Raw genomic sequence first — 57,201 nt, 5'->3', positions numbered from 1 at the left:
CAACACGCGCGGCACTTTCCTCGTTTCGAAAATGTGCATTCCGCACCTGAAGTTAGCGCAAAACCCTCACATTCTGAATCTGGCGCCGCCGCTCGACATGGAAGCGAAATGGTTCAAGAACCACGTTGCCTACACGATGGCGAAGTTCGGCATGTCGATGTGCACGCTGGGCATGGGCGCGGAGTTTGCCAGGGATGGCATCGCCGTCAATTCGCTGTGGCCGCTGACGGCAATCGATACGGCCGCCATCCGCAACCTGCTCGGCGGCGAGGCCGTCGCCTCGATGAGCCGTTCGCCCGAGATCATGGCCGATGCCGCGCACGCCATCCTGACGCGGCCGTCGCGCGAGACGACGGGCAATTTCTTCATCGACGAGCTTCTGCTGCGCGAAGCGGGTGTGACCGACTTTTCCAAGTATGCGCCCGGGGCGAAAGGCCCATTGGCCGGAGATTTCTTCGTGCCGGACGCGGTGTTTGCGCAGACCGACACGAAGGTGGTGGGGCTGGGCGGGTAAAGCGGCCGATCAGTTCACCGGGCCGCCGCCGCCGATATCTTCCATCGTCGGCTCGGCCGGGCTCACGCCGGTGGCGCGGTTGACGGCGACGGTCACAAACCACAGCAACACACCGATGCCGATCAGAACGCCGGCGATCGTGTACTGGATGGGGTCGCGGCCGGTCCACGGGCCGGCGAAGAAGGCGCAGGCGAGCGCGCCGACCACGGGCAGGAAGGTCGGCGTGCGGAAATGCTCGTGCTTGACCGGGTCCTTGCGCAGCACCAGCACGGCGATGTTCACGACCGTGAAGACGCAGAGCAGCAGCAGCGCGGTGGTGCCGCCCAGCGCCGGAACCTCACCGACGAAGGTGATCAGCGCGAAGGCGAGCAGCGTGGTGAAGCCGATGGCGATATAGGGCGTGCGGCGTGTGTGATGAACCTTGCCGAGGGCCGTCGGCAGCACGTGCTCGCGGCTCATGCCGTAGACCAGCCGGCTTGCCATCAGCATGTTGATCAGCGCGCTGTTTGCGACGGCGAACATGGTGATGAAGCCGAAGATTTCGAGCGGGAAGTTCGGTGCGCCGGCTTCGACCACCTTGAGCAGCGGCGTCTCGCCTTCGCCGAGCTGCTCAGGCGGCACAAGGGTGATCGCCGAGATCGACACCAGCACATAGATGACGCCGGTGATGAGCAGGCCGAGCAGCAGGATTTTGGGAAAAATGCGAGTCGGATCCTGGGTTTCCTCCGCCATGTTCACGGAGTCCTCGAAGCCGACCATGGCGAAGAAAGCAAGGGTCGTTGCACCGATCACCGCCCAGAAGGCGGTGCGGTCGGGGGCCGTGCTGAACTGCGTGACACGAGAAACGTCGCCTTCGCCGGCGCCGATCGCCCACAGGCCGATGAAGATGATGATGAGCAGGCCGGTCAGCTCGACACAGGTCAGCACGACATTGGCTTTCACGCTTTCGCCGACGCCGCGGAAGTTGACCGCGGCTACGATCGCCATGAAGGCGAGGCCGATCAGCGTGATGCCCATGCCGCTTTCCAGGCCGAGATTGAAGGCATGGGACATGTTGGCGGCAAAGGCCCGCGAGGCGGTCGAGGCCGAGGTGATGCCCGAGCACATGACCGCGAAGGCAACGATGAAGGTGATGAAGTGGATGCCGAACGCCTTGTGCGCGTAGAGCGCGGCACCGGCTGCTTTCGGATATTTCGTCACCAGTTCCAGATAGCTGAAAGCGGTGACGACGGCGATGACGAAGGCCACGAGGAAGGGCAGCCAGACGACGCCTCCGACCTGCTTGGCGACCTGGCCGGTCAGCGCATAGATGCCGGTGCCGAGAATGTCGCCGACGATGAAGAGAAGAAGGAGCCAGGGCCCCATCACGCGGTGGAGACTGGGCTCGACCGCTGGTGAACCATGAGCTGTACTGGTGGGAACGTCGGTCATCGCGATGGCCTCCAGGCAAGTCACCCCCATATGTAGGAGTATAAACGGCTGGCCGGGCTGTCAAATTAGCGATGTTGCGGATAGGCGGCTCGGAGGCCTACAGGCTCGGCCCTTCCGCCTCGTCGCCCTTCTTGCCGATCTTGGTCAGGCCGGTGAGGCGGTCGATATAGGCGAGGATCAGCGCCGAGACGACGAAAGCGAGGTGCATGATGGTCAGCCACATCAGCTGTTCTGCCGTGTAGCTGGAATGGTTGAGGAAGATCTGCAGCAGGTGGATCGATGAGATCGCGACGATGGTCGAGGCTACCTTGATCTTCAGCGAGCCGACATCGATCGTGCCGAGCCAGTGGACTTCGCCGTCGTGATTGTCGAAGCGGCTGACAAAGTTCTCGTAGCCCGAGATGATGACCATGACGACGAGGCTCGCCACCAGGGCGGCGTCGATCAGGCTCAGGATTTTCAGGATCGTGTCGGTGTCGTTGAGGATCATGACGGTGGTGACGAACTCGAACAGCTTCTTGCCGAAGGAGACGGCATATATGGCCAGTGCTACCGCCAGACCGAGATAGAAGGCGACGAGCAGCCAGCGCGAGGCGAGAATGATGGATTCGATGGCGTGTTCGAGGCGTTTCATCAGATGGTTCCGGTCGATGGGAGCCTGTTTTTCAACGAGGCAGGATTGGTTTGCAAGGGAAATTTTGCGCCGCAGCATCAAGCCTTTGGACGCAATGAAAAGCCCGGCCGGGGAGGGGGACCGGCCGGGCTTTCGCCACAGTCCCCCGGCTAAGGGGGATGGGGCAGGGAACCATTCACCACAAGAACTGGTGAGGCTGGCTCCGCGAGTCAATGGATGCGCGCTAAACTCGCGAAACCGTGATTGTCATCCATTATCGTCCAAGATTTTGTCCAAAACGGGTCATCCTTTCCGAAGCTAGTTGGCGCTTGCCACCGGCGCTACCAGCGGCGTGATGCGGCGGATGGCGACGCGGCGGTTCTGACGCTCGGGCGCTTCCGTGTTCACCTTCAGATACTGCTCTCCATAGCCCTGCGTGGTCAGGTTTTCCGGCGGAATGCCGAAGACGTTGGTAAGCGCTTCGGCAACCGCCTCGGCGCGCTTGTCCGACAGCGCCAGATTGGCGAGGTCGGAGCCGACCGCGTCGGTGTGGCCCTCGATCAGGAAGGTTTCAGCCGGGTTGGCCTTGAGGATGCGCTCCATTGCCTTGGCCACGCCGTCGAGACGCGGGACTTCGCTTTCGGCGATGGAGTCCGCACCGAACTCGAAGGTGATCGTATCGAGATCGATGCGGCGCGTCTTGTCGCGGATACGGGCAGAACGCTTCACCTCGTCGACCGAGTAGAGGCGCTCGACGCGTTCCACCGGCGGCTGGTCGAGGAAGGTGTAGTAGGCATCAGGATCTTCGACCTGGTCGGAGGTCATGATGTACTCGTCCTCGGGGATATCCAGCTGCATCGGCGGCAGATCGTCGCCCGGATCGCGCCAGTCGCGGACGCGGTCGTAATTCTGCTCGTCGACATAGGTCAGCACATATTCCTGACCGTCCGGCATGACGCGCGAGCGGCGGATGACGTCGCCATACGAGTTTCGGATGGTCACGACCTGCGTGCCGTCGTCCCGCTCGATGGTTTCGCGCGTGCGGCCACGGGGAAGATCCTCGTAATAGACATCACGGGCACCATGGCGCATGCGCGGCCGTTCGTTGCTTTCCACCATGGTCTGGTTGTTGAACTGCAGGATGATGCGGTCGCCGAACTGCTTGACGATCTGCGACCCTTCCGGGCGCTCACGCTTGGCAATGTCGAACTTGCGTTCCTTGACGCGCACGCCCTTTTCTTCCCGCACCGGCTGGATGTCTTCACGCTGGAAGTCCTGCTGGGCTGCCTGGTCGTCTGCGGGCGGAGGGCCAGCGTCAACCGGCGCCGGCCGTGGCCGGGCCTGACCCTGTGTCTGCTCGCCCTGCTGCGGCTCGTCCTGCTGCGGCTGGTCCGACGAGCCCTGCGGGCGCTTGCGCGGACGCTGGCCGTCAGTTCCGGTCGCGGCCTGCGGGTTCTGCTTCTGGCTGTCGAGCACAGGGGCTGCGCTGCCGTCGTTCACGACCGGACGCTTGCCGGGTGCCGGCCTCACGCCTTCCGCCTGGGTTTCCCCCGAAGGAGCGGGCTCGCCGGGTGCGACGGGCTGCTGCGCCTCGACGGGTTCGCCGGAACCCTTCTTGTCGGGCCGCTTTGCCTGAACCGGCTTGCCGTCGGGCTGGGCCGGCTGCGGTTCAGCCGAGGGAGCGGCTGCCTCGCCCGAAGGCTGTGCTGCCTCACCGGAGGCGGGTGCTTCCGTCTTCGCCTTCTTCTTTGGCGCTTCGGCTTCCGGCTCGGCAGCCTTTTTGACCGGCGCGTTGTCGGACTGTGCCGGCTGAGGCTGTGGCTTTGCCGTCGGCTCCGCGGCCTGGGCAGGAGCTTCCTCGCTGGCCTTTTTCAGCTTCTTCGGCTTGGCCGGCTGCTCTGCCTGTGGTTCGGAGGCTGCCGGCTGCTCGGCCTGAACCGGCGCTTCCTCGGCAGCTTTCTTCTGTTTTTTCGGCCTGACCCGCTGTTCAGCCTGAGGCTCAGACGCGGGCTGTTCAGCCTGCATCGGCGCTTCTTCAGATGCGCGTTTCAGTTTCTTCGGCCGTTGTGGCTGCTCTTCCTGCATGGGTGCGGATTCGGGCTCGGCCGCCTGTTCCTGCACTTCGCGCTGCTTGCGCTGCACCTTGCGTACCGGCTCATCTCCGGAGCCCTGGTCGCCGCCCGCGGCCTCTGGCTCGGCCTGGCGCTTCTGGGCGCGCTCAGGGCGCTGCTTCTGTTCAGGCGCAGCCTGCTCGTCCGGGGCTTGTTGTTCCTGCGCCTGTTTGCGTTTCTTCGGAACGACCTGCGGTTCTTCGCCCGACTGCTGGCCTTCTCCCTGCGCGAGAATGACCGGAGCTTGCACGATTTGCGTCGATTGAGGGCGAGGGTCGATTTGGGTACCGGCATCCATCTGGAGCGCAAAAGCGCTGAATGGTGCGGACGCCATCAATATGCCAAGGGCAGTCCCCGCCAAAATCCGTGACTGGCGTTTCATCTTCGAATTCTCCTGTACAGTGTCCCGTCCCGACCCCAACATCAATCACGCGAATTTGTTCCGGTCTGGCCTGCAACTGGGCTGGGCAGCGGCAATTGCCTGTCAGCATTCGGGCGAGAACGCGGCTTTCTCGTGATTTGCGCCGGATTTGCCGGCCTGCTTGACCTTCCGGGCGAGGCGGGCCACATGCACTTTATGGAAAAGGCTTTCTGGAAAACCACGGCGCTGGAGGACATGACCTCCACCCAGTGGGAATCGCTTTGCGACGGCTGCGGCAAATGCTGCCTGTCGAAGCTCGAGGACGAGGACACCGGCGATATCTATTGGACAAATGTCGGCTGCCGTCTGTTCGACGCAAAGACCTGCCGCTGTTCGGATTATGCAAACCGGCTGGCCCGGGTCTCCGACTGTGTCGGCCTGACGCCGCAGAATGTGCGCACCATTTCCTGGCTGCCGAAAACCTGCGCCTACCGGCTCGTTGCCGAGGGGAGCGATCTCTACTGGTGGCATCCGCTGCTTTCCGGAAGCGCCGAGACCGTCCACGAAGCCGGAATTTCCATGCGCGGGCGCGTGCCGGTGCTGGAAAGCGACCTTGCGGAGCCGGAAGACTACTTCGACTACATGCTCGAGGAAGAGCCGTGAAAGGCTATGTCCTGCGCTGCATAAGCACGGATTATTTCAAGCCATATCAATGATTTATCGTATGAACCGGAAATGAATGGCCGGTTCGACATCGGTTCAGGCTCGGAGGCGCATTGTCGCCATATCGCTTCGGCAAGAGGCGAACGGTTCAGCCTACGAGGAGAAAACGATGTTGAACATTTTCAAGACCGCCGCCCTTTCGGCCTTCATCGGGCTGGGCGCGATTTCTGCAATGCCGGCTGCGGCGCATGCCGATGGCCTCTATCTCAATTTCGGCGGCGGCGATGACGGCCGGGTCGGCGTCTATGTCCGCGACGGTGAATACCGCCGTCATCATCGCGACCGCTGGGATCGTCGCGAGGAGCGCCGCGATCGCTGGGAACGCCGCGACGACCGTTGGGATCGTCCGTCCTGCTCGCCGGATCGCGCCGTAAACAAGGCCGAGCGGATGGGCCTGCACCGCGCCCGCGTCGTCGATGTCAGCCGCCGCACGATCACCGTTGGTGGCCGCAAGTGGGGCGAGCGCATGGCGATCACCTTCGGCCGCTCGCCGAATTGCCCGGTTCTGCGCTGATCGCAGTGCATGAATGAAAAAAGCACCGGAGGGTTCGACCTTCCGGTGCTTTTCTTTTGTCGAAGCGCGGCCATTCAGCGGCCGCGTTCTGAAGAGAAGGCGCCCGGTTTTTTGCAGGCGCCTTCTTTTGTGCGAGAGCCGTTACTTGATCTCGAAAGTCACGCTCACCTGCACGCGGTATGAGTTCTCACCGGCCTGGACCGGCACCGAGTCAGCCCGTTCGAACGACATCGCCTTGCCCATCGGCATCGGCGGGGGCGCAAAGTTCTGATCGGCGATCTCGATCACGCGGCCAAGCTGCACGCCGGCTGCCTCGCTCAGCACTTTGGCCTTGGCGATGGCATCCTTGACCGCCAGCTTGCGCGCCTCGGTGAGGGCGGCAGACGAATCATTGTTGGAGAAGGTGATGCCGCCGCCCTGGTTGACCCCGAGCGAGACCGACTTGTCGAGAATGTCGCCGGCCTTGTCGAGGTCACGGATGCGCACGGACAGCGTGTTGGTGACCTGATAGGCGACGAGTTCGGCGTCCTGGCTGCCATCCGGCTTGTTGGTGTAGTTGTAGCGCGGCGAAATCTGGATGCCGGAAGTCTGGAGGTCGCGTTCCTCGATACCGGCGGCCTTCATCGCTGAAATCACGGCGGCCATGGCGTCGTTGTTGGCGCTAAGCGCCTCGCGTGCCGTCTTTGCTTCGCGCATGACGCTGAGCGAAAGCAGCGCCAAATCCGGAGCGACGGCCTTTTCGCCTTCGCCGGTCACGATGATGCGCGGGGGTGCCGGCGGCATTGACTGCGCGGATGCGGCAACGGCAGGAACGGCAAGGGCAGCGGCAAGTGCCAGGGGTAGATAGGCTTTCGTCATTCAAAAATCTCCAATGTCGGTCGTCCCTAGACGAGTCGGATTATGCCGCAATTATGAGTTGATTGCGGCATCCTTGTTGAGTTTGCCGAGAAAGCCTTGTGCCAACCCGAAAAAGACACTATCCAGCCCGCGTGGGGCCTGTAGCTCAATGGTTAGAGCCGGCGGCTCATAACCGCTTGGTTGGGGGTTCGAGTCCCTCCGGGCCCACCATTATATAGAAAAATCAATACCTTAAAGGCGGGTATCCAAATAGGGTATCATTTGGTCATCCATACTGGCCCACGAGCAGTTCCAAGCTTGCTACGGTGAGTCGCTCTTAATCGGCCTCCCGGCGGTAAAGCTTGAGGTGATCCAATCATCATGAGCCAGGATGCCGGCGGAGTAGCGGTTGGGCTTTAGCGTTAGATACGTGCAACGCTGTAAATGCCGCCGCCGCCAAGGTAGCTGCCGATTTCAGGAGAACCATTTTTTCATCGCTGATTTTGCTGGCAGTTCGAACCTGTAGTGTACGAAGAGTGCGACTACCATTACAACGGAGAGAAAGACGAACGCAGTCCATGGTGACGCAAAATTGACCGGAACTTTCCACACGTAAAATATCTGATAGCGAGTAAAATTTAAGATCGGCCAATGACAGAGATAAACAGCGTAAGACAGAGCGCCAAGGCCAACTAAAACGGACCTAGTTAAGCCCTCGGCCATCGGCTTCAGCCGCTCGTACAAAGCGATAGCGAGCACCATGCAGAACATGAGCGGTACTGTCAAAAAGTCGATATTCTTCACTGTTGTGAATACCAAGATCAAACCAAACAACAGCCCGCTGGTGACGAGCGCCAAAAGACCAACGAAACGAGTAAATCCCGCGTTCTTCTGATGTTCCAAGCCATTGTAGACTTCGAAAACAACGATGCCGAGAGCAATGCCGGCGACGCCGCGGATTAGGCCAGAGTTAATGAAGCCGAGAGCCGGCTCACTAAAAGCCCCCAGGTTTCCAAAGGTGTTGAACAGAACTGCATAACAGATGATCGACGTGGCGAGAAGGAATGGCCATAGCCGCTTTCTTTGGGCTAAATGGATGATGAGTATACCCAAAAAGACGTTGACGACCATCTCGACCGAAATTGACCAAGCGGGGGCGTTCCAGGAACTGTTGGTTGTCAGTCCTACGTTTTGAAGCAGGAAAAGATTGAGCACGAAGGTATAGGCATGACCATCGCCATAAGACCATCCGTTGGATAGGAATTGCCCTCCGGATGTGACGTAAAACAGGATGTTGACGGGAACCAGTAATAACAAAGTCGCTAAATGCAGCGGATATAACCGCGCGATGCGGTCAACTAGATAGCGACGATAAAAGCCCGGCTGATCTGCCCTTCGCTCATAAGCGATGCAGAGAACAAATCCTGAAAGAATAAAGAAAAAATCAACAGCCAGATACGCTTTCTTCGGCGAGGCGAACCCGTTCAAATGCATCCAAGCGACAAGAAAAGCAAATAGAAACCGAAGAAAATCGAGAATTACAAATCTTTGAGCGGCCATCTCTCACCTTAATATATATTCTGGAATTGCTTACGGCTTGAAGGATCGAGACAGCGCGGGAAGCGCAACATCCATTGGGCTGGAATATCTCAGTTTTGTCGTGGCCTGATTACCAATCGAAGTACCGGGCAAGAACCTGGAACCAGATTCCAGCCTGGAGTTCTACACCGCGGTCGTCCATATGGGTTCCGTCAATCCGAAAAGGAATAAGATCAATGTTTGGTCCGAGGTAACTCCCTTGTAGATAAGCTAGCTCTCTTTGAGCCTGGAGCATTTCTGGTGACGATCTCCAGTTAAGAAAACTATCCTGAGCGATGAAGATCGGGGCCGTTACACCTTGGTCTCTGATTCCAGCCAATACCGTCGTCACCTTGGATTTGTAATCGGCCATATCGTCATCTAGGTTACCTTGCCCGTGCTCCCAGATAACAAAAGTCGGGAGAAGGCCTTTCTTTGTGGCGTTCTGGATTTGCTCTTTGAGAATGCGGTTGGCATCTCCCCCATCCATGAACCGTTCGACCCTGGTTCCTCCCACGGCCGCCATGTTTATTACGACGGGTTTTTGAGTTGCCCTCGTGATAAGGTTAGCTAGATCAAAAACGAACGAGCGGCGCGCATCAGAAGCGCCATAAAGAGGTTCGTTCGCTTTGTAGCAACGGGTCCCCCAATGCTCATATACGTTCCGATTAATCCGCTGCTCCCACGGCGACGATCCGTTGGCGTTTGCGACCAATGACTGACCGACTGCGAGAATGACTATAGGTTCCAATTTGGAGATATAGTCACAATCAATCTGCTGCTTATTGCTTATGTTCAGACTGTCGATGTTTCGATGTGGGTTGGAGACGATAGCATAGGGATCGATGGCAGGGGGTGAGGTGGGGGTTTGCGCTTCGGCGTTGGATATGAGTGACCCTGCAACCATTAGAGCCAGGGCGAAGCGCATCAAATCAAACAATACAAATCTAGGCATTACAGCGCGAATCCCCTCGGACCATCGCGACGGAAACCGCCGATGCTTGGTCCTGTTGCAGCTTCCGCTGATGGGATTCCCCGCCCAACCGCCAAGCCGATAACTCAATGTGGTCAAATGTAACTTTCCGTGATGGCAACGGCAAGCCCCAGTCGCCGCAGGGCAATTCCAACATAACCTTCAATCACACCTCACGGTGGGAAAGGACACGTCTTGTGCTGGCGGCTAGCACGCTGCCTTGAGACCTTGCGCACGTAGATCAACGCGCTTTCGCCCAACCGTTAAAAGATCGGCGACGGGACAATTGGCGATGCCGCGATCCCTTGCGCTCCTCGGACCACAATCCCTTGTGATGAACGCAAGGCGGGCATCGTCAGGTGATGCGGCTCAAGCAGGGACGTGCTAATACTTTACGGAAGTTGCTAAGCACGATCAGTCCCCAGCAACTCCTTCTCGCCAGCCGCGTGCGCGTTCGACCGCCCTGGTGAAGCGGCGGCGGTCTGCGTCGGAAACGGTGCTATCGGGCAGGAAAGTTCTGGTGGTGGCGCGGGCGGGGGCGCAATCGATGCCGGCCAGTTCGGCAAGGCCCAGCGCCGTGAGTTCGAACATTGCAGGCACGACGATGGTGCGCCGGCTGGCCGAGGCCAGAAACTGGGCGAAATAGGCGCTTTGCGAAATACCGCCGTCAATGGAGATGGTTTTGCCGACGCCGGCCGACCTGGCGGCTTCATCGATAAGGCCGACCGTCAGCATTGCGATGCCTTCGAGCACCGCTCGCGCCAGATCGCGTCTGCTCGTAGCGTGGTCCATCCCGATGAGAAGTGGCGCTGCCTCGCGGTCCCAATAGGGAGCAGCGAGCCCGGAGAGCGCGGGCACGAAGACGATGCCCCGGCTGAGCGCGGAAGGCCCGTCGAAGGCGTCGAGCTCGCCGACATCTGCGAAAAAGCCGGCTGACCGCGCCCATTCAAGGGCGGCTCCAGCATCGTAGACCCCACCCTCAATGGCAAAGACTGCCGGCTTGCCTTGCTCTTTCCAGGCGATCGTAGGCAGGAGGCCTTCGACCTCTGGTCGTTCATTGCCGCTGACGGCCAGCAGGAAGGCGCCTGTGCCGAAGGTGATCTTGCAGTCGCCGGGCATACGGCACCCATGGCCGTAAAGAGCGGCCTGCTGATCGACAATGGAAACCTTGACGGGTGTGCCGCCGAGCAGGCCGAAGCCACCGTCGACCGGAGCGATTTCCGGCAGGCATTCCAGCGGCACGCCGTGAAGCTCGCACATCTCGGCGCTCCAGCTTCCCTTTGCGAGATCGAGCAGGCCAGTGCGCGATGCGGTCGCGAGATCGGTTCGGAACGAGCCGCACAGGCGGTCAAGGAAGAAGGCGTCGGTCGTTCCGAGACGCAGGCGGCCCTGGGTGTGTGCCTCCGATACGGCGGGCACATTCTTCAGCAGCCATGCCATCTTGCTCGCGGAGAAATACGGATCGAGCGGCAGCCCGCAGACGGCTTTCGAGCGAGCCTCGGCTGCCGCTCCGAGGGCCTCGAGTTCCCTGGCCGTGCGCGCATCCTGCCAGACGATGACCGGATGCAGCGCCTTGCCGGTTTTGGCGTCCCAGGCCAGGCAGCTCTCGCCCTGGTTTGCAATCGCGATGGCATCGACGGGGCCGGCAGCATCGAGCACGGAGCGGATGTTTTGCAGAAGCTCTTCGGGATCGTGCTCCACCCGGCCCGGCGCGGGGTGATGTTGTGCATGGCGAATGCTTGCAGCGACCCGTGCTTTTCCACCGTCTTCGACCACCAGGCAGCGGGTTGAGGTCGTGCCTTGATCGACGGCCGCGACACGCATCAGCTTTCCTCCGTGAAACGGAAATTGACGCTTTCCGCGGTGAATGCCGTGGGCGGGATCGGCACGAGAATGCGCCGTTCGGGTAGCCAGAGACCTGTACGGCTCCACACCTTCCGTTCGTTGAGTTCGAGCGAAAGGCAGCCGCGGACACGGCGTTCGAAACGCAGCTGGAAATCGTGGAAAGCCGGGGTGGCAAGTCTATTTCGGCGCAGAAGGCCCGGAACCACCAGTTTTACGGGTCCGTCGAAGCCTACGGCCACGGGTGCTTCCCCAGCGGTGCCGCGCGCGAGATCTTCTGCGACGGCTGCTCCGACCCTGCGCCCTTCGCGGAAAGACCAGCCGGCCGTCTCCACGGCGCGCAGCACATTGCCGCCCGCAAAGTAGGCCGGGTTCTGCATCCGTCCGTCCTGATCGATGGCTGGTCCGGCGCTGCCAGGAGCGACACCCGAGAGAGAGCGCAGCAGAAGTGCCGATTCCGGCGTAAAGCATCCGGTCAGCAGGACGCCGTCACAGGCAAGCGTTTGCACCGAGCCGTTTTCGAGCCTGATCGTGGCCGCCTCGACACGGTTCTGGCCCACGATATCGATCAGCTCGGCGCCGCAATGAAACGGGATACCCGCAAGACGCGGAAACCAGGTGAAGGGTGCCCGCGCCAGCGCGTAAGGATTCGGCTCGACCATCGCTACCGGCCTTGCCCCATGCGCAAGGCAGGTGAGCAGCGCCGAGTGGGAGACGAGCTCCGACCCGACGATCAACGGGCGACGGAAAGGCATCAGGCCGTGGAAAGCCGCATAGGATTGCAGCGTTCCTGTCGTGACGACCCCGACCGGGCGATCGCCGGAGATGAAACGGGCCGAACGTGGCGTTTCCCGCGCGCCGGTGGCGATTACCACGCGCTTCGCGCTGATCGTTTCGATGCCGCGCGGGGAGGTGACAGTCAACGACCCTTGCGCTCCAAGGGAGACGACCGAATGTCCCGTCAACACTTCGACACCCGCCGCAGCGGCCGATCGTTCGAGTCGGCGGCCGTAGGCCGCGCCGAAATAGACGCGTCCGAATTCCCGCATGCCGAAGGGCGAATGGCTGCAATGCCGCGTCGCCCCGCCGAGATGCGGTTCCCGGTCGACAATGGTGACATGCTTCACACCACGCCGGCGCAATTCGACGGCTGCGGCAACGCCTGCCGGCCCGCCGCCGACAATGATCACGTCCGCGACGGTGTTCATTGTTTGCCCTGCTCCCCAGCGGCGAGGGAGGTTGCAAGCTGTCCTTTCGTCATGGCAGCAAGGCGCGCGTTGCAGTAAAAACCCTGGCAATGGCCCATCCCGGCACGTGTACGCCGCCGCAAGCCGCCGAAATCGCCGGGTGGAACCGGGCTCGACATCGCTGCTTCGATCTCGCGCCTGGTGACGAGTTCGCAGTGACAGATGATTTCGCCATGGTCTGGACGCTGCCAGTCGCGCTCCATGGTTTCCGTAAGGTTGGGTACGGATACATCCGGGACCAAAGCGGGCGCATCGAATTTTTCAGCGAAGGCTGCGTGGAGTTTCATCGCGTGCTGGGCAAGGCCGAGTGCTGCGCTCAGGCCGGTGGAGCGGATGCCGCCCAGTGTGATGGCGCGTTTTTCGGGCCGGGCAAAAATGCGATAAGCCTTCTCCTCCGTTGCCGGCCGCAGACCGGCATAGACGGCCGTCACGGGAATACCGGCAAGTGCTGGTACGATTTCGGCGCCTCGCTGCAGCAGGGTCTGCAAGGTTCCGCTTTCTACGGTCGCACGAACACGGTCCTGCTGTTCCTCCGCCGTAGGGCCGATCAGCACGTTGCCGAATGCCGTCGGGCAGACAACGATGCCTTTCGTGGTTGCGGTGGGAACGGGCAGCACGATGCGTGGGACATGACGGCAGGCAGCCTTGTCGAGTACAACGAACTGCCCTTTGCGGGGTTTGATCCGGAATTCGGCCGCAAAGCCAAGTCGCTGATCCACCACGTCCCCGTAAAGTCCGGCGGCGTTCACGACCGCCGAGGCATGGACATCACCATTCGTTGTTTCGAGCGTCCAGCCGCCATCGAATGTACCGTTGAGAAGTTCCGTTCCCCGAAGAAAACGCGCACCCATGGCCACAGCCTGGGTAAGATAGGCGAGGGGGGCGGACCATGGGTCGATGATGTGCTCCCCCTCAACCTCCAGCGCGGCGACGAGCCGGCCGGCTAGTCCCGGCATTGTCTCGCGCGCCGAGGATGCGGAAAGCAATCTCAGTTCAGACACGCCGTTCGCCCGGCCTTGCTTCTCGATGTCTTCAAGCTTTTCCGCGTCCTCACCGCTCCAGGCGCAGACGAGGGCACCGGTTTTCATCAGTGCAAGGTTCAGGCTTTCGCGTATCTCAAGATATTCCTCGCGGCCCGCCCGGATGAGCTCGAGTTCAAGACTGTCCGGCGGCGCATCGAAACCGGTGTGAAGAATGGCGCTGTTGGCCTTGGATGCGCCGGACAGTATGTCTGCGCCTTTTTCGATCAGCACCACTTTTGCCCCGGCGAGCGCGAAGCGCCGCGCGACAGCACAACCGACAACGCCCGCGCCGATGATGGCGACGTCGTACGATTCCGGGTGAGGGGTTTGGAGCATCGACGGCTCCCTTTCATGCGTCATGTCTGGAGGCCGGAGCGGCGTGGCAGGGCAGATCGCCCAAATGGGAGGGCGATGCGCTGGCACCCGCGACCACCGGCTCCGCCCCTGCGAGGGCGGAGCGTTCTAGGTTCTACGATGCGACGATCAGCGGTACGGGTACCCGGCCTTCTGCATTGTCTCGCTGTACTTCTTGAAAGCCGCGACGACCTTGCCGGCGCGCGGGCTGGATGAGGCGGTCTCGTCCCAGAAGCTTTCCGCGTCCTTGACCACCTGGTTCCATTCGTCGGCAGGCAGCGAGGTCAGTTCCAGCTTTTCGCCCTCGACGCGCAGTTTCGCCTCGCCGCCCCAGTACCAGACATCGCGGTAATAGTGCGACTGGTCGATGGTGATGCGGAAGAGTTCCTGCAGATGCGGCGGCACCTTTTCCCAGCTCGCCGTGTTGGCGAAGTAGCTGCCGAACCACGCGCCGGTGAGGGAGTTGGTGAGCGCGTACTTGCAGACATCGGCCCAACCCACCTCGTAGGCTTCGGTAAAGCCGCACCACGCGACACCGTCGAGCTCGCCTGTCTGCAGCGACACTTCGACATTGTCCCACGGAATGGTGACCGGCACGAGGCCGTAACGCGAGAGGAACTTGCCGGCGGTCGGCACCCCGAACACGCGCAGGCCCTGCATGTCGGCCAGGCTGCGGATAGGCTTGTCCACGGTAAAGATCTGCAGCGGATCCCAGGCGCCGGCGGAAAGCCAGGTGACGTTGGGAACTTCCGCGTAGGCTTCTTCCCAGATCTCTTTCAGGCCGTAGTAGCGGAACAGTGCCGGCACATCGAGACTGTAGCGCGTGGCGAAGGGGAAGTAGCCGCCGAACACGGCGATATCGACCGGCGAGGCCATCGTGGCCTCGTCCGATTGCACGGCGTCGATCGTCCCGCTCTGAAGGGCGCGGAAGAGGTCGGACGTGGGAACAAGCTGATCGGCGTAGTAGAGTTCGATTTCCATCTCGCCATTCGCCGCCTTGTTGAAGGCATCGATTTGCGGCTTGATGACATGCGCCCCGAGTGGCGCTCCCGAATAGGTTTGGAGCCGCCACTTGATCGGGCCGCTCTGGGCGTTGACATAAGGCGCAGCGAGCGTCGAGCCCGCCACTGCAGCGCCCACGCCCAGGCCTGCGTTGGTCAGGAAATGACGGCGCGTGGAAAGTATCTTCTGGGAAGCACTTTGTTTTTTCGTTTCTTCGGTCACTTTGTTCTCCTCTGGTTTTTTAAGGACACTCCTGGCCGACTTGGCGATCAGCCTTTCACTCTCATTTGTTCCGGAAGCCATAGCGCGAGCCCGGGGAAGATCATCACCAGTGCGATGGTGAGCATCATGATCAGGGCGAAGGGCCAGATGGACTTGTAGATGTCGATCAGCGTGATTTCCTTCGGCGCCAGCGAGCGCATGAGGAACAAATTGTAGCCGAAGGGCGGGGTGATGTAGGCGATCTGGCAGGTGATCGTGTAGAGCACGCCGAACCAGATCAGCTGGTTATCGAAGCCGAGGTCGAGCAGCTTTACCAGCGGGATATAGAGGGGTGCCACGATGACCAGCATCGCTGTGTCGTCGAGGAACATTCCCATGATGATGAAGCTGACCTGCATCATGATGATGATGGTCCAGGGATTGAGGTCCCACTGGTGAATGAAGACGCTCTCGATCGCCTTCACCGCGCCCAGGCCGTCGAACACCGCGCCGAAGGCGAGGGCGGCGAGGATGAGCCACAGGAACATGCAGGAGACGGCGAGGGTCTTCATAGACGTCTCGCGCACCAGCCTCCAGGTGAACCGACCCTTGAGAATGGCTGCCAGCGTGGCCGCCGACGCGCCGACCGCGGAGCTTTCGACCAGGCTGGTGTAGCCGAACACGAACAGCCCGGTCATGAAGAAGAAGATGGCAAAGGGCACGATGCCCGCCCGCGCCAGCTTGAGCTTCTCGCCAAGCGGCATGTTCAGCTCTTCGTCGGCGACAGTCGGGGCAAGCTTCGGGTTGAGCCTGGCGCGGATGACGACATAGAGGACGAAAAGTCCGGCCATGAGCAGGCCCGGGATAAGCCCGGCGAACCACAGCTTCGACACCGGCTGACGGGCGATCATGCCGTAAAGCACCATCACGACTGATGGCGGAATCAGGATGCCGAGGGACGACCCACCCTGTATGACGCCGGAAATCAGCACCTTGTCGTAGCCGCGCCGCAACATCTCCGGCAGCGCGATCGTGGCGCCGATTGCCATGCCGGCGACCGAGAGCCCGTTCATCGCCGAGATGATCACCATCAGGAAGATCGTGCCGATCGCCAGCCCGCCGCGCAAGCGCCCGAACCAGACGTGCAGCATCTTGTAGAGGTCTTCGGCGATGCCGGACTCCGACAGGATGTAGCCCATGTAGATGAACATGGGCAGCGTCAGCATCGCGTACCAGTTGAACAGCTTGAACACCTGGTTGAACGGCAGGTCGGCAGCACCTGGACCATAAAGCAGCAACGCCGCGCCGGCTGCCACGAAACCGATGGCGGCAAAAACACGTTGCCCGGATACGAGCAGGATCACCATCGAAGCGAACATGAGAAGTGCGATCATCTCGTAGCTCATCGCAGGTCCTCTCCGCGCAGAGTGGCGATGTGCTTGAAGACAAGCGATACCGCCTGCATCAGCATCAGCACGAGACAGACCACCATCAGCGACTTGATGGGAATCACCGAAGGATTCCAGATCGAGAAGCGCCGTTCATTGGTGGTTAGCGCGTATTGCAGGCTGGACATGGAGCCCGCGAGCAACACGCCGAGATAGAAGATCATGCAGCCGATGGTGGCGAGATCGACCTTGGCCTTGCCGCGTTCGGAGAGCCCCGAATACCAGAGGTCCATGCGGACGTGATCGTTGTTCTTGAGCGTGATCGGGCCGCCCATGAAATAATAGGCAGCAAGGGTGAACTGCGTGAGTTCTACCGCCCAGTGAACGGGCATCTTGAGGAGATTGCGGGTGATTGCATCGAAGATCAGCGTACCGCCCATGAAAAAGATGAGCGACGCGGCGAGGTAGCCGACATAATCGGATATCCGATCCGTCCAGCGGACATAACCGGCAATCAGCGGATGCAATGGCGTTCTCCCATCGGCTGTTTCATGTTCTTTGGTTTCATGTCCACTCCGTTCCCCACTTTGCGAACGCTGCCCCGTCGGCTTTTGCCAATGTCCCCATCGGCGAAAGCCGGCTTTCATCTGGGCGCAAAAAATCGTCCGGAGTCGGCAAGGCCCGAGTCCGCTCAATTCGCCCGTTGGATTGCCGACAAACGTGCAGCCGCACTTCGGTGCGATGCAGTATCCCGCCGGCTAAGCGCCGCTACGGCAATACGAAGCGTTTCTGAAAAGCAGTCATTGTTGTTCCCCTTGTATCGCCCTCAACGACAGATGCGCGCGAGTTTGCCCCTTTCTCGCATCTGCGAGCACTCTAACCGGTTTTTGAGGGAAGTGAAGACCAAACTTTCAAAAATATGACCGAATGATCGCAATTAACCGCCAGTATTGACCGAACAGTCACATTGTGACGGAGATATTGACCGAACGGTCTCTTCGCTATATCGGTGTTTGTGTGGCAGATTGCGGCTTCGCCTCGATTCGCGCTGACAGAAGGCACCAAAATGCAGCCATCCGAACGCCAGGATCAAATCGTCGCGATGCTTGGCCGCGCAGCTGAAATGACAGTGGACGAACTGGCGGAAGCCCTGGCGGTTTCGCGGGAGACGATCCGCCGGGACCTCACCCGTCTCGACGCGCGGGGTAAGGTCCGAAAATTTCACGGCGGCGCGCGTGTGATGACCATATCCACGTCGGCCATGGAAATGGAGGGGCCATACGCGCTGCGGCTGGCACAGAACGCCGAAGCCAAGAGAAAGATCGCTCAGGCAGCAGCCCGTCTCTTCCAGGCGGAAGACTCGCTCTTCATCGATACGGGCAGCACCACGGTTGCGATGGCCGAGGCGCTGGTGGGCCTTGAGGCACTCGTCATCATCACAAATTCACCGCGGATCGCGGCGACGGTGGCAAGCAATCCCAGTCACAAGGTCTTTCTGATCGGCGGCGCCTACGGCTCGGATGCCGGCGAGAGCCTCGGCCCTCTCGCCCTTGAGCAGATCGGCAAGTTCCGTGTCCGCCATGCCGTCATCACGATCGGCGCGATCGACGCAAACTGCGTCATGGATTTCGACCTTCAGGAGGCCGAAGTGGCAAAAGCCATGATCGAGCGGGCTGACCGCGTGACGGTGCTTGCCGACCACAGCAAGTTCGACCGCCGCGCAGTCTTCGAGGTCGTGCCGCTTGCCCGCATAGACACCCTCGTGACCGATGTGCCGCCTGGCGAGACGATACAGGCCGCGCTTTCCGCTGCCGGCATTGATGTGATCGTTTCTGGGTGAGGGCAATTCAGGCGATTTGGCACCATGCCGAACTGCCGTCGTTCGATAGGCCTCAACGCGACGCCGCCGTTGGCTCGCTGCCGATAGAAATGGCATGAATTGAGTATCCCTGCCACCGGGATCCAGGCCGTGATCTAGTTCGTCTTCAACTGGCCAATGCGGTTTTCAGCGATCCAGCGCGCGGCGAGCACCAGCGCACCCATGCTGAAATCCTTGCCGTGCTTGGCGACCATCTCTTCCGATAGTTCGGCGAGCCTTTCGAAGAAGGCGTCCTTGCTCTTCTCCTCGGCGGTAAGTTCGGTCGTCTGCATTTCATCCTCCTGTTTCATGGGGCCTGCTTGCGCTATTTGAACATCTGGGCTGGAAAGGTGACGACGGCGGCGGTGCCGTCGACTGTGCCCATCGCCAAATGATGCCCGTCGCCAGACCAGGCAAGTGCGGTCACCGCGCTGCCTAATGGCCTGACGAGAAGTTCGTCGCGCGCGCCGATCTGGGCGATGGTGATCTTGCCGTTGGCATAACCTGCGGCGACGAGCTTCTTCTCAGGATGCGCCGCTATCGTTTCGACCAGTACGAGCCCGGCGCGACCTGACTCCAGCGCGCCCGAAGTTTCTCCATCAAAGGGCGGCGCGACCATCGACCACCCGGCAATGCGGAACGCGCCCGACGCAAACAGGGCAGTTGCCGGTGAACTCCAGCACACCCTGCTCACAGGCGACGGAAATCCTGCGACGATGCCATGGCGGCTGTCAGCCATGCTGACCAAAGCAAAGCCCGCTTTTTCGAGCCCGCAGGCCAGCCACGAGCCGTCGCTGTTCCAGCGGATCGAAACCGGGGGCGCTGAAAGGGAGATGTGGCGCATCGGAGCAGCGTCGCCTTCGACGGACCAGATCGACAGCCCGTTACCCAGGCCGAAGGCCAGATGCTGCCCCTCGGAGGAAAAGGAGAGCGCACCGGCGGGCGATGCCTCGCCGTGTTCCAGTTTCACCGCATCGTTGTGACCGCGCGACAGGTAGATATCGCGCCCATTGCTGACGGCTGTCATATCTGCGCGGGCGCTGTGGTCGATGGCCACGATCGAACCGTCGATCTTGAACAGGGTCTCCGCGATTTCGCCGCCAACCGTCAGATGCTGCACTTCGCCCGCAGCCGTGCCGATCAGAAATCCTGAGTGCAGGTAGGTGGTGAGCGGCACATCGCCGTCGGCCAGGGCCGCAGTGGCAATCAACGGCACTGTCGGCTTTTCGCGCGGGCGAATGGTCGTCTGACCGAGATCGCTGCTCACCCTGATCCGCGATTCCGGCGGTTCCTGGTCCGCCACTGATGCGATGGCGACGGTTCCGTCCACGGATGCGAAGGCAACAGCCGAGCCATCAGCGCTGAAGCACAGATCAGAGACAGCCGATGGACGCCGCCAGCTTCGGGCCAGCAGATCGAACAAGGTCAGATTTTGCATCGCCTGCTGGTTCATGGTCATTCCCTTTGTCAGTCTGTAACCGTCGCCGCGAGCCTGCGATCCACGTCCTCGACGTCGCTCTCGGCAGCGACGATGCGTTCCTCGCACGCCGCACATTCGTGAATGATCGCCTCGGCGCTCTCCTGTGCCTCAGGCAAATCCCGCACCAGTTGCTCGCTGGTACCGTTCCTGCCGATTTCGAGTTTCAGGCGCAGCACGTCCATATCGATACCGGCGCGCTTCTGGTTGAGCCGCAGGGCCTCGGCGGTGAGTGCGGAGACATTGGCGACGAGAGCCAGCCGACGGACCAGCAGCGCTTCACGCGCGGCGGCTTGATCCTTCATCGAGACCTCCTCTTACTTCTTCTCAGGCACCGGCCCGGCCGGCTTTTCGAAAGGCGTCAGCAGGCCGGGCAAGCCGTCAGCCTGCGACTGGAACTGCTTTTCTGCCGTTTCGATGTGGCTCTTGAGCTGGTCCCAAATGTCGACGCGGATCATCGATGTGGTGTCGCCGGTGAGCCGCTCGATTTCGTCGACGCGGAACTGGCGCGACAGAGAAACGCCGGAAAAGACGAAGTCGCGCAGCAGGATCGCATGGCTCTCGATGAACAGATGGATCATCGGATGCGTTTCCGTGGTGACGCCGCCGGCTGCAAGCTCGGCCCGGATGAAGTCCTGAAAGTGGCTTTGAAGACGATACTGGCTCTCGCCCATGAAACGCATGACAAAAACCAGGTCGCGCGGCATCAGTCTGACAAGATCGCCGGTGACGCCGTCGGCCTGATCCGACATGGGCGAGGGCGGCCCTCGGCTGTCCTTATCGTTCGGCATGATTTCTCTTTCTTGCGCAGCGATGGCCTCAGGGCTTCGCCTTCAAATAGTAGAGAAATATGATGAATTGAATAGATGATGTAAAATTTCAATTATATTGCACATGCTAAGCAATATATCGCATATGCGAGAAGGCTGTAATCAGTTACAAGCGTAATATACAAATGTAAAATAACGTTACATTTGACCGAATTATTGTTCGCAAAAAGAGTTACGAATTCATCGCGGGTGTCGGGCTGCGGCGCGATTTGAAACTGGCACGGCATTTGCTTTACCATTTTGCATAAGAAGCCCACCGCGTTTTACGCGGTGCCAAAAGAACGAAGGAACGGAGGGAGCAGGGGTAAATACTATCCGCTTCGATACGCCCGCAGCAATGTGCGGCGCCCGGCGGACCTCCTGCAAAACGCCTCGAATACCTTTGCCGCGATCCACTTGAATGGCCGGACGCAAGTCGTGCCTGAAGGCGCGATCCATTGTCATGCCGCTCGCACTTTCACTGGCGGTGCAGTGCACCGCTTCATGCCGGGGTCGATAGGCCTGCGGCTTAAACCTGGTGGAGGCTTATGACTATGACGTCTCTGACGCTCAACAAGATTACCTCGCAGCGCGGAATCTCCGTCGGCGAGGCAACCAAGAAGATTTCCGATCTCGGTTGGAACCCTTCCTATGTCCAGGAAGCGATGACGTTTCCGACGGACTACAAGATCAACAAGACACCGCGCGACCCGATGAAACAGGTTCTGCGGTCCTATTTCCCGATGCAGGAAGAAAAGGACAACCGTGTCTACGGCGCGCTCGATGCGGCGTTGCGTGGCGACATGTTCCGCAATGTTGAACCGCGCTGGGTCGAGTGGATGAAACTCTTCCTGGCCATCATTCCCTTCCCGGAAATTTCCGCCGCCCGCTCGATGGCGATGGTCGCGCGTATCGCACCCGGTGAGGAACTCAGAACCGGCTTCACGATGCAGATGATCGACGAGTTCCGGCACTCGACGATCCAGATGAATCTGAAGAAATGGTACATGGAGAACTACATCGATCCGGCCGGCTTCGACATCACAGAGGAAGCCTTCGGAAAGTGTTATGCCACGACCATCGGCCGTCAGTTCGCCGAGGGGTTCATCACCGGCGACACGATGACTGCCGCCTGCATGTACCTGACCGTGGTTGCCGAGACGGCCTTCACCAACACGTTGTTCGTTGCCATGCCTTCGGAAGCTGCCCGCAACGGCGACTACGCGCTGCCGACGGTTTTCCTGTCGGTACAGTCTGACGAAAGCCGGCATATCGGTAACGGCCATTCGCTGCTGATGGCTGCACTCAAGGAGCCGGAGAACCACCTGCTGCTCGAGCGCGACCTGCGTTACGCCTTCTGGCAGAACCATGCGATCGTCGACGCCGCCATCGGCACCTTCATCGAATACGGCACCACCAACCGCGACAAGAATAAGGAGTCTTACGCGGAAATGTGGCACCGCTGGATCTATGAGGACTACTACCGCACCTACATGCTGCCGCTCGAAAAATACGGCATCAAGGTCCATCACGACGACGTCCAGGCCGCCTGGGAGCGCATCACCAAGAAGAACTACGTCCACAAGGTCGGGCAGTTCTTCGCGGTCGGCTGGCCGGTCAATTTCTGGCGCATTGAGGCCCAGACCGACAAGGACTTCGAGTGGTTCGAGCATAAGTATCCGGGCTGGTATGCCGAATTCGGCGATTTCTGGAAATGGTACGCCAAGCTCAGCCACAAGGGCGAGAAGGTGCTGCTGTTCAACAGCGACGTCGGCTACGTCTACCCCCACCGCTGCTGGTCCTGCCTCGTCCCCTGCCTGATCCGCGAGGACATGGTGGTCGGCGAGATCGACGGCCAGCTTCACACCTTCGCCCACGAACTCGACAAGTGGACCGCCACAGTGGCCTTCGCTGACGAGTACGAGGGCCGTCCGACGCCCGCGATGGGCCGCTTCAGCGGCAAGCGCGAGTGGGAGACGCTCTATGACGGCTGGGATCTGGCGGATGCGATCAAGGACCTGAACTTCGTCCGTTCCGACGGCAAGACGCTGGTTCCGCAGCCGCATCTGCGCTTCGACGACAAGGAGATGTGGACGCTCGACGACGTGCGCGGCAACACGCTGGGTTCGCCGCTCAACGCGCTTCGTGCCATGTCGCCGGAGGACCGCGAGAAGCATCTGGCTGAATACCGGGCCGGCTTCACGATCAACCCCTGCAACTGATCAGACAGAGGGGGCGGGCCTCACCGCCCCCATTCTTTCACTGGAGGTCCGTATGTCGGAAACCCACACGGTCAGGCTTAGCCCGGTCAACGTCGAATTCGACGTCGAACATGGCGAAACGGTGCTTAACGCCGCGTTCCGCCAGGGCATCGCCCTGCCGCATGGCTGCAAGGAAGGGCAATGCTCGGCCTGCAAAAGCGTGTTGCTCGATGGCGAAGTCGACATGCTGAAATACTCTACCTTCGCGCTGAACGACATGGAGAAGGAGAGCGGGCACATACTCTTGTGCCGCTGCATCGCCTACTCCGACCTGGAAGTCGAGCTTCTCAACTATGACGAGGAGATCTTGGCGAAAGCGATCGCCGTGAAGACCTACAAGGGCCGGATTGCTCACATCGAGCATCTCACCCACGACATTCGCGGTATCGAAATCGAACTCGGGTCCCCAATGAAGTTCTGGGCGGGGCAATATGTCGACATCACGGTTACAACGCAAAAAGGGGAGACGATTACGCGCTCGTTCTCCATGGCAAATACGCCGGACCAAACCCAAAAACTTTCCTTCATCATCAAAAAATACCCTGAGGGAAAATTCTCCGGCGAACTCGATTCCGGAGGAATCGAGGCCGGTGCCGAAGTCACCGTCGTCGGACCCTACGGAACCTGCTTCCGCCGGGATGAACGGCAAGGACCTTTGATCCTGGTCGGTGCCGGATCCGGTATGTCGCCGATCTGGTCGATCCTCAACGACCATCTGAAAAGCGGTGAAAAGCGACCCGTCTATTTCTTCTACGGCGCCCGGACCCGCAACGACCTGTTCTATCTCGAGAGGATCGCCGAACTCGTCGGCCAGAATTCGGATGTCACCTTCATCCCCGTGCTGTCGCACGCGGCTGACGACGCCGAATGGCAAGGCGAGCGCGGTTTCGTCCACCAGAGCGTCGATGCCACGCTCAAGCAACTGGCGGTTGATGGGCAGGGCGATGTCCATGCCTGTGGCCCGCCGCCCATGATCGACGCGCTCCAACCGGTCCTGTTCATGAACGGCTTCGAAACGGAGCGGATCTTCTTCGACAAGTTCACCACATCGGCAGGTGCAACGCCGGCTCATTGAAAGCCGGCCGCGCAACCGCAACCAAACTGCAACAAGGGAGTGAAGACTATGCCTGCAACCTCGAGTTCAGTCGGATCCGGAGCCGCCGGCGCGGCGATTTTCGCCGACTCCGACAGCCGGAAATATCGGTACTTCGATCCGAAAGGCCAGCGTGCCACGCATTACGAGGACATGACTGTCGACGTTCAGCCCGATCCGGAGCGTTACCTGATCCAGAACTGGATCATCTCCTTTGCTGACGGCAACGGTGCTTATGTCAAGCAGAACACCGCCGCTCAAAGCTCAAACTGGCACGCTTTCCGCGCGCCCGATCAGGAATGGGAACGCACGCACTATCAGCGCCAGTCGAAGATCGAGACGATGGTGCAGAGCGTCATCAACAACGCCCGCAAGTCGGGTACGCCGAAGACCTTCGACCAGGCCTGGGTCAAGATCCTGCAGACGCAGCTCGGCGCCTGGAAACATGCGGAATTCGGGCTCGGCACCTCGTTGATGCAGGCGCAGCGTTACGGCTACACCCAGATGATCAACAACGCGACGCTGACCAATTCGTCCTACAAGCTGCGGCTTGCCCAGGACATCACGCTCTATCTTGCCGAGATCGGCATGGACTTGCCCGGCTGGGACGACGAGCTCGGCAAGAAGGCCTGGCTTGAGGACAAGAACTGGCAGGGCACGCGCGAAGCCGTCGAAACCATCATGGGCGCGGCCGACTATCTCGAGCAGTATTTCGCCATCAACATCGTCTTCGAACCGCTGGTCGGCGAAGTGTTCCGCTCAGGCTTCCTGATGCAGATCGCAGCCGCCAACCACGACTTCATTACGCCGGCGGTGATTTCGGCAGCCGAAGCCGACTACGAGCGCAACCTCGCCAACACGATCGACCTCATGCACATCCTCGCCAATGACGAGAAGCATGGCGCGGCCAACCGCAAGCTTTTCCAGGGCTGGGTCAAGAAGCATGGCGCGCTCGCCGACAAGGCAGCCACCGGCCTGCAGCCGATCTGGTCGATGCCGCATTCAAAGCCGGTTGCGTTCGCGGATGTCCGCGCCAAATCCGAGGAACGGATTGGCCAGATCCTCGGCGAACTCGGCCTCAAGCGCTGACACAGGAGAAATTGTCATGTCACTAGCAGCACGCGACGCAACCCATTCCAACATCTTCAAGGCGATGAAGGACATCACCTTCGAGCAGACGATTTCGCACCAGTGCGGCGTCACCATGAACGACTCCGTGGAGGCCAGGGCAATCGCCGAATTCATGGGTCAGAAGCCGGGGGTGACGATCACCTATCAGCCGGCGCTGATCCGGATCGACGGCACCGGCAAGCTGATCTTCGAGATGGACGCGATCAGCGAATATCTCGGGCGCGAGATGACGGCGGAAACCTTCGAGGTCAACACCTCCACCCACTACGGACGGATGGTGCGCGTCGACGACAACACCGTGATCCTGTTCGGCGATATGGGCGAGATGTTCGAGTACATCGAATAGCCGCCAGAAAATCGGGCGCGCTGCTGATCTGCGGCGCGCCGCGTCGATCAATCCGATTGTTGCGGAGGAAACAATGTACAGAACACCGGAAGGCAAGGACATTTTCGTGGTCGACGGCCACACCCATTTCTGGGATGGCAGCCCGGAAAACCAGAAGAATATCCACGGCAAGCAGTTCGTGGAGTGCTTCTACGCTTACCACACCGCGCTCAGCCCCAAGGAGCAGTTGTGGGAGAAGAGCAAGTTCGAGAAATACAGCGCCGACGATCTTTATCGCGACCTGTTCATCGACGGCCCGGACGATGTTGCCATCATTCAGTCGACCTATCTGAAGGATTTCTACAACAACGGCTTCAACACGATCGAGCGCAACGCCGAGGTCGCCAAGCGGTATCCGGAACGCTTTATCGTCAATGGTTCCTTCGATCCGCGCGACGGCGAAAAGGCGCTGGAATACATCCACTACATGAAGGAAACCTACGACATCAAGGGCGTGAAAATGTACACGGCCGAATGGAACGGGGATTCCAAGGGCTGGAAGCTAAACGACCCCAGAGCCTACAAATGCTTCGAGCTCTGCGAGAAGCTCGGCATCAAGAACGTTCACGTCCACAAGGGTCCAACGATCATCCCGCTAAACAAGGATGCGTTCGATGTCCATGACGTCGACTATGCGGCTACGGATTTCCAGAACCTCAACTGGATCGTCGAGCATTGCGGCCTTCCGCGCCTCGATGATTTCTGCTGGATCGCCGTCCAGGAAACGAACGTCTATGCCGGGCTGGCGGTGGCGCTGCCCTTCATCCATTCGCGTCCGCGCTATTTCGCCGAAGTGATGGCGGAACTGCTGTTCTGGTGCGGCCCGGACAAGATCCTGTTCGGTTCCGACTATGCCATCTGGACGCCGCGCTGGCTGGTCGAGCGGCTGTGGGCCATGGAACTGCCGGAAGATATCGCACGCGAGCGGGGCGTCGAACTGACGTCGGAGATCAAGGAGAAGATTCTCGGCCTCAACGCCGCGCGCCTCTACGATATCGACATCGAAGCCAAGAAGAAGGCGCTCGCCAGTTCGCCCTTCAGCATCGCGGCGGAGTAGGGCGATGACTACCGCCAGTGTTTCCGGCAGCCGCGAGAGGGAACTCTGGCGGCTCCTCGGCGAGGTCAACGACCCCGAACTCGACGAACCCGTCACCGAGATGGGTTTCGTTGAGCGGGCGGAAGTGGCGAGCGACGGCAGCGTGGAGGTCGATTTCCGCCTGCCGACCTACTGGTGCTCGCCCAACTTCGCCTTCCTCATGCTGGATGGCGTGCGCAAGGCGCTCGACCGGCTATCCTGGTCGCCCGTCTACCGGGTCACGCTTCACGACCACATGTTCGCCGAAGAGGTCAACAGCGGCATGGAAGCCGGCAGATCCTTCGGCGACATATTTGGAGAGCTGGCCGGAGACCTCGATCTCGGCACCTTGCGCGAAACGTTTGCGATGAAGGCGTTCAAGCGACGTCAGGAAGCGGTGCTGCTCAGCCTGAGACAGTGTGGTCTGCCGGATCAGGAAATTCTAGGCATGGATCTGGTTGCCTATGACGCCACCCAGTTCGGAGCGGACGAAGCAGCCAAGCAGAAGGCGAGATATCGGGCAGCTCTGATGGAGCGGTTCTCCGCGCGGCGGACCGACGATCCTGTTTTCCTGACGTGGGAGGGGCAAAAAATTCCGGTTTCGGCCTTGGGCGCGCATCTCGCTGAACTGCGCGGCGTGCGCATCAATATGGAGTTCAACGGCGCTCTTTGCCGTGGGCTCAAGCACACGAGATACAAGGAATTGGATGTGGTCGATGGTGAGCCGACGCTGGTCGATTTCATCATGGACCGGGTGCCGGTCGAGCCCGCTCCAAACATCTGAACTGCGCTGAAACAACGGCCTCCCTGGCACGAGGCCCCTAACCAACAACCCGCCCGTAAGGCGGAAGGAGGAATCATGCCCAAAATTATGCTTCACAATTCCGAGGCCCGCCGTGCGCTTGCCCGCGGTGTCTTCCGGCTGGCAGCCGCCGTCGAGCCGACGCTCGGCCCCAAAGGCATGAACGCCATGATCGACCGGCCGATCGGTACACCCATTGTCACCCGCGACGGCGTCAGCATCGCCTCCGAGATCGAACTGCACGACCGTTTCGAGAACATGGGTGCGCAGGTGGTTCGCGAAGTGTCGATGCAGACCAACGAGGTTGCAGGTGATGGTACGACGACGGCCATCGTGCTGGCCAACGCACTCATCCAGGGCGGCATCGAGGCAAATGAACACGGCGCCAAATCGGTCGATCTCTGCAAGGGGATAGATATTGCAGTGGCGACAGTGGTGGCTGCGCTCAAGGATTCGGCCAAGCCTGCCAAGGGCAACGGCATCCTCGCCTCGGTCGCCAATATTGCCGCGACCAATTCGAAGCTCGGCGCGCTGGTGGCGGAAGCGCATGAGCGAGTGGGTGCCGAAGGCGTCATCACCACCGACTTCAGCGTGACCACCGAGACCACGCTGGACGTGGTCGAAGGCATGTCCTTCGAGCGCGGCTACCTCTCGCATCACATGGTGACTGACCAGGAGAAGATGGAGGCTGTTCTCGAGCGACCTTACATCCTGATGACCGACCTCAAGATCAAGGAACCCGAACAGCTTGAAGCGGTGCGCCTCATTGCCGATCAGGATGGACGGCCGCTGCTGATCGTCTCCGAGGAAATGTCGCCGGAAGTGGTTGTGACTCTGCTCGGCAAGCAGGGCCCGGGAAAATACCTTGTCGTGCATCCGCCGGAATACGGCCATTGGCGCAAGGCGATGATGGAAGACCTGGCGATCATCACCGGTGGCAAGGTGATCGCGCGCGATCTCGGCGGCCGGCTCGAGGACATTACAGTCGAGGATCTCGGAACGGCCGATCGGGTCAAGACCAGTTCGTCCTACACCTCGATCATTCGCGGCGGCGGTGACCATGACGCGATCGCATCGCGCCGCGCCCAGGTGCAGCGGCAGTATGAAGCCTCACCGCCGAACATCGACCAGGACAAGCTGCGCGAACGCCTGGCCAAACTCTCCGGCGGTACCGCAATCCTTTATGCCGGCGGCGTGACGCCGGTGGAGCAGAAGCGGACCATTCAGCTTATCGAGGATTCGCTGAACGCGGTGCGCGCGGCATCCGAAGAGGGCGTGGTTGCTGGCGGCGGATCGGCGCTTGCCCAGATCGCACCACTGCTCGACAAGGTGGCGGCCGGTGTGGAAGGCGATGTCGCCGAAGGCGTGCGCCTGGTGAAATCGGTGCTCTCGCGGCCGCTTTGGCGCATCGCAGTCAACGCCGGTGCCGATCCCGACGCCGTCGTGGCCGAGGTCACGCGCATCAACGGCGGCTACGGCTACAACGCTTCCAACGGCAGCTACCAGAACATGTTCGAGGCGGGGATCGTCGACCCCGCTCGCGTCACTTACACCGCGCTCGCCAATGCGGCTTCGGTGGCAACGCTGATCCTGACCACCGAAACGCTGATCGGCGATCTCGCCGAGGACGAGGATCCGACCGCCGGCCCGGCACGCGGCGGCGGCTCGGAAAAGCTCGGCCGCGCCTGAAGCCGCAAATCAACCGGAACGATTTCGACGTTGAAAGGATACGACGATGAAAGCTGCCAGACTTTACGAATACGATCCGCACATGAACGTCCAGCTCAAGATCGAGGAGGTTACACCACCCACGATCACGGCTCCGGACGAAGTCATCGTGCGGGTGGGTGCAGCCGGTCTCTGCCGCACTGACCTGCACATCATAGAAGGTGTGTGGAAGCCGACAATGGACCCGGAAGGCACGCTGCTGCCTTACATCATGGGGCATGAGAATGCCGGCTGGGTCGAGGAAGTCGGCAGCGGCGTCCGGTCGGTGAAGCGCGGCGACGCCGTGATCTGCCACCCGTTCCGCTCATGCGGCATCTGTCTCAACTGCCGTCACGGCGAAGACATGTATTGCGACAACGGGCAATTTCCGGGCCTTGGCATGAATGGCGGTTTCGCCGAATATTTCATCACCAGCGAACGTTCGCTGATCAAGCTCAACCCCAATATCACGCCGATCGAGGTCGCGCCGCTGGCCGATGCTGGCATAACCGCCTACCGCGCCGCCAAGCGCGCGGCGAAACTGCTGCGGCCCGGCAGTTACTGCGTCCTGCTCGGCATTGGCGGGCTTGGGCACATCGCGCTGCAATCGCTGCATGCGATCTCGGGTTGCCGGATCATCGCTGTCGACCGCGAGCCGGCCGCGCAGCTGCTGGCCAAGGATCTTGGCGCCGACTTTGTGCTCGATGGCGGGCCGAACATCGTTGAAGAGGTCAGCCAGATCACCGGCGGCGGCGCCCATGTGGTGATCGACTTCGTCGGCGAACTGGGCGTGGAAAACATCTGCTGGAAGATGGTGCGCAAAGGCGGGCAATTGTTCGTCGTCGGCTATGGCGGCAACATCAATGTGCCGACTGCACACCTCGTCATCGAGGAAATCAACATCGGCGGCAGCCTTGTCGGCAACTTCACCGAGCTGGTCGAGTTGATGGAACTGAACGCCGACGGCAAGGTGAAGATGCACTACACCGAATACAATCTCGCCAGCATCAACACCGCACTCGACGATTTCAAGAACCGGCGGTTCACGGGCCGTGGTGTCATCGTGCCTTAAGGCCAGCCCGATCCATCGGTTACAATTCCCCAACCCCATGGCGCAATGCCGTGGGGTTCTTTTTGTGCTGACTGTCAGACGAAGCCGCGGCGGATGCCGTACTGATCGAGCTTGCGATAAAGCGTCGGCCGCGAAATTCCGAGCCTGCGCGCAACACGGCTGAGATTGCCGCCTTCCGCCGCCAGCGCATTCTTCATCGCCTGGCGTTCTGCGTCAACGAGCGTGCTGCCGAGCTGCTCGGTCCCTGCTGCTACATGAACGGCGAGCATGCTGGTCTGCTCGGAAACGGGCGTGGTGATTTCCTTGGGCAGGTCCCGGAGCCCGACGTTTCGGCCGCGCGCCAGCACATGCAGCCTTTCGATGAGGTTCTTCAGTTCGCGCACATTGCCGGGCCAACGATAGGCAAGCAGGGCATCAAGGGCATCGTGCGAGAATTCCAACGGGTCTTCGCTTGCAGCAGCCGCGATCTGCCGGTTGAAATGCTCGGTCAGCAGAAGCACGTCCTCGCCCCTGTCTCGCAGCGGCGGGACCTGGATCGAGACAGCACCGATGCGGTAGTAGAGGTCGCTGCGGAAGCGCCCGGCCGCGACTTCCTGTTTCAAGTCGCGGTTTGTCGAGGCGATGAGGCGGACGTCCACCGGGCGGCCCCTTGAGTCACCGATGCGATGGACCACGCGCTCTTCCAGAATGCGCAGCAGGAATGGCTGAATCTCGAGCGGCAATTCACCGATCTCGTCGAGGCTGAGAACGCCGCCATTGGCAAGTTCGAAGACGCCCGGCTTGCCTTCGCGTGAAGCACCGGTGAAGGCACCGGCGACGTGGCCGAACAATTCGCTGCCGAACAGTTCCTTGGTGATCGCTCCGCAATTTATAGCAATGAAAGGGTCGCTCGCGCTGCGCCGGCTGCCAGCATGAACGAGCCGCGCAAACAGCTCCTTGCCTACGCCTGTTTCGCCCTCGATCAACAATGATGTAACGCTACCCGATCGAGCCACGCGAGAGGCGATATCGACGGCCGCCAGCAGGACCTCGCTTTCGCCGACGATCATCTTCGTGGCCGTTTGCAGGTGCCTGTTCACCTCCCGGTCTATGACCGCCACGCTGGAGATGGCCGGTCCCGAAGGGAAGACGAGGGCTGCGCCGCGCAAGTTGCCGTCCAGCTTCAGCGGCGTGATGTGGCAGGATCGCAGATGCGGCGGCAACGCCTTGGCGAGCTCGTCTTCGGAGCCGCTCGGCGGAAGGTTCATGAGCCAGCGGCCGCGGCCCGGTTCCATCGGGCCGTCCCGCATTTCGGTGGTCTCGCCATCGGGGACGTTGTTGCAGAAGATCGCTCGTCCCCGGTGATCCATGATCACCAAGCCGTCCTTGCTGCGATAGCTGGGAGCGGAAGAAATGAAGGCTTCGAGCAGCCGCGTGCGCTGTTCCTGCTGTTGTTCAGCGAGCGCCTTTTCGATCTGCCTGGCCGTCGCGGCGACGAGCGCGGTGTTGTGCGGCCGGAAGATCGGCGAATAGCCCGAGAGGTCGACAACGCCGATGATCTTTCCATCCAGCGGGTCACGGATCGGCGCGCCGGCGCAGGTCCAGGATTTGATGCCCGCGCAGAAATGTTCGGCGGCGTGGACGAAAATCGGCTTGCCTGTCCACAGCGCGGTGCCGATGCCGTTGGTTCCGACGGCGTCTTCGTTCCATTTGCCGCCGATGGCTAGATGAATATCCATGCCGTCATGCAGGGTTTTCTTGTCGCCGATGGCGTCGATCAGCACGCCGTCGCTGTCGGCGAGCACCAGCATCGCGCCTGTCCCGTCCAGCAATTGTCCGAGGGACGCGAATGATCGCTGCGCTGCCGAAAGCAGTTCGGCGTTTGTACGGGTCAGATATTCGATCTCGTCGCGGTCACTGCTTAGCGGCGCTTCGATGCTCTGGGCGTTGATGCCGCCGGTTGCGCTGCGATACCAGGAGTCATGAATCAAGGTGCGGACTTGAACCGGATCGCGGGCACATTTTGGCTCGTCGGCCAGAAAACTCTCCCAGGCGCGCATGGTGGCGCGCTCGTCGTAGTCGGTGTCGTCCAGGGCTAACTGGCCGGTGCCAATCGATGTCCGGGCCGGAAGGGTATCGGTCTTGATCTGGTTGGGGCCGCTCGCGTGTTTCATTCAGTCATCACAGAACCTTTGAGGTATGCCATTTCTGTATGCTGTCGGGTTGGGCGTTCCGAAGGACGACCAGATGTGCGATCGTCAATCGATGCCGAGTTTCGCGCCGATGTCGGCGGCAAGCTGTTCTTCGGTGTAAGTCGCGGTCAGGCGGGATCCGTCCAGGTCGACAAGCGCTTCGGCAATGGTCTCGTCGACCGGCGAGAAGAATCCGTTCTGCTTGGTTGCCATGACGAAGACATGGTCCCCACCCCGGTTGCGAATATCGCCGATATGATGAAGTTGGCGTCCCGTGTTCTGATCTTTCGAGATCACACGGCCGTTCATGGTGACGTGGATGGACGGTTTGGCTTCGGCAGCAGGTGCCGATCCGCCGCCGACATGGATGATCAGGCCTTCGGCCTTCGGTTCCTGGCGTGGTTTCCTGGAGGCGGAATAGCCGCCGCCGCTGATCTGGTCGGCAAGCTTGACGATGGTCGAACGGTTCTGCTCGATCAGTCGCTTGACCTGAACATCCTCGCGCCGCGGTCCATCCCGCTTGGAGATGATCTCGACCATGAATCCTCCCAGACACAATTGGCCAAAGCCGTAGCCGAAAGTCCTTCATGCGAAACTTATCGCAGTCGGACAGGCTGCACCACAACTATAGTATGATGCGAAATGAGGCTGGTGTGGTGGTAGTGGGCTGGCACATACCCTCCGCATAGTTGGGCGTTGGGTTGGGGAATTGTTCCGACGCAACCGTCCGTTATCGTGTTGTTGCAAGACGACCGACAGCAGTTTTTCCAGGGAACAATGCCGCCTGCAGCCGGGTTGTCCTTCGATACTAACGGAGGAAAAGCCATGGCAGGACCGAAACGGCCAAACGACGACGAAGAATTGCCGAACCCGATGCCGGCGCAGTCTCCTATCGAGGAGCCGGAGCCAGACAGGTTGCCCGATGAGGAGCCGCTACCCAATCCCGACGAGGTGAGGGTGCCACCGAGACGAGCGGCAACACCGCCGCGGCCAGTGCCTGACCCGATGCCGCCGACACCACCAGGACCGATGCCCGATCCCGGGCCGGATCCACAGCCAATACCGACAAGGTGAGAGCGCCGATCACAGAGTTGTTTCCTAGACTTGCCATTACTCGGTGATAGACTTCGCGAAGAACATACGTGGAGTATCGCAAATGCAATGGCTTTCGATCTGCACAACGCTCGCAATAGGATTCTTTGTTTCTGGTTGCCAGTCGAGTTCTTCCGAGCAAACCGTCAGGCAATTTTGTGCGATTAAGGCGGTGGAATCTGGTGGATGCCGATCCGCGCGCTCGATTGCTCCGCTCGAGCCTCTGGTGAGATAGCCGACTAGAGGTGCTCGGGGAGGTCATTTCCCCGCTGATTGTCGGAGGAATTTCGGGCGATCTCGTTCGCCCGGGCGGAGCTGTTTTGGCAAGCGAAGCCGCAGTCTCCACCCAGGCGATAGTAAGTTTCGAACGCTTACATCAAGTTCACTGATTGACGAGCAAATCCTCGATCCGGATCGGGAAACGCCGGACGCGCACGCCGGTTGCGTGCCAGACTGCATTGGCGATAGCGCCCACGGTGCCTGTGATGCCGATCTCGCCCACGCCCTTCACGCCGAGCGGATTGACGTAAGGATCGTCCTCCGGGATCAGGATCGCATCGAGCGATGGCACGTCCGCATTGACCGGCACATGATACTCGGCAAGGTCGGCATTCATGATCCTGCCGGTCCTGCGGTCCGTGACCGCTTCTTCCTGCAACGCGAAGGAGATGCCCCAGATCATGCCGCCGAAATACTGGCTGCGCACGAGGCGAGGGTTGATGATGCGGCCGGCGGCGAAGGCGCCGACCAGGCGCGTCACGCGCACCTGTCCGAGATCGGGATCGACCTTCACCTCGGCGAAGACGGCGCCGTGGGAAAACATCGCATGGGCTTGGGCAACTGCCGGGTCGCGGGCGGCCTTCGCCGTGCCAACCACCTCCGTGTGGCCTGCACGCGCGAGAATTTCAGCATAGCTTTCGCTGCGTCCTTCGTCATCGCGGCGATGAAGGCGCCCGTTGCGAGCCTCAACGCCGATGTTGCCGGCGCCGAAAAGCGGCGATGTAGGATCGGCGGTGGCGAGTTCAGCAAGCCTGGCGATAGCATCCACGCCGGCATTGTGAAGAGCCAGTCCTGCGCTGGCCGTGTGGCCGGAGCCGCCGGCGATACCGCCATCGGGCAGGCTTGAGATGCCGGAATGAAGCTCGACCTGATCGGGATCCAGGCCGAGTGCTTCCGCCGCGATTTGAGCAAGAGCCGTCCAGGCGCCTTGTCCCATGTCGGCGCCCGCGGTTTCCACCAGCGCGGTACCATCGGCACGCAAGGTTGCGCGTGCCTCGGCAGGGAAATGCGGGCAGTGGAAGACCGCCGTACCCATGCCCCAGCCGACCAGGAAACCATTTTCGTCGCGCATCTGGCGCGGTTCGAGCGGCCGGCCCGACCAGCCGAAGCGTTTGGCGCCCTCGGCATAGCACTCGCGTAGGGATTTGGAGGAAAAGGGCTTGCCGCTGCCCGGCTCGGTCTCGGCATAGTTGGCGAGCCTGAATTCGAGCGGATCTATGCCGCAGGCGATGGCTGCCTCGTCCATCGCCACTTCGAGGGCGGCCGAGCCGGATGCCTCGCCCGGTGCACGCATCGGTCCAGGCGTGCCGGTGTCGAGGCGCAAGCCGTCGTGCTCGGCCAGGATGGCGGGGCTGGCGTAGAGTGGGAGTGAGGCGTTGGCCGCCGGCTCCATGAACTCGTCGAAGCTCGAGGTTGCAGCCAGCACATGGTGGTGAAGCGCGGTGAGGCGTCCTTCGCCATCCGTGCCGAGACGCAACTTCTGCCAGGTTTGCCCGCGATGTCCGACCGGGCCGTACATCTGAGCCCGGGTGAGTGCCAGCTTGACGGGTCTGTCGAGCATGCGCGCAGCAAGGATCGCGAGTATCTGCGGGCCGTTGAGGATCGCTTTCGAGCCGAAGCCGCCGCCGAGGAAGGGCGAGCGGATGAGCACATTACCGGCCGGAATGCCGAAATAGGCCGCATAGGCCGCGCAACTGAGCGCCAGCGCCTGGTTGGGCATGTCGAGGGTCACCCGGTCGCCGTCCCATTGGGCAACGACGGCGTGGGGTTCCATCGCATTGTGGTACTGCGGCGGCGTGATGTAGTCTGCCTCCGTCACCCGGACAGCCGCGGCGAGACCTGCATCGATATCGCCATAGGCCGTGCGCGACGGCGCGCCGACGCCGACGGCAGGCGTATCGAAATGCTCGCCATTTTCCAGTCCCGTGCGGGCGCTCTCGACTTCGTATTGCGGGTTGAGCAGTGCGGCCCCTTCCGTTGCCGCTTCCAGCGTTTCGGCGACTACCAGGGCTATCGGCTGGTTGACGTAGCGCACGGTGTCATCCTGCAGCACCTCGACGCGAAACCCGAAGGGCGGGATCTTCTCATCGGGATCATGCGACAAAGGCGGCCGGTTGGCCGGCGTCAGGACCTCGACGACGCCCGGATGCGCCTTTGCGGCCTCGATGTCGAGCGCTGTCACGCGACCGCGCGCGATGCTGCTGACCGCTGTCACGGCGTAGAGCATGCCTTCGGGGTGGTTGTCTGCGGCATAGGTGGCGCGGCCGGTGACCTTGAGCACGCCGTCGCGGCGGGTCAGCGGTTGGCCGGCGCTGGAACCGTGCCGACGGTGTTGCGGGGAGGGGAATGCGATCTCAGACGACATGGTTCGCTCCGGATAGTGTGGGGAAGGGCGAAGCCGGCAGCGCGGGCATGGCTTGCGGCGTTCCTTCCAAGGCGAGGCTCAAGGCGCGCGTGACGATGCGGCGCGCCAGTTCGATCTTGAAGGCGTTGTCCCCGGAGGGCCGGGCCTCTGCCAGCGCCAGCTCTGCAGCCTCGGAAAAAGCCTGCGCGGTGGCCTGTTTTCCCTCGAGCAGCGCTTCTGCCTCGCGGGCTCGCCAGGGCTTCGCGGCGACGCCGCCGAGCGCGATGCGCGCCTTGCGGATCGTGCCGCCCTCTACCTCCAGCGCGGCAGCAGCCGACACGACGGCAAAGGCATAGGAGGTGCGTTCGCGCAGTTTGATGTAACGGGCGTTGCGCGAGAAGGCAGTGGCTTCTGCCGGAAGCCTGAGCGCGACGATCAGTTCGCCGGGCAAAAGCGCTGTCTCCTGATCCGGTGTCGCGCCGGGCAACCGGTGCAGAGCGTCCAGGGCGATCTCTCGGCCGCCATGCGGGCCCTCCACCTCGACGATGGCGTCCAGTGCCGCCAGCGGCACGCAGAAGTCCGAGGGGTGGGTGGCTATGCAATGCTCGCTCCAGCCAAGCACCGCCTGCAGGCGGTTTTCGCCGCCAAGCGCGTCGCAGCCCGAGCCCGGCTCTCGCCGGTTACAGGCGCCGGCGAGGTCGTGGAAATAAGCGCAGCGCGTGCGCTGCATCAGATTGCCGCCAACAGTCGCCGCATTGCGAAGTTGCGCTGAAGCGCCGGACAGCAGCGCTTCAGCGACAACCGGGAAGGTTTTGGCGAAACGCTCGTCATAGGCGAGGTCCGAATTGCGGACCAGCGCGCCGACGCGAACGCTGCCGTCGGGCAGCCATTCTATGCGGTCGAGGCCCGGCAGCCGCGTGATGTCGATGACCCGCTCGGGCCGCGAGGCGCCCGTCTTCATCAGATCGAGCAGATTGGTGCCGGACGCGAGATAGGCCGATCCGGGAACGGCCGCGGCTGCGACGGCTTCCGGCACGCTGGCCGGGCGGATATAGTCGAAACGGTTCATGCCGCGTCCCTCCGATTGCGTTCTGCGAGGGTCTTTTGTGCTTCCAGCACTGCTTCGGTGATGCCCTGATAAGCGCCGCAGCGGCAGATATTGCCGCTCATCAATTCACGGATACGCTCGGGGTCGTTTCCGGCATTGCCTTCGGTGATGAGGCCGATGGCGCTTATGATCTGGCCGGGCGTGCAGAAGCCGCACTGGAAGCCGTCATGCTCGATGAAGGCGGCCTGGACCGGATGCAGCGCGTCGCCCTCGGCAAGCCCCTCGATGGTGGTGACGGTGGCCCCGTCTAGGCTGGCAGCCAGCGCCAGGCAGGAATTGATGCGCCGGCCATCGACGAGCACGGTGCAGGCACCGCATTGGCCGCGGTCGCAGCCCTTCTTGGTGCCGGTCAGATCGAGCCGCTCGCGCAACAGGTCAAGCAGCGTCACGCGCGGGTCGTCGAGTGCAACCGTGCGGGGCTGACCATTGATGGTGAGGCCGATGGAGAGTGACATGTGGTACTCCATTCAGGATTTGTGATGTATGGATCGGTGCTGCCGGATGGCAGCCGAGGATGCGGGCGGGAAAAGATCTGACGCGAGCCGTCTTTCGGCCCAAACTGGGAATGCGTGCCTTGTGCGTTTTCCCGATGTGCGATCTATTTATACGGAGGATGCCTCCGTATAGCAAGAGGCGACGAGCCCTGTTGGAAGAAAATGGGACCTGAGACCGCAAAAACAAGACGCAAGCCGCGCGCGGATTCGATCCGCAATCGCGAAATCCTGCTCGAGGCGGCGACGCAAATCTTCAGCGCCGGCGGTCCGCAGGCGAGCCTGGAGGCGGTTGCGCGGCAGGCGGGCGTGGGGATCGGAACGCTCTATCGCCATTTCCCGACGCGCGAAGCATTGTTCGAGGCTGTCTATCGCCATGAGGTCGATCACCTCGGCGAACTCGCTGAGTTGCTTGCCCGCGACAGTGATCCGGTCGAGGCGCTGCGCAAATGGTTGCACGCCAATGTTCGCCTCGTGGCAACCAAGAAGGGCATGGTCGAGGGGCTTCAGCTCGTTGCGCACGGCTCGACCGAGCTGAAGGCTTATTCCTTCGAGCGATTGAGCAATGCGATCGGCCTGCTGCTCGATCGCGGGGTTGCGGCGGGTGAAATCCGTTCCGACATTTCGCCGGAAGACCTGTTGCGAACCTTGGTCGGCATTTTCTATTCGCAGGGCACGGCCGACTGGCAGCCGGCAGCGCTGCGCCTGGTCGATGTGTTCGTCGACGGGCTGCGAATGCGTTGAGGCAACCTATTATCTGCTAGAGCGGTTCAGTTTTTGATAGAATCGTTGAACCGCTCTAAGTATTTGTTTTTACGCAATTCCGGACGGAAAATCGTTTCACACTTTTCCTGGAATTGCTCTAACGCCGCCGCCATGCCTGGGTGCGTGTCAGGAGTGTGCGGGATATGCCTGCGTGCACGAGCCGGGCAACGACATTCGTGTAGAAGATCATCATGCCCATAGCCGCGGCGGGTGCCACGTCGCCGGCGTCGTCCATGTTGAGAACGGCGACCGAAGCGAGCTGCGTGTGCGTGGAATACAGAAACACGACCGCAGACACCGTCGTCATCGCATTGACGAAGAGGTAGATCGAAATGTCGAGAATGGCCGGCAGCGATACCGGAACCGTGACACGGAAGAACAGCTTGTAGAATGGCTGCTTGAGCGATGCGGCAACCGGTTCGAACTCCCGGTCCATCTGCTTCAATGCCGTCAGTGCGGTCAGATGCGAGACGGTGTAGAAATGCGTCACGGTGCTGACGACGAGGATGGCCATCGTTCCGTAGATCGCGTTGAACGGGTTCGACGGGTTGTTGAAGAAGAAGATGTAGGCGAGGCCGAGGACCATGCCGGGCACGGCCATCGGCAGCATGGCGAGGAACTGGAACAGCGTGCGCCCGAGCGGGAAGCCTTCGCTCTTCTCGACCATATAGGCGCCGACGAAGACGATGACCGTGCCGAAGATCGCCGTCAGCAGCGCCATCTTGATCGAATTCGCATAGGCGCCCCAGCCGCCGCCATCGACCAGGTCGAAGCGGAAATTCTTGAGCGTCGGCGTCAGGTCGTAGGGCCAGAATTTTACCGTCGCCGCCAGCTGGCAGACACCGATCAGGGTGAGGATGAACAGGGCAACCGCTGCGCAATAGGCGAAGCACATCCAGTCGAAGCGCGCATTAGGCTTGGGCTGATAGGGCACCGAGCGAGCCGACAGCAGCGCGACCTGTTTTTTCTGGATCAGGCGGTCGACAAAGAAAGCGGCGGCGGCCGGCACAAGCAGGATGACGGAGACGACCGCGCCCATCTCGAAATTCTGCTGGCCGATAACCTGCTTGTAGATATCGACCGCCAGCATGTTGTACTGGCCGCCGATGACCTTGGGCAGGCCGAAATCGGTGACCACCATGGTGAAGACCACGAAGGCCGCCGAGATGATGCCGTAGCGTGCGCCGGGGACCGTGACAGTCCAGAAGGTGCGCCATTTGCTGGCCCGCAACGAGGCCGCCGCCTCATAATGACGAGCGTCGGCGATCGCGAGAGCCGTGGATACGATCAGCAGGGCATGGGGCAGGGTGAAGAACACCGAGCCGACGACGATGCCGATGGGGCCGTAGATGGAGTAGCCCATCATGGCTTCTTTCAGCAGGCCCTGGTTGCCGAACAGATAGACCAGCGCAATGCCCGGCAACAGCGACGGCACGAGGATCGGGATCGTCGTGACGAGCCTGAAGAAGCCTTTCAAGCGCATCTGGCTGCGGTTCAGCGCATAGGCGAGGCCAAACGCGATCGCGATGACAAGCACCGTCGTGATCACGCCCATGAGGACGGAGTTATAGATCGCCTGCGTCAGCGACGGCGTCGAGAAATAGCTGACGAAATTGTCGAGGCCCGTGGCGGTCGACGGTCGCAGTGAGACGCGGCGGAAGGTGTTGGAGTCGAGCTCCAGCCAATCGGTGCCGCGATGCAGTTCCGAGCCGACAAGGAATGAGGCGGCGCTGTCCATGCCGCGTATGCGATATTTGACAGGGCTGCGGAAGCTGAAATCGGGGAACAGGCCGGTCACCGACAGTCGATCGCCGGAACCGGCGTCGAGTTGTTCAGGCGTTATGGCATGGGTCTCGGCATTCAGCGCTGCAGCAGTCTTGGCCGGGCCGAAATTCGCGCCGGTCTCGTCGCTGCGCTGGATCTCGAAGGCGTCGAGATCGAAGTGATAGGTCGTGACGGATTTCGACAGGAGCACATAGAGGGGCGCGGCCAGCGCCACCAGAAGATAGAGCGAGATGACGACCATCAACCCGCGCTTGATGATGTCGTCCGAAGACACCTGCGGGCGCAACGCCCGGCCTGCCGGCATGGTCAGCGTTGCAGTGGCCATCTCAGGCAGCCTTTCCGAAGACGAGTAGGCGTTCGCTCGGCAGCTCGACACGCATCGCGCCACCCACAGCGATGCCGAGCCGGCGAACCGCATTGATGGAGAAATCGGCGATTAGGATGCGAGAGCCCAGACGCGGCGACGACAGCCGCGTACGCCAGAAGCTGCCGAGAAATTCCATCTCCGTGACGGTCACCTCGATCAGGTTCTCCGGCGTTCCGACCTTGTCGGTGCCGCCCATTGAATGTGGAATGATGTCCACGGGCCGGATCACCGCCGTTGCGTCGCCGGCGAGCGCGAGCTGATGAGGCGCACACGCCAGTTCGGTGCCTTCCACGGCCAGCCTGTCGTCCGCCAGAACCTTGGCCGGGATCTGGTTGGTCTCGCCGATGAAATCGGCGACGAAAAGCGTGGACGGCTGGCGATAGATTTCTGTGGGCGTGCCGATCTGTTCGATGACGCCGTGGTTCATCACCACGATGCGGTCTGCCATCGACAGCGCTTCTTCCTGGTCGTGCGTTACCATGATGGTCGTCACGCCGAGCTTGCGCTGCAGTTCCTTGATTTCATGGCGCAGATGCACCCGCACCTTGGCGTCCAGAGCCGAAAGCGGCTCGTCCAGCAGAAGCAGGCCGGGCGCCACGGCCATGGCGCGCGCCAGCGCGATGCGCTGCTGCTGGCCGCCGGACAGCTGGGCGGGATACTTCTTGGCCTGGCTGGCAAGCCCGACAAGGGCAAGCAGCTCGGCGACGCGCGCATTGATTTCCGCCCTCGGGCGTCCCGCATTCTCCAGGCCGAAGGCTATGTTCCGTTCGATCGTCAGGTTGGGGAACAGCGCGTAGGATTGAAAGACGATGCCGTAGTCGCGTTTCGACGGCGGCAAGGTCGAGATGTCCTTGCCGGCCTGATGGATCGTTCCGCGCGTCTGCAGGTCGAGGCCGGCAACGGCGCGCAGCAGCGTGGTCTTGCCGCAACCCGATGGCCCGAGGAAGCAGACGAATTCGCCTTCCCGGATCGAAAGCGACACGCCTTTGAGCGCGATGAATTCGCCGAATGCCTTCCACAGGCCGTCGATTTCAAGATAGGCCGGCTTGCCGGTCATTGGACGCACCTCGGTCGGCGTCGCCGGTTGGCCGGCCACGATCTCATGTCTCATTCTAGCCACCAGTGCTTGGTTGCGAAAAGGGCGCCGCATTGCTGGGCGCCCCTCTTCAGAGCTGCGATCAGCTCTTCGGCTCGGACTTGGCGTCGTAGCGCTTGGCCCATTCCGTCAGGATCGCCTTGCGGTTGTTGGCTGCCCACTCGAAGTCGTTCTTGATCATGTGGGAGGCAACGTCGGCCGGCAGGTTTTCAACCGGCTTGGCAATGCCGGGATAAGCGAGCACGGCGTAGCCTTGATTGTACATCTCGTTGGCTTCCTTGGAGACCGAGAAGTCGACCAGCTTCTTGGCCGCGTCGAGGTTTGCCGTGCCTGCGATGATGGCGGTTGCCTCGGCCTCCCAGCCCGAACCTTCTTCCGGGAAGATGATGTCGATCGGCGCGCCGGCGCTCTTGGCCTTGGCGCCGGGGAACTCGAAGGAAACGCCAATCACCGTCTCGCCGGCGCCGGCCATCTTGCAAGGCTTGGAGCCGGAATGGGTGTAGGCCGAGATGTTTTCATGCAGGCCGTCCATGAAGGCCCAGGCATCCTTCTCGCCGAAGGTCTGCATCCAGGCGGAGACGTCGAGGAAGCCGGTGCCCGAGGAGTTGGGGTTCGGCATGACGACATGGCCCTTGTATTCAGGCTTGGTCAGGTCCTTCCAGGACTTAGGTGCTGTGATGCCGAGCTTCTTGGCCTCGACGGTGTTGAAGCACAGCGCCGCGACATAGGCGTCCATGCCGGTCCATGACGGAGGCGTGGTGCTGTCGACGAAGCGCGGGTCGAGTTTTTCCACGCCGGCAGGGGCGTAGGGCTCCAGCATGCCTTCACCCTTGAGCAGCAGGAGCGAGGTCGCAGCCAGTCCCCAGACTACGTCGGCCTGCGGATTGTCCTTTTCGGCCAGCAGTTTGGCTGTCATGACGCCGGTGGAGTCGCGAACCCAGTTGATCTTGATGTCGGGATTGGCTTTCTCGAACTCAGCCTTGTAGCGGTCGAGATCGACGGCCTCGATCGCGGTGTAGACGGTGAGGTTGGTTTCGGCAAAAGCGGCAGATGCCGAGAGAGTTGCCGCCAGCGCGGCAATGACGATGGATGCGGTATTCTTCATGGTTTGGTTCCCCATTTGACACAATCTGCGATGTATCGAGGCGCTCATGCTCTATGGCAGTTCACCGGTCGTTTGCGCCGGTCGATGTCGCCCATGTGTCAATCGTGAAGCCGTATGGTCGATAAGTAAAATCTATTTATCCTATAAAGCTATCATCTGAGGCGATAGTAGTCATGCTGCTGTCACACTACTCGGAGACAGCCAGCGTCACCACGCCGAGGGCGACGACAAGGGCTGCAAGAACGCGCCCGAACCATGGTCTTTCACGAAAGAAAACCACGCCGATCAGGGCAGCGATGATGACGCTCGACTCTCTGACTGCCGATACCGCGCCGATGTGAGCGATCGTCTTGGCGTAGAGAACGAGGCCGTAGGCGGTGACCGCGAAGAGCCCGCCGACCAGACCGATCCCGACGATTTTCCAATCGATCCGAATGCCCGCCCTGCGGCGGCTTGCCAGGATCGCCAAGGTGACCGGCGACTCGAGCAGGAAGAGCCATCCCATATAGCCGGTGGGGCTTTCGGAGAATCGAACCCCGACGCCGTCGGCGACGGAATAGGCTGCAATGCTGAGACCGAGCAGTGCTGCGACCAGAACTGCCTTGCCGTCTGCGTGACCGGCGCCGCGTTGCAGCGCCAGGAATGCAATGCCGGCGGTGACGAGTGCGAGGCCTGACCAGCCGAGCGGCGACAGCGTCTCGCCGATCATCAGAAAGGTGCCGATGGCAACAAGCGCCGGCGCCATGCCGCGCGATATCGGATAGACTTGGCTCAAGTCGCCCAGCCGGTAGGCCTGGAACAGCAGGACATAGTAGCCGTAGTGGACGACGGTCGACACCGCTATCGAAGGCCAGCTCGCGACGGCAGGCGGCGGCGATATCGCGATCAGCAGGATGCCGGCCAGCGCATGCATGGCGGAGACCGCGGCCAATGTGAGCGCACGATCGGGCGCGGCCTTTACGAGCGCGTTCCAGCTCGCATGAAGAAGTGCTGCGAAAAGTACGATCGACAGTGCGGTTGCTGACACGCCTGCTAACCGAACATCTCGGCGATCGTTTCTTCGCCAATCGCAAATCCGGTGCTGGCGCCGGTTCCGCTGGTAACCATCACCAGCCTCACGTCTTCATGCGGCTCGTCCGTGAAGCTCGCATGTTCGGACGCTGAAGCGTAGGTGCCGGTCCAGCGCGCGAGCACATTTGGCGTCGATCCCCCGAAAAGTGCGGCGAATTCGTCGAGGATCAGGCGGTCGACCTCATCGGAGGCAAAGGGGTCCGGCGTGAGGCCATAGTGGTGGGAATCGCCGACGACCAGCGACCCGTCCGCGCTCTGGACGACGATCAGATGGACGCCGTTGTCGAGCGCCCGGGAGCATTGGCTGGTCAACGTCTTTCGCAGCGACGCAGCCTCAGGCAGCGCCGCATAACCGGCGTAGCGCAGCAGGCTGAGATCCGAGACTAGCGCCGAGCGCAGCTTGTGACCCGGATTAGCAAGCCGCAGCATCTGCAGCTTGCAGCGGCGGATGCCGTACTTGCCGATGCGCTCCGGATAGAGAGTGGCGAGGTCGTCGCCCGGGCAGACCACGATCTTTGCCGCTCGCACCGGGCCGTGGCTGGTTTCGACAACCGGAGGCGCAATGGCCGAGACGGCGACGCCGCGACGGAATTCGACGCCGTGGCGCTCCGCCAGGAACGACGCTAGCTTCGGCAACGCTTCGCGCGATTCCACGCGCAGCTCGAAAGGGCTGTAGAGGCCACCGACGATTTTAGAACTATCGAGGCCGGGCTGATGGCCAGTTACCTCGTCGCTGGTCAGCAGCCGGCAGTCTAGCCCGTGCTCGCCTGCCTTGAACGCTTCAAGCAGCGCGAGCGCTTCGGGGCGTTGCGCGGCGACGAGTTTGCCCTGCTGGAGGATTTCTATTCCGGCCTGCCCGGCGAGGCTCAACCATACCTCGCGCGACCGTTCGGCGTATTGGCGCGAAATGCCGGCTTCCTGACCGGTGACCACGACGAGCCCGAAGTTGCGGATCGAGGCGCCGTTGGCCTGTGCATCGCGGTCGATGACGACGACGCGCAGGCCGCGGCGCGCGGCAGCGAGCGCATGCGCAAGGCCGACGATGCCGGCGCCGACGACAGCCAGATCATATTGCATGTCAGTCATGGATCACCAGGGCAATGAGAAGGTCTTGACGTTTGTGAAGCTCTTCATGGCTTCGATGACGCCTTCCTTGTAGCCGTTGCCTGAATCCTTGATGCCGCCGAAGGGGCTCATCTCGATGCGGTATCCCGGGACTTCCCAGATGTTGACGGTTCCGACCTGAAGGCTGGCGATGTATTTCTGCATGCGGCGGAAGTCGTTGGTGCACACGCCTGAGGACAGGCCGAAGGCGGTGGAGTTGGAGAGTGCGATCAGCGCGTCGTCATCGTCGGGGGCGCGGATGATCGGGATGATCGGCCCAAAGGTTTCTTCCATGACGAGTTCTGAGGCATGCGGCACGCGGTCGACGACGATGGGCGGAAGCAGCGCGCCGTTGCGGCCGGGATTGTAGAGAATGTCGGCGCCTTGCTCTGCCGCCATGTGAACGCGGTCCTCGAACAGCTTTGCGGCGCGCTCATGCACGACGGTGCCGAGATCGGTGGTGCGGTCCATCGGGTCGCCGAACCTGATCTTCCTCGCCCGCTCCAGCACCAGCGGCACGAAACGGTCGGCAATGCTTTCCTGGACAAGGATGCGCTTGACCGCCGTGCAGCGCTGGCCGGAGTTCTTGGTCGCACCCGCGACCGCCAGATCGGCAGCCTTGGCGAGATCGTCGTCGGAGAGGTCGTTGAGGATGATCAGCGGATCATTGCCGCCAAGTTCCAGCACCTGGCGCCTGTAGCCGGCCTTGGAGGCGATCAGCTTGCCCACCGGCACGCCGCCGGTGAAGGTGATCAGATCGATGTTTTCGTTGGTGATCATCTCGTCGCCGATGTCCTTCGGCCAGCCGGTCACCACCGACAGCATTTCCGGCGGCAGGCCGGCCTCGTAGAGGATGTCGGCCAGCACCAGTGCCGTCATCGGCGTCAGCTCGGTCGGCTTGACGACGACGCAGTTGTTGGTGGCAATCGCCGGCGCCACCTTGTGCGAGACCATGTTGAGCGGATGGTTGAACGGCGTGATCGCCGAGATCGCGTTGAGCGGCTCGCGCATGGTGAAGATTTTGCGCGCCTTGCCGTGCGGGGTCAGGTCGCAGGAGAAGATCTGGCCGTCATCCTGGATGCACATCTGGCCCGACAGGGTGAACACGTCAAAGGCGCGGCCGACTTCATAGAGCGAGTCCTGCTTGGAGATGCCGAGCTCCAGCGTGATCAGGTCGGAGATTTCTTCCTTGCGGGAGTTCAGCAGCTCTGCCGTCCTGAGCAGGATCTTCTGGCGCTCGTAGCGGGTCAGCTTGGGCTTGTAGGCGGCGGCGATCGCGAAGGCCTGCCGGGCATGCTCGGCACCGCCTGCCGGCACGGTGCCGACCACCGTGTCGTTCCAGGGATAGCGCACCTCGACGACGCCGTCGGCGTCGACATGTCTGCCGGCAATGCGCATCGGCTCGTGGCGGACTTTGATCGTGGGGTCGAGTTTGGTCATCGCTGTGTTCCTGAATAGCCCTTATGCGTCTTGTCGCCTGTGCCATCGCTTGCCGGCAAAGCCTTCCCCCACTCCGGCCCTTCGGGCCACCTCTCCCCCCTCCGGAGGGAGAGGAAGGGAGCCAGGGCTCGGCGGGTCGGCACCTTTCCTCTCCCCCGTCGAACGGGGGAGAGGTGGCCCGAAGGGCCGGAGTGGGGTTCGACCAACCTCGGTCAACATTCATCGCCAGCGCAACGAAGCGCCGGCATTGCAATCACGTATTCGGCAGCGCCGCAGCCATCACCGCATAGTAGAAGGCGTCGAAGTTGCGCAGCCTGGGTGCGCCGGGCTGGTCCGGCATGACCCGGTTGGTGATGAACGGCACCACTTGCTCGGTCAGCCCGCCATGCGAGCGCAGCGGCTCATTGAGGGCGGCGAGATCGTGACGGTGCTCGCTGGTGCCGATCGTCTTGTTCTCGGCCGAGATCATGACGATGTCGCCGATGCGGTCTTCCGGCAGTTCGAAACGGCGGCAGGCTTCCTCACGGTCGACGACCAGGTCGATGCCCTCGATCCCGGCCAGCCGCTTCATGATGTCGGCGCGGTCGGCACCCTTGGGCAGATAGGCGGTGGCGAACGAGCCCAGCGCGCCGTGGTGGACGACGTAAGGATCGGTGATCGGCAGGATGACGCGCCCGACATCCTTGCCCAGCCATTCGTCGAGCAGGTCCTGCGCATAGACGACATCGGGCGAACCATCGGCCTTGTGCTTCGGCTTCATGCCGTGATCGGCGGTCACCACGATCGCAGCACCCAGCGCGTCGAGTTCGGCGAGATACTTGTCGAACATCTCGTAGAAATCGTTGGCCTGCTTCACGCCCGGCGCGTATTTGTGCTGCACATAGTCGGTCGTGGTCAGGTACATGACGTCGGGCCGCCATTCCTTCAAAAGCTTGACGCCGGCGGCAAAGACGAACTCCGACAGTTCGGCCGAATAGACTTCCGGCACCGGCTTGCCGAGCCAGGCGGAGGCATTGTCGATGCCGTGCTCGGCCTTGGTCGTGGTGTCCGACTTCTCCGAGGAAAAGCAGATGGCGCGGTCTTCATTGAACTTCAAGCCGTGACCGAGCAGCGAGCGCAGCTTGTCTTTGGCCGTCACCACCGCGACCCGGGCGCCGGCATCGTAGAAGGCCTGGAAGACGGTCGGGGCGCGCAGGAACTTTGGATCGTTCATCATCACCTCTTCGCCCGTCTCCGGATTGTAGAGGTAGTTGCCGCAGATGCCGTGGACAGAAGGCGGGCGGCCGGTGGCGATCGACAGATTGTTGGGATTGGTGAAGCTCGGGATGACGCTGTGGGCCATGCGCACCGTGCCCTTCGCCTTGATCTTCTCCAGCGCCGGCATCAACCCCGCACGGATCGCCTCATCGAGATAGGCCGGCTCGCAGCCGTCAAGGCAGATCGCGATCGCCGGAACGCGCGGCCAGGCATAATTGCGTCCATTCGCAGACACGGTGACAGGGGACATCTGGTTCATCAGGGCGTTCCTTGGGAATTGGAGAGGTTTTCAGGCGGCGAGCTTGGCGCGCTCTTCGAGCGCGGTGCGAGGCGGCGCCGCGTCAGGCACGTTCATTTCGGCAAGTGACTCGCGGGCTGCTTCCACGACACGCCGCATGACGTGCTCGTCCATGCGGCCGATGCAGCCGACGCGGAAGGATTCCACCACGGTCAGCTTGCCGGGATAGATGATGAACCCCTTGTCCTTCATCAGTCCATAGAAGCGGTCGAAGGCGAAGTTCTCATGCGCCGGGCAGAAGAAGGTGACGATGATCGGCGACAGCCAGTTATCCGACAGCAGCGTCTCGAAACCGAGTTCGCGCATGCCGGCAACCATCACGTCGCGGTTTTTGGTGTAGCGCGCGCCGCGGCCGGCAACGCCGCCTTCCGCCTCGTGCATCTTCAGCGCCTCGAGAAAGGCGGCAACGACATGCGTCGGCGGGGTGAAGCGCCACTGGCCGGTCTTTTCCAGCGTTGCCCATTGCGCATGCACGTCGAGCGAAAGCGAGTGGCTGCGGCCCTTGGCGGCCTCCAGTTCCGTCTTCTTGGCGATGACGAAGCCAAAGCCCGGCACGCCTTCGATGCATTTGTTGGCCGACGAGACCATCGCCTCGTAGCGGATTTCGTTGACGTCGAGCGGGATGGCGCCGAAGGCGCTCATGGAATCCACCAGCAGCTTGCGGCCCTTGGCGTAGACGGCCTCGGAAATCTCGGCGACCGGGTTGAGGATGCCGGAGCTGGTCTCGCAGTGAATGGCGATGACATGGGTGATGGCCGGATCGGCGTCGAGTGCTGCGGCAACCTCGCTACCGCGCGGCGGCAGGTAATCGCCCTTGTCGATCAGCGTATAGGCGCGACCCAGATACTGCATGGTCTGCGCGGCGCGAAGGCCGTAGGCGCCGTTGGCCAGCACCAGAACCTTTCCGTCCTTCGGGACGAAGGAGCCGAGCATGGCCTCGACGCAGAAGGAGCCACTTCCCTGCATGGGAACGCAATCGAATTCGCCCTTTGTGTCGCCGGTCAGCGCCAGCAACCGGCGGCGCATATCGGCAGTCATGGCGCGGAAATCGCCGTCCCAGGAACCCCAGTCGCGAAGCATGGCCTGCTTGACGGCGTAGGCGGTGGTGAGCGGGCCGGGCGTGAGCAAATAAGGTTCGCCGAGCGCCGGTGGCTCAAAACCCTCGACTGGCGAAAACTTGGTCTCGGCGCTCATTGATCTTCCTCCACACGGCGTTCTGCAATGGCGTGATTATCGCCGCCCACGATGTATTTGCAAAATCGTTATTTTGTATCCTTGCATAAGTTTTAACGATGATCGTCAGGCTAGACGTACCAGCCGGCTGCTCTGCAGGTCTCCGCTTTGCGTAAGCAGCGGATAAGCGATCGTAACCAGCAGCGAATTGATCTCCTTGAAAGCGCGGACGGCTTCCAGGTGGATATCGCTGGTTTCGATGCTTTCCATCTTGCCCGATTGCAGGCGGCGCAGATGCTGTTCGTGGCTTTGGCGCTCCTGCGTTCGAATGCGCTCCTTCTCGGCCACCAGTTGGCGGGCTGCGGCAAGGTCGTTTGAAATCAAGACGTTCAGCGCAAGCTGCATGTTTTCCGCGACACGCGCATGAAGGTCCGTCATCTCCGCCCAGCCTTCCTTGGAGAAATTCAGGTTTTTCTCCGAGCGCTCGGCGGCCAGCACCAGCAGATTCTTGGCGATGACGTCGCCGGCATGCTCCAGGTTGATCGCAACGTCGGTCAGTTCGATGCCGCGGCGAGCCTCCTCCGAGGTGAGCCGGCCTCGGTTTACCTCGGCGATGTAGAGCTTGATGCCGGTGTGAGCATCGTTGACGTCTTCATCCAGGCTGCGCAGGCGTGCGATCTGCTCGCTCGTCCCGGACTTGAACATGTCCATGACCGGCCGGAACATCAGTTCGACGAGTTCTCCCATGCGCAGAAGCTCGCGCGTCGCGCTCGCCAGAGCCAGGGTCGGAACGCCGGTGACCGCACGATCGAGGGCTGTGATGCGCCGCGCGACAAGATCATCATCTTTCGTCCTGACCGGAGCTTCGGACAGCAGCGTCGTCGTCAGCCGCGCCATCGCGCCGGTGAGGGGAAGGGAAAACACGCCCAGACATGCGTTGAAGAGGACGTGGAGATTGATCAGTGCCACGCCTGCATTGTCCCCCAGCCAGCCAACCGGCAGGCTGAACAGCTGAATGGCAACCAATGCGACGACTGTCCCGCAGGCGCGAAAAATCAGATTGCCGAGCGGCAGGCGGCGGGCGGCAGGTCCCATGCCCCGTGACAGCCAGAATGCTATCAGCCCGCTGCCGACATTCGCGCCCAGTATCAGCGGTATGCCGGCTTCCAGCGAAACCAGCCCCTGCGAGGCCAGGGCCGTGATCATCAGAACAGCGGCGACGCTGGAGTGAATGAGCCAGGTGAACACCGCACCAAGCAGGAACGCGGTCAGATAGTCCTGAGCCAGATAACCGGAGATCATGGGCAGAAGTTCTGCATTCCGAAGCGGATCGGTCGCTTCGCCCAGCAGCTTCAACGACAGGAGCACGAAGCCAACTCCGAGCACCATGCGTCCGGTCTCGCGGATTTTCTGGCCCGGCAGCTTGAGATGCATGACGCCGCCGGCCAACAGGCAGACGGGGATCAACCAGCCTAGATCGAAGGAGAGCACCCGCACGACCAGCGCCGAGCCAAGATCGGCACCAAGCAACAGAGCGAGCCCGGTCGGCAGCGCCAGCACAGCGCCGGCAGCGAAGCCGCAGGCGAGCATCGCCACTGCCGTTGAACTTTGCAGCATCACCGCCATGGCCGCGCCGCCGGCAGCGGCACGTATGTGCCCGCCTCTTGCCTCGCCAAACAGCTGGCGCAAGATGGGGGCGTGGGCGCGCTCCATCCCGGTGCGCACGAGATGCACGGCATAGAGCAGCAGCAAGGTTGCGCCCGCGAGGTGCAGAAGGATGATCGAGAAATGCATAGCCGGCTTCCTGTCAGAAGGAAAAGTTCGGCTTCCCCTTTACATAAGTCAATTCGTTAGTTTCTATACTTCCATTGATTTTACTTATGGAGGATGCCCCGGTGCGGTACGTGCAGCTGAGAGCTTTCCACTACGTCGCCATTTGCGGCGGTTTCTCGCGTGCCGCGGAGGCTTTGTTTCTGACCCAGCCCGCCATTTCAGATCAGGTGCGCAAGCTGGAAGAAGAGTACGACGTGCTGCTTTTCAACCGGCACAAGAAGCAGGTGACGCTTACGCAGCAGGGCGACCGTCTGCTTGAAATCACGCACCGCATGTTCGACACCGAGCAGCAGGCACTCGACCTGCTTTCCGAGTCGCGCGCGCTTCGAGCCGGCACCTTGCGCATCGTCGCGGACGCCGCGCATCATCTTCTCCAGATACTCGGGCAATTCCGGGCCAGGTATCCGGGAATCCAGGTGACCGTTCGCGCTGGCAATACCGAGAGCGTGATGGCCAGCCTCTACGCCTACGAAGCCGATATCGGTGTCCTGGGCGAAATTCCGGAAGGGCGCGAGTACAATATGCTGAAGCTCAATTCCTCGCCGATCATCGCGTTTGTGGCGCATAATCATCCGCTGGCCGAAGCGCGCAAGCTCGGGCTGGCCGAGATCGCCGAACAGCCGCTTGTGCTGCGTGAGCGGGGTTCCAAGACCAGATCCAAGCTGGAAGCGTTGGCTGCCGCTCAGGGAATCGAACTCAAGCCGGCCATAGAAGCCGAAGGGCGCGAGGCCGTACGCGAGATCGTAGCCTCCGGCGTCGGCGTCGGTTTTGTGTCGCGGGCAGAGTTTGGCCTTGACGGACGCCTCCGGCCGATCGTCATCGATGGGCCGGAGATGCTGATGGACGAAGCGCTCATCTGCCTGCGCGAACGCTCAAGCGGCAAGCTGGTGAAGGCGTTCTGGGATCTCGCCAGGCAAACGGTCGAAGGCTGAGCTCCCTTTAGGGTTCGCGCGTAGCCGAAGGCGATCTGAGACGTAGAGCGATCATTCAGGGTCGAGTTCGAAGATAACGAAGCCTTTCCCGCGTTCCACTTCCTTAAAGCCGAGAATGCGGAACCACTTCGCGACTTCCGGCCGGTCCGACCAGCTGTAGGAATGGATTGGAAGGTTACCGCAGAGAGCCTGGATGCGCCTGATGTGTTTCTTGCAGAAGCGGACCGAAGACCTGGAAAAGAAGCTCTCGTGGGCTGCAAAAGCCGTTTGAGCTGCGTGATTGATCTCCCGCCACGCGATTATTGCGACCGGTTTGCCGTCCTCGAGCAAGGTATGGCCGCGGCCCTCTCTCAGGGCCATCATGAATTCGTCCTTCACCTCATCGATGTTGAGACCGGCCGTCGCATACTGGTCAGCCATTCGATTGGCCAGGTCTCGAAAGATGGCGGTAAGGTCGGCGGTAGTGGCTGTTCGATAATCCATGCTTCACTCCGTGAGGGCGGCAAAGTACCTGCCGAAACGCCGTCATGCAAATTCGCGACGCTTCAACCGTCGCGGGGCCTGGCGATATCTGCGACGGCACTCATTGCGGAGAGGAGGGCCTGGTCAGCCGCTGAACTGTAGTGCGCGCCTATTAACATCGTATGACAAGCGTTTGAAAACATTACGGATTGTTAATGCAGGTGTTCATATTGGGTTCACCCTTCGACACGTAGATATCGGGCGTGAATGAGAAGGACCCCTCCCAATGAAACGAATTGTTCTCGCAGCAGTGGCGATCTCCATGCTTGCAGTGCCGATGGCTCAAGCGCAGCAGTACCATCGGCCCCCGCAGGGCATGCAGCAGCAAAATGGACCGTCGCATTTCAACAAGAAGCATGAGGCGCGCAAGCCATTCGCCAAGAAACAGCGGTGGTCAAAAGGCAGCCGAATGAGCGACTGGAAGCGGAAGCAGCATGTCCGCGATTATCACCGCTACGGACTGCAGCGTCCCGGCAGAGGCCAGCAGTGGGTGAAGGTCGACAACGACTATCTGCTGATTTCAATGGCGACCGGTATCATCGCGGGCATCGCCGCCGGCCGGTAACATCTGATGGTAGTTCCATCGAGCAAAAGGCGGTTCTCAGGAGCCGCCTTTTTTATCGGCGAATTACCGGCGAGGGAGTGGCCGTTCTGGCGAGGAGCTCGTGAAGCCGGATTGCGATCACCAGAAATGGAAGCGCTGCCAGCCAGCTCAATTCGGCGATTAGAGAGGTCTTGTCCATGGACTTCCTCCTGAAGATTTTAGCTCACTTGGTCAGTGCGTAGCATCTCGCGATATTAGGGCCTGCTTCCAGAAGTAGAACCCCCCAGATGGGACTGCTCTATCTCTGCCGAATTGTGCTCGTGACGATCGGGTCTGGCTTGCCGGCAAATCGCTCTTGGCTGGTAGACAGCCCCACCAACACGCCCAGCGCGATCGCGATGGGAGCAAACAAGATCGCAACGTGAACCAGGCATAGTACCGTCGCGCGCCAATCAGAGGCTGTTTTCTGCTCGTCATCCATGAACGAGATATGAAGGCCAAGAGTCAATCGAAGGTTAAAGTGCAGCCCTGTACGGCGACCTCAGCACTCAACCTTTGTTACAGCCTGCAATGCAAGGCCGGAAATTCGGATCAAACGCTTTTATCCAGTCAAATGGCGGCGCCCGGGGTCGAACACGGGCGCCGCCATTTGCCGTCAGGTCGCTTCCAGCACCATGTTGAGTGGCGTCTGTGCTGCCCGCCGGACGCGCGTGAAGCCACCTGACCGGATCACCTCGGCCAGCCGTTTCTCGCCCGCTTGCGCGCCAAGCGCGAGCCCCGTCTCCTGTGCCAGCGAGGTGGGAACGCAGATCATCGTCGATGCCGAGTAGTAGAGCCTTCCAACCGGATTGATGTTGTCTTCCAGCGCATCTCCGGCCATGGGTTCGACCACCATCCACGTGCCGCCCTGTTTCAGCGCCTTTCTGATGTGCGCTGCCGCGGTCTTGGGATCGCCCATGTCGTGCAGGCAGTCGAAGCAGGTGATCAGATCGAAGTCACGCCCTGCGAAGTCCTGTGCCCGGCCGACCTCGAAGTGCAGGTTCGTCATGCCGTGCGCTCGGGCGTGCGCGGTCGCGGCGGCAATCGATGCCGGATGGAAGTCGTAGCCGGTAAACCGGGATTTCGGGAACGCCTGTGCCATCAGGACCGTCGACAGCCCGTGTCCGCAGCCGACATCGGCGACCGTCGCGCCGGCTTTCAACTTGTCGATCACGCCGTCGAGCGCCGGCAGCCACTCCTGCACAAGGGCATTCACGTAGCCCGGCCGGAACAGCCGCGCCACGGCGCAGAACATGCAGCCGGCCTGGTCACCCCAGGCCACGCCGCGGCCGGTCTTGAAGGCCGACTGCACCTTCGGCTGGTTCTCGACCATTGCAGCAGCGGTATCGAAGGCACCGATCAGATTGACCGGGCTGTCGGGCTCTGCAAACACGAAGGACTGCTCGGGCGTCAGCGAGAACCGTCCGTTCTCGTAGTGCACGTAGCCCGAGGCCGCTTGCGCTGCCAGCCATTCGCGCACGTAGCGGGGCGCGCATCCCGCGGCATCGGCAAGCTCGTCAGCATTGGCGGGACCGATCTCCTTGAGGGTCTTGTACAGGTCGAGCGCGTCTCCGATCCTCACCAGCGGCACGCTGACAGCTCCGCCAAGGTCGCCAAGAACGCGGCCGACGAGTTCATTGAGGGTGGTTTCGTTGAGTTGTGTCATGGTTCCTCCTTCGGACGGCATGTTGCCATTCCGTCAGTGCAAGGATGAGACCAGTCTTGACGGCGGGCATGAGGCGGCCGTCCCGAACAGGCAAGGAAATCAGGCAGCGGAGAGGACAGATGTCCCGATCCGGGTCGGGAGAGGGCGGTAAACCGCCCGCCGCGCAAGTCGGCTACTTGGACAGCGTCATGACGATCGCCTGCGAGCGGCTGTGCACGCCAAGTTTGCTGAAGATCACCGACAGCTGGTTGCGCACGGTCTTCACGCTCTTGCCGAGGCGTTCTGCGATGACACGGTTGTCGAGCCCCTCTGCAACGAGGTCCAGAAGTGCCGCTTCGGCGGGAGTGAGACCTGCCTCGCGGATTGCACGCGGCTGCCTTGGTTGATCCTGCCCGAGGAAGGCCGCGAGTTCGGCTTGGAACACAGCCCAGGCCGGCTCGTCCGGCAAGAGCACATGGTTCTTGCTCTCAAGCGGCACGAAGCGTGCACCTGGAATCGCGGCAGCCAGCTTGCAGCCTTCATCGAACGGCACGCGCATGTCGCCGCGACTATGCGCGATCAATGTCGGCACGCGGATCTTCGCCGCAAGGTCGAGCACGTCGATCCCCTGCATCTGCGAAAGCAGTTGCGCGGCGACATCGGCGGTTGCCGTTTCACGCTCGAGATCGCCCCACCAGCGATGCTGTTCAGGCGTCCCGTCGGGTATGAAAAGGTTGGTGAAGAACTGGCAGAACGCAGGATTGTCGCGCCCCCAGCCGATGCGAATGAAGTTGACGAGGGTCTCGGCCTCCAGCCGCTCGGCTTGCGTCTGCGCGCGAACCCGCCCGCCCTGACCGTAGGCGTTCAGCAGCACCAGATGCGACACGCGCTCGGGATGCCTTAGTGCATATGCGATGCTAAGAGCGCCGCCCTGCGAAAGACCGAGGAGAACAAAACGTGGCTCCTCGATCGAAGCCGCCACGCAGTCCAGGTCCGCATGCCACGCCTCAAGCGACAGATCGGCAACATGCCGGTCAGACAGTCCGCAGCCGCGTGGATCGTAACGCACAAACCGGTTGCGGGCCGAAAGCGCCTGGAGCCAAGGCCGCCACACGGGGCTTTCGAGATCGTAATCGACATGGCTCAGCCAGTGCGCCGCCCGCAGGATCACCGGTCCCTCTCCGCACGAAGCGACGGCAATCCGAGTGCCGTCGACGGAGGTGCAGAACCGTATGCTCTGGCTGAGTTTCATCCCCAAGGATACCGTAGCGGAAAGTCGGGCAACAGGCCCGATCTCATAGCCCGATCGATCAGCCGTCTACGCCGAAAGGGTGGCGCGGGCTTTTTGCGCAAGGTTCCGCGTCGGTGGATGGCAGCCGTGGCTGTTAAACGCAGCGGCCGCCGTCGACGTTGATAACCGCGCCCGTGACGAGCCTGGCGAGGTCGGATGCCAGGTAGAGTGCAGCACCAGCCACATCGTTCGGGCGGATGATCTCGCCCATCGGAATCTGGCTGGCGAAGCTGCCGACGACTTCATGTATCTGCTGCCCATGGGTGAACCCCGAAAGCATCGGCGTTTCGGTCGCGCCGGGGTTGATGCCGTTCACGCGGATGCCGTCCTTGGCCAGTTCGAGCGCGAGCGACTGGGTGGTTGCGATGGCTGCGGCCTTCGAGGCGCTGTAGGCAGCGAGGCCCGGTTTCGGGCGCACGCCGACAACCGAGCAGATGTTGACGATCGCCGCGTTTCCGCCCGCCTTGAGCAAGGGCAGGAAATGTTTCGTGGTGAGGAAAAGCGAACGCACATTGACGTTCATGATGCGATCCCAGCCGTCGACCGTCATCGTGCCGATCGGTGTCGCCGACTGCGGAACGCCGGCGCAGTTGACCAGCAGGTCGAGCTTGTTTTCCGTGCGCGCAATGCGCTCGGCCAGCACCGCTACGCTTGCCTCATCAGCGACGTCGCAGCGCCAGCCCGGACCGGTGCTGCAATCAGTGGGGGCATCGCTCTCAGGCAGCGAGAGATCGGCAATGATGACCTTGGCGCCGCTTGCTGCAAACAGCGACGCGATGGCCTGACCGATGCCGGAGACGCCGCCGGTGACCAGCGCGGTCTTGCCGGCGAGAAGGGACGGGGTCAGGTTGGTCGGAAAGTCAGGCAGAGCCATCGTCACACCTTGTGAAAATTCATCGCGTGGATCTCGGTGAACTCGGCCAGGCCGAGTTCCGAGTTTTCGGTGCCGATGCCGCTCTGCTTGATGCCGCCGAACGGCATGTGCCGACGGCCGAGGCGTGATTGAGCGTTCTTGTTGATGAAGGTCATGCCGGCCTCAAGCCGCCGCGCGAAGGCTGCGCCGCGATC

At 61.4% G+C, this 57,201-nt stretch carries 50 protein-coding genes and 1 tRNA gene (2 of these 51 only partly in view); 16 read left to right on the top strand and 35 right to left on the bottom strand.

What is annotated here, in order from left to right:
• Positions 1-514, top strand: the 3' portion of a protein-coding gene (locus BM413_RS10735) for an SDR family oxidoreductase (RefSeq protein WP_091913137.1). 356 nt of this gene lie to the left of the window's left edge; 514 of the gene's 870 nt are visible here — the last part of the coding sequence; the start codon falls outside the window, past its left edge; the stop codon is at positions 512-514.
• A gap of 9 nt (positions 515-523) precedes the next feature.
• On the opposite strand, the gene BM413_RS10730 is transcribed toward BM413_RS10735, so the two are convergent.
• The 3 genes from BM413_RS10730 to BM413_RS10720 all read right to left on the bottom strand — a co-directional run bounded on the left by BM413_RS10730 (position 524) and on the right by BM413_RS10720 (position 5,051).
• Positions 524-1,945, bottom strand: coding sequence for an APC family permease (locus tag BM413_RS10730; RefSeq protein WP_091913135.1), 1,422 nt, complete (start codon positions 1,943-1,945; stop codon positions 524-526).
• Between the two features lie 97 nt (positions 1,946-2,042).
• Positions 2,043-2,579 (bottom strand): TIGR00645 family protein, encoded by a 537-nt coding sequence (locus BM413_RS10725; protein ID WP_091913391.1) that lies wholly within the window; start codon positions 2,577-2,579, stop codon positions 2,043-2,045.
• Between the two features lie 297 nt (positions 2,580-2,876).
• Positions 2,877-5,051, bottom strand: coding sequence for an OmpA family protein (locus tag BM413_RS10720; protein WP_091913133.1), 2,175 nt, complete (start codon positions 5,049-5,051; stop codon positions 2,877-2,879).
• Between the two features lie 195 nt (positions 5,052-5,246).
• On the opposite strand from BM413_RS10720, the gene BM413_RS10715 reads away from it, so the two are divergent.
• Positions 5,247-5,693, top strand: a complete 447-nt coding sequence (locus tag BM413_RS10715) for a YcgN family cysteine cluster protein (protein WP_091913390.1) — start codon at positions 5,247-5,249, stop codon at positions 5,691-5,693.
• 169 nt (positions 5,694-5,862) lie between these two features.
• Entirely contained in the window at positions 5,863-6,267 is a 405-nt protein-coding gene (locus tag BM413_RS10710; RefSeq protein ID WP_091913388.1) for a hypothetical protein, read from the top strand.
• 141 nt (positions 6,268-6,408) lie between these two features.
• Here BM413_RS10710 and BM413_RS10705 read toward each other — a convergent pair whose 3' ends face one another.
• Positions 6,409-7,125, bottom strand: a complete 717-nt coding sequence (locus BM413_RS10705; RefSeq protein WP_091913131.1) for an SIMPL domain-containing protein — start codon at positions 7,123-7,125, stop codon at positions 6,409-6,411.
• A gap of 134 nt (positions 7,126-7,259) precedes the next feature.
• Between BM413_RS10705 and BM413_RS10700 the strand changes: the two genes are divergently transcribed.
• Positions 7,260-7,335 (top strand) — tRNA-Ile (locus BM413_RS10700).
• A gap of 243 nt (positions 7,336-7,578) precedes the next feature.
• Here the strand turns inward: BM413_RS10700 and BM413_RS10695 are convergent.
• The 8 genes from BM413_RS10695 to BM413_RS10660 form a co-directional block, all read right to left on the bottom strand.
• Positions 7,579-8,664 carry an acyltransferase family protein gene (locus tag BM413_RS10695; protein WP_091913129.1) on the bottom strand — a complete coding sequence of 362 codons (1,086 nt, stop codon included), beginning with the start codon at positions 8,662-8,664 and terminating at the stop codon, positions 7,579-7,581.
• A gap of 109 nt (positions 8,665-8,773) precedes the next feature.
• Positions 8,774-9,637, bottom strand: coding sequence for a sialate O-acetylesterase family protein (locus tag BM413_RS10690; protein WP_091913127.1), 864 nt, complete (start codon positions 9,635-9,637; stop codon positions 8,774-8,776).
• Between the two features lie 432 nt (positions 9,638-10,069).
• On the bottom strand, positions 10,070-11,479 hold the full coding sequence (locus tag BM413_RS10685; RefSeq protein ID WP_091913125.1) for an FGGY family carbohydrate kinase: 1,410 nt from the start codon (positions 11,477-11,479) through the stop codon (positions 10,070-10,072).
• Complete coding sequence (locus BM413_RS10680) at positions 11,479-12,705, bottom strand: NAD(P)/FAD-dependent oxidoreductase (RefSeq protein ID WP_091913123.1); 1,227 nt, start codon at positions 12,703-12,705, stop codon at positions 11,479-11,481. The genes BM413_RS10685 and BM413_RS10680 overlap by 1 nt, the downstream gene beginning before the upstream one ends.
• Positions 12,702-14,102 carry an NAD(P)/FAD-dependent oxidoreductase gene (locus BM413_RS10675; protein WP_091913121.1) on the bottom strand — a complete coding sequence of 467 codons (1,401 nt, stop codon included), beginning with the start codon at positions 14,100-14,102 and terminating at the stop codon, positions 12,702-12,704. Before BM413_RS10675 ends, BM413_RS10680 begins: the two co-directional genes overlap by 4 nt.
• Before the next feature lie 147 nt (positions 14,103-14,249).
• On the bottom strand, positions 14,250-15,344 hold the full coding sequence (locus tag BM413_RS10670) for a twin-arginine translocation signal domain-containing protein (protein ID WP_119816183.1): 1,095 nt from the start codon (positions 15,342-15,344) through the stop codon (positions 14,250-14,252).
• A 47-nt stretch (positions 15,345-15,391) separates the two neighbouring features.
• Positions 15,392-16,729 carry a TRAP transporter large permease gene (locus BM413_RS10665; RefSeq protein WP_091913117.1) on the bottom strand — a complete coding sequence of 446 codons (1,338 nt, stop codon included), beginning with the start codon at positions 16,727-16,729 and terminating at the stop codon, positions 15,392-15,394.
• Entirely contained in the window at positions 16,726-17,238 is a 513-nt protein-coding gene (locus tag BM413_RS10660) for a TRAP transporter small permease subunit (protein ID WP_244537833.1), read from the bottom strand. The genes BM413_RS10665 and BM413_RS10660 overlap by 4 nt, the downstream gene beginning before the upstream one ends.
• 539 nt (positions 17,239-17,777) lie before the next feature.
• On the opposite strand from BM413_RS10660, the gene BM413_RS10655 reads away from it, so the two are divergent.
• Positions 17,778-18,551, top strand: a complete 774-nt coding sequence (locus tag BM413_RS10655) for a DeoR/GlpR family DNA-binding transcription regulator (protein ID WP_091913386.1) — start codon at positions 17,778-17,780, stop codon at positions 18,549-18,551.
• 134 nt (positions 18,552-18,685) lie between these two features.
• On the opposite strand, the gene BM413_RS33090 is transcribed toward BM413_RS10655, so the two are convergent.
• The 4 genes from BM413_RS33090 to BM413_RS10640 are packed head-to-tail and all read right to left on the bottom strand — an operon-like array spanning position 18,686 to position 20,837.
• Positions 18,686-18,862, bottom strand: a complete 177-nt coding sequence (locus BM413_RS33090; protein WP_175544302.1) for a hypothetical protein — start codon at positions 18,860-18,862, stop codon at positions 18,686-18,688.
• Between the two features lie 32 nt (positions 18,863-18,894).
• The gene (locus BM413_RS10650; protein ID WP_091913113.1) at positions 18,895-20,022 is read right to left on the bottom strand and encodes a WD40 repeat domain-containing protein; all 1,128 of its coding nucleotides are present in this window, start codon (positions 20,020-20,022) and stop codon (positions 18,895-18,897) included.
• 14 nt (positions 20,023-20,036) lie between these two features.
• Complete coding sequence (locus BM413_RS10645; RefSeq protein ID WP_091913111.1) at positions 20,037-20,351, bottom strand: hypothetical protein; 315 nt, start codon at positions 20,349-20,351, stop codon at positions 20,037-20,039.
• Positions 20,352-20,363: 12 nt separating this feature from the next.
• The gene (locus BM413_RS10640; protein ID WP_091913109.1) at positions 20,364-20,837 is read right to left on the bottom strand and encodes a hypothetical protein; all 474 of its coding nucleotides are present in this window, start codon (positions 20,835-20,837) and stop codon (positions 20,364-20,366) included.
• Positions 20,838-21,403: 566 nt separating this feature from the next.
• Here BM413_RS10640 and BM413_RS10635 point away from each other — a divergent pair.
• The 8 genes from BM413_RS10635 (at position 21,404) to BM413_RS10600 (ending at position 30,381) form a co-directional block, all read left to right on the top strand.
• A complete protein-coding gene (locus BM413_RS10635; protein ID WP_197716844.1) occupies positions 21,404-23,077 on the top strand; it encodes an aromatic/alkene/methane monooxygenase hydroxylase/oxygenase subunit alpha in 1,674 nt (557 codons plus the stop codon).
• Between the two features lie 52 nt (positions 23,078-23,129).
• Positions 23,130-24,191 carry an NADH:ubiquinone reductase (Na(+)-transporting) subunit F gene (locus BM413_RS10630; protein WP_091913105.1) on the top strand — a complete coding sequence of 354 codons (1,062 nt, stop codon included), beginning with the start codon at positions 23,130-23,132 and terminating at the stop codon, positions 24,189-24,191.
• A 48-nt stretch (positions 24,192-24,239) separates the two neighbouring features.
• Positions 24,240-25,298 (top strand): aromatic/alkene monooxygenase hydroxylase subunit beta, encoded by a 1,059-nt coding sequence (locus BM413_RS10625; RefSeq protein WP_091913103.1) that lies wholly within the window; start codon positions 24,240-24,242, stop codon positions 25,296-25,298.
• Between the two features lie 16 nt (positions 25,299-25,314).
• Complete coding sequence (locus BM413_RS10620) at positions 25,315-25,686, top strand: MmoB/DmpM family protein (RefSeq protein ID WP_091913101.1); 372 nt, start codon at positions 25,315-25,317, stop codon at positions 25,684-25,686.
• A 73-nt stretch (positions 25,687-25,759) separates the two neighbouring features.
• Positions 25,760-26,782: an amidohydrolase family protein gene (locus tag BM413_RS10615; RefSeq protein ID WP_091913099.1), complete on the top strand. Its 1,023-nt coding sequence runs from the start codon at positions 25,760-25,762 to the stop codon at positions 26,780-26,782.
• A 4-nt stretch (positions 26,783-26,786) separates the two neighbouring features.
• Positions 26,787-27,584: an iron-sulfur cluster assembly protein gene (locus BM413_RS10610; RefSeq protein ID WP_091913097.1), complete on the top strand. Its 798-nt coding sequence runs from the start codon at positions 26,787-26,789 to the stop codon at positions 27,582-27,584.
• Between the two features lie 75 nt (positions 27,585-27,659).
• Positions 27,660-29,291 carry a molecular chaperone GroEL gene (locus BM413_RS10605; protein ID WP_091913095.1) on the top strand — a complete coding sequence of 544 codons (1,632 nt, stop codon included), beginning with the start codon at positions 27,660-27,662 and terminating at the stop codon, positions 29,289-29,291.
• A 46-nt stretch (positions 29,292-29,337) separates the two neighbouring features.
• Positions 29,338-30,381 carry an NAD(P)-dependent alcohol dehydrogenase gene (locus BM413_RS10600; protein ID WP_091913093.1) on the top strand — a complete coding sequence of 348 codons (1,044 nt, stop codon included), beginning with the start codon at positions 29,338-29,340 and terminating at the stop codon, positions 30,379-30,381.
• Positions 30,382-30,455: 74 nt separating this feature from the next.
• On the opposite strand, the gene BM413_RS10595 is transcribed toward BM413_RS10600, so the two are convergent.
• From BM413_RS10595 to BM413_RS10575, 5 genes are all read right to left on the bottom strand, one after another.
• Positions 30,456-32,534, bottom strand: a complete 2,079-nt coding sequence (locus tag BM413_RS10595) for a sigma-54-dependent Fis family transcriptional regulator (RefSeq protein WP_091913088.1) — start codon at positions 32,532-32,534, stop codon at positions 30,456-30,458.
• Between the two features lie 84 nt (positions 32,535-32,618).
• Entirely contained in the window at positions 32,619-33,092 is a 474-nt protein-coding gene (locus BM413_RS10590) for a hypothetical protein (RefSeq protein ID WP_091913087.1), read from the bottom strand.
• Positions 33,093-34,026: 934 nt separating this feature from the next.
• Positions 34,027-36,288: a xanthine dehydrogenase family protein molybdopterin-binding subunit gene (locus BM413_RS10585; RefSeq protein ID WP_091913085.1), complete on the bottom strand. Its 2,262-nt coding sequence runs from the start codon at positions 36,286-36,288 to the stop codon at positions 34,027-34,029.
• Positions 36,278-37,336: an FAD binding domain-containing protein gene (locus tag BM413_RS10580; protein ID WP_091913084.1), complete on the bottom strand. Its 1,059-nt coding sequence runs from the start codon at positions 37,334-37,336 to the stop codon at positions 36,278-36,280. Before BM413_RS10580 ends, BM413_RS10585 begins: the two co-directional genes overlap by 11 nt.
• The gene (locus tag BM413_RS10575) at positions 37,333-37,830 is read right to left on the bottom strand and encodes a (2Fe-2S)-binding protein (protein ID WP_091913083.1); all 498 of its coding nucleotides are present in this window, start codon (positions 37,828-37,830) and stop codon (positions 37,333-37,335) included. The genes BM413_RS10580 and BM413_RS10575 overlap by 4 nt, the downstream gene beginning before the upstream one ends.
• Positions 37,831-38,031: 201 nt before the next feature.
• Between BM413_RS10575 and BM413_RS10570 the strand changes: the two genes are divergently transcribed.
• Positions 38,032-38,610, top strand: a complete 579-nt coding sequence (locus BM413_RS10570) for a TetR/AcrR family transcriptional regulator (RefSeq protein WP_091913082.1) — start codon at positions 38,032-38,034, stop codon at positions 38,608-38,610.
• Positions 38,611-38,728: 118 nt separating this feature from the next.
• Here the strand turns inward: BM413_RS10570 and BM413_RS10565 are convergent, their stop codons facing one another.
• The 9 genes from BM413_RS10565 to BM413_RS10525 all read right to left on the bottom strand — a co-directional run bounded on the left by BM413_RS10565 (position 38,729) and on the right by BM413_RS10525 (position 51,121).
• Positions 38,729-40,741, bottom strand: a complete 2,013-nt coding sequence (locus BM413_RS10565; RefSeq protein WP_091913081.1) for a putative 2-aminoethylphosphonate ABC transporter permease subunit — start codon at positions 40,739-40,741, stop codon at positions 38,729-38,731.
• 1 nt (position 40,742) lies between these two features.
• Complete coding sequence (locus tag BM413_RS10560; protein ID WP_244537840.1) at positions 40,743-41,840, bottom strand: putative 2-aminoethylphosphonate ABC transporter ATP-binding protein; 1,098 nt, start codon at positions 41,838-41,840, stop codon at positions 40,743-40,745.
• Positions 41,841-41,961: 121 nt separating this feature from the next.
• Positions 41,962-42,984: a putative 2-aminoethylphosphonate ABC transporter substrate-binding protein gene (locus BM413_RS10555; protein WP_091913080.1), complete on the bottom strand. Its 1,023-nt coding sequence runs from the start codon at positions 42,982-42,984 to the stop codon at positions 41,962-41,964.
• 187 nt (positions 42,985-43,171) lie between these two features.
• On the bottom strand, positions 43,172-44,011 hold the full coding sequence (locus BM413_RS10550) for an EamA family transporter (protein ID WP_091913079.1): 840 nt from the start codon (positions 44,009-44,011) through the stop codon (positions 43,172-43,174).
• A 5-nt stretch (positions 44,012-44,016) separates the two neighbouring features.
• Positions 44,017-45,141, bottom strand: coding sequence for a TIGR03364 family FAD-dependent oxidoreductase (locus tag BM413_RS10545; protein WP_091913078.1), 1,125 nt, complete (start codon positions 45,139-45,141; stop codon positions 44,017-44,019).
• 3 nt (positions 45,142-45,144) lie between these two features.
• Positions 45,145-46,599, bottom strand: a complete 1,455-nt coding sequence (gene phnY, locus BM413_RS10540; protein WP_091913077.1) for a phosphonoacetaldehyde dehydrogenase — start codon at positions 46,597-46,599, stop codon at positions 45,145-45,147.
• A gap of 253 nt (positions 46,600-46,852) precedes the next feature.
• The gene (gene phnA / locus BM413_RS10535) at positions 46,853-48,115 is read right to left on the bottom strand and encodes a phosphonoacetate hydrolase (RefSeq protein WP_091913076.1); all 1,263 of its coding nucleotides are present in this window, start codon (positions 48,113-48,115) and stop codon (positions 46,853-46,855) included.
• A 30-nt stretch (positions 48,116-48,145) separates the two neighbouring features.
• Positions 48,146-49,348: a 2-aminoethylphosphonate--pyruvate transaminase gene (locus tag BM413_RS10530; RefSeq protein WP_091913075.1), complete on the bottom strand. Its 1,203-nt coding sequence runs from the start codon at positions 49,346-49,348 to the stop codon at positions 48,146-48,148.
• Positions 49,349-49,453: 105 nt separating this feature from the next.
• The gene (locus tag BM413_RS10525; protein WP_091913074.1) at positions 49,454-51,121 is read right to left on the bottom strand and encodes a Na/Pi cotransporter family protein; all 1,668 of its coding nucleotides are present in this window, start codon (positions 51,119-51,121) and stop codon (positions 49,454-49,456) included.
• Between the two features lie 101 nt (positions 51,122-51,222).
• Between BM413_RS10525 and BM413_RS10520 the strand changes: the two genes are divergently transcribed.
• Positions 51,223-52,092: a LysR substrate-binding domain-containing protein gene (locus BM413_RS10520; RefSeq protein WP_091913383.1), complete on the top strand. Its 870-nt coding sequence runs from the start codon at positions 51,223-51,225 to the stop codon at positions 52,090-52,092.
• A 51-nt stretch (positions 52,093-52,143) separates the two neighbouring features.
• On the opposite strand, the gene BM413_RS10515 is transcribed toward BM413_RS10520, so the two are convergent.
• On the bottom strand, positions 52,144-52,575 hold the full coding sequence (locus BM413_RS10515) for a hypothetical protein (RefSeq protein WP_091913073.1): 432 nt from the start codon (positions 52,573-52,575) through the stop codon (positions 52,144-52,146).
• 265 nt (positions 52,576-52,840) lie between these two features.
• Here BM413_RS10515 and BM413_RS10510 point away from each other — a divergent pair, with 265 nt between their 5' ends.
• Entirely contained in the window at positions 52,841-53,179 is a 339-nt protein-coding gene (locus BM413_RS10510) for an RcnB family protein (protein ID WP_091913067.1), read from the top strand.
• Positions 53,180-53,813: 634 nt separating this feature from the next.
• On the opposite strand, the gene BM413_RS10500 is transcribed toward BM413_RS10510, so the two are convergent.
• The 4 genes from BM413_RS10500 to BM413_RS10485 form a co-directional block, all read right to left on the bottom strand.
• The gene (locus BM413_RS10500; RefSeq protein WP_091913065.1) at positions 53,814-54,863 is read right to left on the bottom strand and encodes a class I SAM-dependent methyltransferase; all 1,050 of its coding nucleotides are present in this window, start codon (positions 54,861-54,863) and stop codon (positions 53,814-53,816) included.
• Between the two features lie 172 nt (positions 54,864-55,035).
• Complete coding sequence (locus BM413_RS10495; RefSeq protein WP_091913381.1) at positions 55,036-56,094, bottom strand: alpha/beta fold hydrolase; 1,059 nt, start codon at positions 56,092-56,094, stop codon at positions 55,036-55,038.
• Positions 56,095-56,227: 133 nt separating this feature from the next.
• Positions 56,228-57,007 carry an SDR family NAD(P)-dependent oxidoreductase gene (locus BM413_RS10490; RefSeq protein WP_210188925.1) on the bottom strand — a complete coding sequence of 260 codons (780 nt, stop codon included), beginning with the start codon at positions 57,005-57,007 and terminating at the stop codon, positions 56,228-56,230.
• A 2-nt stretch (positions 57,008-57,009) separates the two neighbouring features.
• Positions 57,010-57,201, bottom strand: partial view of an aldehyde dehydrogenase family protein gene (locus BM413_RS10485; protein ID WP_175544301.1) — the 3' end only. It continues 1,275 nt past the right edge of the window; only the last 192 of its 1,467 coding nucleotides appear in the window; its start codon lies off the right edge, out of view; the stop codon is at positions 57,010-57,012.

It is taken from the genome of Mesorhizobium sp. YR577, from assembly GCF_900116595.1.
GTDB lineage: Bacteria > Pseudomonadota > Alphaproteobacteria > Rhizobiales > Rhizobiaceae > Mesorhizobium_M.
This window is presented reverse-complemented; position numbering and strand designations above follow the sequence as displayed.

What these genes read in the sequence shown, in the direction of transcription:
- BM413_RS10610 (WP_091913097.1), top strand. Translation starts at nt 26,787, where the DNA reads ATGACTACCGCCAGTGTTTCCGGCAGCCGCGAGAGGGAACTCTGGCGG.
- BM413_RS10605 (WP_091913095.1), top strand. Translation starts at nt 27,660, where the DNA reads ATGCCCAAAATTATGCTTCACAATTCCGAGGCCCGCCGTGCGCTTGCC.
- BM413_RS10630 (WP_091913105.1), top strand. Translation starts at nt 23,130, where the DNA reads ATGTCGGAAACCCACACGGTCAGGCTTAGCCCGGTCAACGTCGAATTC.
- BM413_RS10515 (WP_091913073.1), bottom strand. Translation starts at nt 52,575, where the DNA reads ATGGATTATCGAACAGCCACTACCGCCGACCTTACCGCCATCTTTCGA.
- BM413_RS10665 (WP_091913117.1), bottom strand. Translation starts at nt 16,729, where the DNA reads ATGAGCTACGAGATGATCGCACTTCTCATGTTCGCTTCGATGGTGATC.
- BM413_RS10620 (WP_091913101.1), top strand. Translation starts at nt 25,315, where the DNA reads ATGTCACTAGCAGCACGCGACGCAACCCATTCCAACATCTTCAAGGCG.
- BM413_RS10580 (WP_091913084.1), bottom strand. Translation starts at nt 37,336, where the DNA reads ATGAACCGTTTCGACTATATCCGCCCGGCCAGCGTGCCGGAAGCCGTC.
- BM413_RS10500 (WP_091913065.1), bottom strand. Translation starts at nt 54,863, where the DNA reads ATGACACAACTCAACGAAACCACCCTCAATGAACTCGTCGGCCGCGTT.
- BM413_RS10545 (WP_091913078.1), bottom strand. Translation starts at nt 45,141, where the DNA reads ATGACTGACATGCAATATGATCTGGCTGTCGTCGGCGCCGGCATCGTC.
- BM413_RS10720 (WP_091913133.1), bottom strand. Translation starts at nt 5,051, where the DNA reads ATGAAACGCCAGTCACGGATTTTGGCGGGGACTGCCCTTGGCATATTG.
- BM413_RS10690 (WP_091913127.1), bottom strand. Translation starts at nt 9,637, where the DNA reads ATGCCTAGATTTGTATTGTTTGATTTGATGCGCTTCGCCCTGGCTCTA.
- BM413_RS10625 (WP_091913103.1), top strand. Translation starts at nt 24,240, where the DNA reads ATGCCTGCAACCTCGAGTTCAGTCGGATCCGGAGCCGCCGGCGCGGCG.
- BM413_RS10655 (WP_091913386.1), top strand. Translation starts at nt 17,778, where the DNA reads ATGCAGCCATCCGAACGCCAGGATCAAATCGTCGCGATGCTTGGCCGC.
- BM413_RS10595 (WP_091913088.1), bottom strand. Translation starts at nt 32,534, where the DNA reads ATGAAACACGCGAGCGGCCCCAACCAGATCAAGACCGATACCCTTCCG.
- BM413_RS10575 (WP_091913083.1), bottom strand. Translation starts at nt 37,830, where the DNA reads ATGTCACTCTCCATCGGCCTCACCATCAATGGTCAGCCCCGCACGGTT.
- BM413_RS10710 (WP_091913388.1), top strand. Translation starts at nt 5,863, where the DNA reads ATGTTGAACATTTTCAAGACCGCCGCCCTTTCGGCCTTCATCGGGCTG.
- BM413_RS10730 (WP_091913135.1), bottom strand. Translation starts at nt 1,945, where the DNA reads ATGACCGACGTTCCCACCAGTACAGCTCATGGTTCACCAGCGGTCGAG.
- BM413_RS10590 (WP_091913087.1), bottom strand. Translation starts at nt 33,092, where the DNA reads ATGGTCGAGATCATCTCCAAGCGGGATGGACCGCGGCGCGAGGATGTT.
- BM413_RS10530 (WP_091913075.1), bottom strand. Translation starts at nt 49,348, where the DNA reads ATGAGCGCCGAGACCAAGTTTTCGCCAGTCGAGGGTTTTGAGCCACCG.
- BM413_RS10685 (WP_091913125.1), bottom strand. Translation starts at nt 11,479, where the DNA reads ATGCGTGTCGCGGCCGTCGATCAAGGCACGACCTCAACCCGCTGCCTG.
- BM413_RS10650 (WP_091913113.1), bottom strand. Translation starts at nt 20,022, where the DNA reads ATGAACCAGCAGGCGATGCAAAATCTGACCTTGTTCGATCTGCTGGCC.
- BM413_RS10635 (WP_197716844.1), top strand. Translation starts at nt 21,404, where the DNA reads ATGACTATGACGTCTCTGACGCTCAACAAGATTACCTCGCAGCGCGGA.
- phnA (WP_091913076.1), bottom strand. Translation starts at nt 48,115, where the DNA reads ATGAACCAGATGTCCCCTGTCACCGTGTCTGCGAATGGACGCAATTAT.
- BM413_RS33090 (WP_175544302.1), bottom strand. Translation starts at nt 18,862, where the DNA reads ATGCAGACGACCGAACTTACCGCCGAGGAGAAGAGCAAGGACGCCTTC.
- BM413_RS10565 (WP_091913081.1), bottom strand. Translation starts at nt 40,741, where the DNA reads ATGGCCACTGCAACGCTGACCATGCCGGCAGGCCGGGCGTTGCGCCCG.
- BM413_RS10615 (WP_091913099.1), top strand. Translation starts at nt 25,760, where the DNA reads ATGTACAGAACACCGGAAGGCAAGGACATTTTCGTGGTCGACGGCCAC.
- phnY (WP_091913077.1), bottom strand. Translation starts at nt 46,599, where the DNA reads ATGACCAAACTCGACCCCACGATCAAAGTCCGCCACGAGCCGATGCGC.
- BM413_RS10715 (WP_091913390.1), top strand. Translation starts at nt 5,247, where the DNA reads ATGGAAAAGGCTTTCTGGAAAACCACGGCGCTGGAGGACATGACCTCC.
- BM413_RS10725 (WP_091913391.1), bottom strand. Translation starts at nt 2,579, where the DNA reads ATGAAACGCCTCGAACACGCCATCGAATCCATCATTCTCGCCTCGCGC.
- BM413_RS10495 (WP_091913381.1), bottom strand. Translation starts at nt 56,094, where the DNA reads ATGAAACTCAGCCAGAGCATACGGTTCTGCACCTCCGTCGACGGCACT.
- BM413_RS10680 (WP_091913123.1), bottom strand. Translation starts at nt 12,705, where the DNA reads ATGAACACCGTCGCGGACGTGATCATTGTCGGCGGCGGGCCGGCAGGC.
- BM413_RS10525 (WP_091913074.1), bottom strand. Translation starts at nt 51,121, where the DNA reads ATGCATTTCTCGATCATCCTTCTGCACCTCGCGGGCGCAACCTTGCTG.
- BM413_RS10560 (WP_244537840.1), bottom strand. Translation starts at nt 41,840, where the DNA reads ATGACCGGCAAGCCGGCCTATCTTGAAATCGACGGCCTGTGGAAGGCA.
- BM413_RS10585 (WP_091913085.1), bottom strand. Translation starts at nt 36,288, where the DNA reads ATGTCGTCTGAGATCGCATTCCCCTCCCCGCAACACCGTCGGCACGGT.
- BM413_RS10645 (WP_091913111.1), bottom strand. Translation starts at nt 20,351, where the DNA reads ATGAAGGATCAAGCCGCCGCGCGTGAAGCGCTGCTGGTCCGTCGGCTG.
- BM413_RS10675 (WP_091913121.1), bottom strand. Translation starts at nt 14,102, where the DNA reads ATGCTCCAAACCCCTCACCCGGAATCGTACGACGTCGCCATCATCGGC.
- BM413_RS10555 (WP_091913080.1), bottom strand. Translation starts at nt 42,984, where the DNA reads ATGAAGAATACCGCATCCATCGTCATTGCCGCGCTGGCGGCAACTCTC.
- BM413_RS10695 (WP_091913129.1), bottom strand. Translation starts at nt 8,664, where the DNA reads ATGGCCGCTCAAAGATTTGTAATTCTCGATTTTCTTCGGTTTCTATTT.
- BM413_RS10570 (WP_091913082.1), top strand. Translation starts at nt 38,032, where the DNA reads ATGGGACCTGAGACCGCAAAAACAAGACGCAAGCCGCGCGCGGATTCG.
- BM413_RS10600 (WP_091913093.1), top strand. Translation starts at nt 29,338, where the DNA reads ATGAAAGCTGCCAGACTTTACGAATACGATCCGCACATGAACGTCCAG.
- BM413_RS10640 (WP_091913109.1), bottom strand. Translation starts at nt 20,837, where the DNA reads ATGCCGAACGATAAGGACAGCCGAGGGCCGCCCTCGCCCATGTCGGAT.
- BM413_RS10705 (WP_091913131.1), bottom strand. Translation starts at nt 7,125, where the DNA reads ATGACGAAAGCCTATCTACCCCTGGCACTTGCCGCTGCCCTTGCCGTT.
- BM413_RS10490 (WP_210188925.1), bottom strand. Translation starts at nt 57,007, where the DNA reads ATGGCTCTGCCTGACTTTCCGACCAACCTGACCCCGTCCCTTCTCGCC.
- BM413_RS10510 (WP_091913067.1), top strand. Translation starts at nt 52,841, where the DNA reads ATGAAACGAATTGTTCTCGCAGCAGTGGCGATCTCCATGCTTGCAGTG.